A 55,359-nucleotide genomic window follows, 5' to 3' on the forward strand; every position below is an offset into this window, starting at 1 on the left:
GACTGAAACTAAAGGGCCTGAGCCCGGTAAAGTACCGGGAACAGGTCGCGCTGGCTGCCTGATCCCCAACTGTCCAACTTTAGGGGGTCACTTCAAGGATGGGTTTACGGCGTCCCCCGCCACCGGACCCACCCCGCCGTCCCACGTAATCCGGCTCTTGCCGTTGACGTTGCCGTGGTTTCTGCGGGTGCCGGGCGCAGCCCGGCCGACCCTGTCAATCCTGTTCGCGGTGGTACGTCGCCACGTCTTCCCAGCCCATCTCACGCGCATGGCGGGCCAGACGTTCGGCCAGGAACACCGAGCGGTGCTTGCCGCCGGTGCAACCGAAGGCCACCGTCACATAGCTGCGGGTGCCATCGCCCAGCTTGGGCAGCCAGGTATCCAGGAAATCCATCAGCTGCGCCAGGTAGCGCTGCACATCCGGCTGCGCCTCCAGGTAGTCGCGCACGCCGGGTTCGCGGCCGCTCAACGCACGCAGTTCCGGATCCCAATGCGGGTTGGGCAGCACGCGCGCGTCGAACACGAAGTCGGCCTCGGCCGGTACGCCACGCTTGTAGGCGAACGATTCGAACAGCAGCGACAGGCGGCTGGCATGGCCCATCGCAAATTCAGTGATGATCCGGCGCCGCAGCTGATGCACGTTCAACGCACTGGTATCGATCACCGCATCGGCTTCGCGGCGCAGCGGCGCGATCAGCTCGCGCTCACGGGCAATCGCTTCGGGCAGCGACAGGCCCAGCTGGCTCAGCGGGTGCCGGCGGCGGGTGTCGGCATAGCGCTTGAGCACCGTTTCATCGCTGGCCTCGAAAAACAGCACCTTGGCGTCGACGCCGGCATCGGTAGCCAGCTGCCGCCAGCTGGACAACTGGGTCAGGTCGCTCTGCCCACGCACGTCGATGCCCACTGCCAACCGGCGCGATGCCGCGCCGTCATGGTGGCTAAGCACATTGCGCACGAAATCCGGCAGCAGCTGGATCGGCAGGTTGTCCGAACAGTAGTAGTCCTGGTCCTCGAAGGTCTTCAGGGCGACGGATTTACCCGAGCCGGACAGGCCACTGACGATGATCAGGGTCGGGGCGGTGGGAATGACGGTGCTCATGGACGGGCTCTTCGAAGGACAGGGGGGTCAGGGCGTTCGCCGTTCCAGCAGGTTGCTGTGGCGGGCGATGAACATCGCCGCCGGGTCGATACCCTTGGTACGCAGAATGTGCAGGCGGGTGGCCGCCTCGGTCAGGACGGCCAGGTTGCGGCCGGGCATCACCGGCAGGGTGATCAGCGGCACGTCCAGGTCCAGCACGTGCCGCGTGCCCGAGTCGCCGGTCAGGCGCTCGTAACCATGGGGGGTGGGCTCGGTCATCGGCTTGGTCAGGTGGACGATCAGCCGAAGGTACTTGTTCTTCTTTACAGCGGTGTCGCCAAACATCTCGCGCACGTTCAGCACGCCCAGGCCGCGCACTTCCAGCAGGTCCTGCAGCAGTTCCGGGCAGGTGCCATCGAGCACGTCGGGGGCGATCTGGGTGAACTCGGGGGCGTCGTCGGCCACCAGGCGGTGACCGCGGCTGAGCAGCTCCAGGGCCAGCTCGCTCTTGCCTGATCCCGCTTCACCGGTGATCAGCACGCCGATGGAGTAGATCTCCATGAACACGCCATGCAGGATCACCCGCGGCGCCAGCGTCCGGGCCAGGTGGTAGGACAGATGGTTGAGCAGTTCGTGGCCGCGCTTGGGTGACAACCACAGCGGCGTGCCGGATTCATCGGCGGCCGCGCGCAGGTCTTCCGGGCACGGCTGGTTGCGGGTCAGCACCAGCGCCAGCGGATGCGACTGCATGATCTTTTCGATGGTTTCCCAGCGCTGGCGTGGTTCCAGCGCGTCCAGCCAGGACAGTTCCTCGGTACCGAGGATCTGCACCTTGTTGGGATAGATCGCATTGAGATAGCCGGCCAGCGAAGGGCGTCGCGAGACCGTATTGCCGGCCTCCAGCTCACGCTTCTCGCCGGATTTGCCCGCTGCCCAACGCAGGCCGAGCCGCTCTCGCTGCTGTTCGAACAGTTCGCGGGCAGTGATGCTGGTATTCATGCGGCGCTCGCCGGTGGGGTCAGGTCCAGGGCCTGGCGCAGCTCCCGTGCATCACCGGCCTCGCGCAGCGCCTGGCGGATGCAGGGCGCGGAAAACAGCTCGGCCAGCTCGGACAGCAGCATCAGGTGTTGATGGGTGTAGTGGGCGGGAACGGCCATGGCGAACACCAGGTCCACCGGCTCGTCACCACCGAAATCGACCGGGGTCTGCAGACGCAGCAGCGCGCCACGGGGGCGATCCAGGGTCGGCGCACGACCATGCGGGATGGCGATGCCGTAGCCGATCGCGGTACTGCCCAACGCCTCGCGCTGGCACAGGTTGAGATAGATCTGTTCGGCGTTGGCCTGGCGGCAGGCCAGCAATCCGGCCGCGGCCTGCAGGACGCTGTCGCGGTCGGTGGCCGTGCAGAGCTGGGTCTGCACGGCCGCCAGGAGGTCAGTCAGGGGCATGTCTGCGGGGAGCGGTGGCGATCAGCCACCATTGTCGCCCACCGGCAGCGGTGCGTGCTGCTGTTTTTTCTCCTTGTGCTTGATCACCAGGCGGTCAAGCTTGTCCGCCAGCAGGTCGATCGCCGCATACATGGTCTGCGCATTGGCTTCAGCGTGCAGGGTCTGACCCGGAATATTGAGGCTGGCATCGACGTGGTGTTCAGTCTTCTGCAGCTTGAGCGTCACCCGCGCTTCGCAGTGCTGGTCGAAGTGTTTGCCGATCCGGGCCAGCTTCTCCTCTACATAGGACTGCAGGGCCGGGGTGACTTCGACATCTTTGCCAAACGTTTCGATGCGCATCGGGTTTCTCCTTTGATCGGATGTGCCAATGAACCTCTCCGCCGGGCGCGGCGGCGCGTCAAACGATTCTGACTCTTTCGTGCGAGGCGGAGATGTTCATGGCCTCACGATACTTCGCCACGGTGCGGCGCGCTACTGGGATTCCCGACGATTTGAGCAGGTCAGCCAGCTTGGCGTCAGAAAGCGGCTTGCGTGGGTTCTCGTCATCGATCAGGCGCCGGATCATGGCCTGGATGGCGGTGCTGGACGCTTCGCCGCCGCCGTCGGTGTCGATGCCCGACGCGAAGAAGGCGCGCAGCGGCAGGGTGCCGCGTGGCGTACGCACATGTTTGCGGGCGATCGCGCGCGATACGGTGGATTCGTGCAGGCCCAGTTCGCCGGCGATCTCGCGCAGGGTCAGCGGGCGCAATGCCTGTTCGCCGAATTCAAGGAAGCCGGCCTGCTGCTGGATCAGGCTTCGCACTACCCGCAACAGCGTCTCGCCTCGCGCCTGCAGGCCCTTCAGCAGCCAGCGCGCCTCCTGCAGTTGGCCGCGCAGATAACCGGCATCGGCGTCACCGCAGCGGCGGATCATCTGCTCGTAACCGCGGTGGATCACCAGCTTGGGGCCGGCATGGGCGGCCAGCGCGGCGCGCCAGATGCCGTTCTGCCGCCATACGACCACGTCGGGCACCACGTAGGTGTCTTGGGCGAGCGGGGCGATCTGGGTCCCGGGGCGCGGGTCCAGCGAGCGCAGCAGGGCCACGGCGGTCTCGACCTCGGCCAGCGGCTGCTTCAACTGCTGGGCCAGGCCGGTCACGCCCGAGCGCGGCAGTTGTTCCAGTGGGCCGGCGGCAACCTGCCGGGCCAGGGCCAGGCACGGGGTGTCGGCAGGAAGCACGTCCAGCTGCAGTTGCAGGCATTCGCCAAGGCTGCGTGCGGCCACGCCTACGGGGTCGAAGCGCTGGATCTGGTGCAGCACGGTCAGGATTTCGTCTTCACCGGCGTGGATCGCCGGCAACAGCGCTTCGGCGATGGCCGAGAGCGGCTCGCGCAGATAGCCGTCGTCTTCCAATGAATCGATCAGCGCGGCGCCGATGCTGCGGTCGCGCTTGGACAGGTGGGTCAGGTGCAGCTGCCACAGCAGGTGGTCGGCCAGGGTTTCGGTTTCGGCAACGCGTTCGGCGGCACTGCCGTTGTCGTCGTCGTCATCGAAACTACCGCCGCTGCCGCCACTGCTCCAGTCCAGCTCGGCAGGCGCCCAGTCGTCGCCGCTGCTTTCAGCGTTGTCGGGCGGGGCGTCATTGTCGCCGCCCGCGTCCTCGCTGCTGCCGTCCTTGTCGACACCGGCGCCTTCGTCGCTGCTGTCCGACCAGTCCAGCAGCGGATTGCTCTCCACCGCCTGGGCGATTTCCAGCTCCAGCTCGGTCGTGGACATCTGCAGCAGCTTGATCGCCTGCTGCAGCTGGGGCGTAAGCACCAGCTGCTGTCCCAACGATGTCTGCAGCCGAGTCTTCATGCCTGTGCCGAACGGAAGGGAGAGGGCCCGGCGGCCGCGGTCACAGCTTGAAGGAATCCCCAAGGTAGACGCGGCGCACGTCGGCGTTGTCCAGGATCGCCTCGGGCGAGCCCTGGGCCAGCACGGTGCCCTCTGCGAGGATATACGCGCGGTCGCAGATTCCCAAGGTCTCGCGCACGTTGTGGTCGGTGATCAGCACACCGATGCCGCGTTGCTTGAGATGGGTGACGATGCGCTGGATTTCGCCGACCGAGATCGGGTCGACACCGGCGAAGGGTTCGTCGAGCAGGATCAGGCGCGGTTTGGCGGCCAGTGCACGCGCGATCTCGCAGCGACGGCGCTCACCACCGGACAGGCTGGCGCCGAGCTGTTCGGAAACATGCCCAAGCTGCAGTTCGTCGAGCAGGCTGTTCAGTTCGCGCTCGCGGCCCGCCGAATCCAGGTCCTCGCGCAGTTCCAGCACCAGGCGCAGGTTGTCGGCCACGGTCAGCTTGCGGAACACCGACGGTTCCTGCGGCAGGTAGCCCACGCCCTGCTTGGCGCGGGTGTACATCGGGTCGCCGGTGATGTCCTTGCCGTCCAGCACGATGCTGCCGGCATCGGCACCGACCAGGCCGACGATCATGTAGAAGCAGGTGGTCTTGCCGGCACCGTTGGGACCGAGCAGGCCAACCACTTCACCGGCGTCCAGGGTCAGCCCGAAGTCCTTGACGACTTCGCGCTGCTTGTAGCGTTTGCGCAGGCCAGTTGCGACGAGCATTACTTCTTGCCTCCAGCCGGAGCCGGAGCGGCAGCAGGCGTCTTGTTCTTCGGCGGAATCACGGTGCGCACGCGGCTGCCATCACCGCCGGAGTTCATTTCACCGCTGCGGGTGTTGTAGACCATGCGCTGGCCCGCATTGGTGCCGCGCGCGCTGGTGACCTTGTAGTTGCCGGTCAGGGTGATGATCTCGGTGGTGATGTCGTAGTCGATCCGGTCGGCCACCGCATCCATCCAGGTGCCATCGTCGAGCTGCTGCTTCATCTTGGCCTGCTTGCCGGTGAACACCGCACGCACGGCTTCGCCGCCCTTGAGGTAGATCTCCGCTTCGGACGAGCGCAGGTCCAGGGTGCCCTGGGTGATGATCACGCCACCGGACAGCACGGTCTTGCCATCACCGGTGAGGGTGCCGGACTGCGCACCGGAATCAATGTTCATCGCTTCGTTGCGGTCCGTCGACTTGGCAAAGGCGACAGCGGGGACAAGAAGACTGAGTGCGAGCACGGCTGCAAAGGGAATCTTCATCGGGGTCCGTTCTACCGGTGGTGGCCCTCCGGCGGGACCGGGGGCGGCGGGTGGGGGCTGCCGGCTTCGCGCCTGTCGGGAAGACGTCGCGGGCGGGCGGCGGAATCAGCGCTTGGGCGTGTAACGACCCTTGGACTGGCTGAGGAAATGATACGTGTTGTTCTTCGAATCCACCTCGAACCCGACGCCGGACTGCTCCATGCCGGGCCGGGTCATGGTCACCAGGGCATCGGTGCGGGCGCGGTTGTCCTTCGGGAATACATCCAGGTGGTCGGTGCGGAAGGTGGTCGGGACCACGCCCGGGCCGGCCGGGCTGTCGCCGGCGACGTTGCCCCGCAGCTTCATCTCGTCGCCCTTGGCACTGAGCCAGCCGGTCTGGGCGCGCAGCGTCCAGTGCTTGCCATCCTTGTCGGGCATTTCGAACAGCGGCGTGGTGATGTTGAGCGTCTGGTCACCACGCTGGCGTTCCAGCAGGGGCGCGCGCAGGGTGGTCGATTCCTTGCCATGTTCGTCCAGGGCGACGATCTGGAAATCGTGCAGGATGTAGTCCACGCCAGCGTCCTGGCCTTCGGCGGCAGGTGCCTTTTCGCGGTTGCGCAGCGCCGCCCAGCTGCTCAGCAAGGCTGCCAGCAGCAGGCCGACGCCGAGGATCATCCGCCAGTTCAGGGTGGGGGCATTCATGCGCCGAACCTCGCCAGCACGGCGTCCACGCGGCCCTGCGCGGCCAGCAGCACGTCGCACAGCTCGCGCGCGGCACCACGGCCACCGTCAGCACGGGTGATCCAGTGCACGCGCTCGGCGATCCACGGGTGGGCATTGGCCGGAGCCACCGCCAGGCCGACCGCGCCCAGCGGCGCCAGGTCCGGCAGGTCGTCACCCATGAAGGCCACCTGCTCCAGGCCGATGCCGTGCTGGGCGCACAGCGCCTGCACGCTGGCCAGCTTGTCGCCGACGGCAATCTGGGTGTCGATGCCCAGGTCGGCGCCGCGCTTGAGCGCGGACTGGCTGTTGCGCGCGGTGATCAGCACGGGGTGGATGCCGTGCTGCTGCAGCAGTTTCAGGCCCAGGCCATCCTGCACGAAGTACGCCTTGCTCTCATTGCCATCCTTGTCGTAGTACAGCCGACCGTCGGTGAGGGTGCCGTCCACGTCGAAGCAGGCCAGGCGGATACCGGCCGCAACGGCATGCAGGTGGGTGGGGAAGGCGGGCAGGGGGGACCAGGGCATCAGGGCATCGGACTCGGTGGTTGCGGGCTCGTTGGTACAGACTGAATGGGGTCTACGGACTGTCGGTTAAACCACCCGCGCCCGCAACAGGTCATGAATGTTCAGGGCGCCAACCGCACGTCCCTGGCTGTCGACCACGATCAGGCCGGTGATCTTGTGGGTTTCCATCAGCCGCGCAGCCTCCACCGCCAGCTTGTCGGCGCTGATGGTGCGCGGTTGCCGGGTCATCACATCGGCGATCCTGGCGGTGCGCACGTCCAGGTCGGTGTCCAGGGCGCGGCGCAGGTCGCCGTCGGTGAACAGCCCGATCAGCACGCCCTGGTCGTCGACCACGGCGGTCATGCCCAGGCGCTTGCGGCTCATCTCCATCAGCGCTTCGCTGAGGCTGGCGCCGACATCGACCTTGGGCAGGTCCTCGCCGGTATGCATGACGTCGGTGATGTGCAGCAGCAGGCGGCGGCCGAGGCTGCCGGCCGGGTGCGAACGGGCGAAATCGTCGGCGGTGAAGCCGCGTGCATCCAGCAGGGCTACCGCCAGCGCGTCACCCATCGCCAGCGAGGCGGTGGTGCTGGAAGTGGGCGCCAGGGCCAGCGGGCAGGCTTCGGCCGGCACGCTCACATCCAGGTGGAAATCGGCGGCGCTGGCCAGGCTCGACTGCGGGCGGCCGGTCATGGCGATCAGCACATTGCCCTGGCGCTTGAGCACCGGCAGCAGCATCAGCAGCTCATCCGATTCACCCGAATAGGACAGGGCCAGCACCACGTCGTCCTCGGTGATCATGCCCAAGTCACCATGGCCGGCCTCGCCCGGGTGCACGTAGAACGCCGGGGTGCCGGTGGAGGCCAGGGTGGCGGCGATCTTGCGTGCCACATGGCCGGACTTGCCCATGCCGGTGGCGACCACCCGGCCACGGCTGCCCAGGATCGCCCGGCAGGCCTGCTGGAAGGCATCGCCGAGGCGATCGGCCACGGCGTCCAGCGCCTGCCGTTCGATCTCGAACACGCGCCGGCCACTGGCGACCAGGGCGGCAGGGTCGGCGGAACGGGGGGGCAACAGGGATTCGGCCATGCGGACGCCACGCAGCGGAAGTAGAATGGACGCACATTTTATTAGGAAAGCCCGTTGGACGCCGACACCATCCGCAATCTGATCGAAACCGGCCTGCCCGGCGCCCGCGCCGACGTGCAGGGTGACGATGGCGTGCATTTCGAAGCGAACGTGGTCAGCGAGGCCTTTGCCGGCAAGCTGCCGCTGGCCCGCCACCGGATGGTGTATGCCACTCTGGGTGACCTGATGGGCGGCGCGATCCACGCGCTCGCACTGAAAACCGTGACCCCGGCCGAAGCCGGCTGAACCGCAGAAGATCCCCAATACATGGCCAAGATCGTTGTGACCGGCGGCGCTGCGCTGCACGGTGAAGTAAGCATCTCCGGCGCCAAGAACGCCGTCCTTCCCATCCTGTGCGCGACGCTGCTGGCCGATGCGCCGGTGGAGATCACCAACGTGCCGCATCTGCACGATGTGGTCACCACGGTGAAGCTGCTGGGCGAACTGGGCGCGAACGTGACCATCGACCAGGGCACGCTGTCGCGTGGCAGCGCGATCGTGGTCGACCCGCGTCCGGTCAACCAGCATGTGGCTCCTTATGAGCTGGTGAGGACCATGCGCGCCTCGATCCTGGTGCTGGGCCCGCTGCTGGCCCGCTTCGGCGCGGCCGAAGTGTCGCTGCCCGGCGGCTGCGCGATCGGTTCGCGCCCGGTCGACCAGCACATCAAGGGCCTGCAGGCACTCGGTGCCGACATCGTGGTCGAGAACGGCTTCATCAAGGCCACCGCCAAGCGCCTGAAGGGTGGCCACTTCACCTTCGACATGGTCAGCGTGACCGGTACCGAGAACGTGCTGATGGCCGCAGTGCTGGCCGAAGGCACCACCATCCTCGACAACGCGGCGATGGAACCGGAAGTCACCGACCTGGCGCATTGTCTGATCGCGCTGGGCGCGAAGATCGAAGGCCTGGGCACCGCCCGCCTGGTCATCGAAGGCGTCGAACGCCTGTCCGGTGGCCGCCATGAAGTGCTGCCCGACCGCATCGAAACCGGCACCTTCCTGGTGGCTGCAGCGATGACCGGTGGCAAGGTCACCGTCAACCGCGCGCGCCCGAACACCATGGACGCGGTGCTGGCCAAGCTGGTGGAAGCCGGCGCGACTATCGAGACCACCGAAGACAGCATCACCCTGGACATGCACGGCAAGCGGCCGAAGGCAGTCAACCTGACCACCGCGCCGTATCCGGCGTTCCCGACCGACATGCAGGCGCAGTTCATGGCGCTCAACTGCGTGGCCGACGGCGTGGGCGTGATCAATGAAACGATCTTCGAGAACCGTTTCATGCACGTCAACGAGCTGCTGCGCCTTGGCGCGGATGTGCAGGTGGAAGGCCACACGGCCATCGTGCGTGGTCACGAGCGCCTGAGTGGTGCACCGGTGATGGCAACGGACCTGCGCGCGTCAGCGTCGCTGATCCTGGCCGGCTTGATGGCCGATGGCGATACCACCATCGATCGCATCTACCACCTTGATCGCGGCTACGAAAACATCGAAGAAAAGCTGTCTTCGCTCGGCGCCACCATCCGGCGCGTGGCCGCATGATCCTGCGCGGCAGGTTCAGCCGTCGCCGCAAGGCGCTTCTGGTGCTGGTGCTGATCGTGCTGGCGTGGCTGGGCTATGCCTGGTACGCCAACATCGCCATCACCAAGGGCATCGAGCAGAAGGACATGGACTGGAATGGCGACGGCACGGTAACCCGTGACGAGATCATCCAGTCGTTCTACGCGGTTGCGGTGAACGACAGCCAGGAGGGCAACCGCCATTGCCGCACGTTCGTGCGCCGATCCACGGGCGAGCAGATCCGGGTCGACTGCCGCACCGAGTTCGCGCCGGCGGAAACGCCGAAGGAATAAAGAAAACGCCCGCGAAAGCGGGCGTTTTTTCTGGGACATCCATCCACGCATGGCGTGGATCTACTTTGCGTCCCAGTAGATCCACGCCATGCGTGGATGGCGCGCATCGTCGGTCAGTTCATCGCCTTGATGGTCAGGTCCAGCGCATCGCGGCCGCTCTCACGCTGCAGCATGCGCGCCGGCACCGGGAACTCCGGCACGATCCAGGCGATCAGCTCCTTGTTGCCGTCGGTGCGCGAGACCTTGGTGGCCTCGTAGCTCTTGCCGCCGACGGTGACCGATTCCTTGCCCACCACGCGGTAGGTCATGTTCTTGATACGGCCTTCGTCGACCATGCGATAGGTCAGCGGCTTGCCGGCGGCCAGGTCGCGGGCGATGGCCAGGTTGATCAGCAGCGCGTCCATGTCGCCGGCCTTCAGGGCGATCGGTCCGGCGCGGTCCGGCTTGATGTCGCCGGTCCAGGTGGCCTGGTTGCTGGTCCAGTTGTAGTTGGCCTGCACATTGCGCTTCTTCACCAGCAGCGCAGAGCGGTCCTGGCTGCTGAGCGGGCGCAGCTGCCCGCGCACTTCCTCGAACACGGTGGTCTGGCTCAGGTCGGCCAGCTGGTTCTTGACCTGCAGGCTGTAACGCCACTTGTTGGTGCCTTCGCTGGCCAGGGTCATGCTGCCATTGGCCTGCATGCCCATGTAGCTGGCGAGGTAGTCGGCCTTGAACGGCTGCAGGGCCATGGCCGGCAGGCTGGCCACCGACAGTGCGGCAGCGGCGATCCAGGTCAGGGGGCGGGTCAGGGTATTCATGCTCAGACTCCTTGGTATTCGATCAGGCGCAGATCGACGCGATCTTCGCCGTCTTCACGTTGCAGGATGCGCACCGGGGTGGGGACACCGTTGGCGATCCAGAGAATGGTTTCATTGTTGCCGCCGTTGGTGCGATACACCCGCAGCGCGTTGTAGGACAGGTCGCCAACCTCGACGTTCTCGGTCTGCGGCGCGGCCTGGTAATCGTGCTGGCGCACCTTGCCCATGTCGACGTAGCGATAGTGCATGGCCGCGCCGGGACGGGCGTCGCGCATGATCGCCAGGTTGATCAGCAACGCGCTCTGGTCGCCGGCCTGCAGTGGAATCGGCTGGGCGCGCTTCTTTTCCACGTCGCCGCTCCACTGCGCGGTAGCGGCCTGCCAGTTGTAGGTGCCGACCGCCTTCTTGCCCAGGAACAGGCCCTTGCGCACCGTGCTCTGGCTGAGCGGCGCATACACACCGCTGCGCTCCTCGAACACCGTGCTCTGCTCGATGTTCAGGCCCAGCACGCTGGCAAAGCCGCGGCGGCCGACCACCTGCATGTCCACCCGCCACTGGCTGCCGCCGGTGTGGGTGACCTGCATGGTCGCATCGCCTGCTTCCTTGCCCTTGAAGAACGCCTGGTAGGTCGCGCTGAACGGCTGCAGCGGCGGCGGCTCCCAGGCCAGTGCAGGCAACACCGGCGGCGCCACCTCCGCAGGTGCCGGCGCAGCGGGCGCTGTTGCCTGGCCCCAGCCCGCACAGGCGAGGACGGCAAGCGGCAGCAGCAGAGTTGTACGCAGCAGGGACGTGGTCTTCATGGCCGACAGGAACCGCAGGAGGGGAGCAGGATGCCAGCCCCGCAGTCAGCGGGGCGTGTGCACGGGCGTTACCGGTTCAGGTTTCCGGCGGAATCTAGAGCCAAGGGGCTAAACAGGGGGTGACCGTCGAACATCGGCAGGCCTTCCCGTTCAGCCAGACGGCCCGCACAGAGCAGTTCCAGGGTGGCGATCAGCAGCGGATGCTCCACCGCAAGCACGCGTTCGGCCAGGGTCTGCGCATCGTCGCCGGCAAGCACCGGAACCCGGGCCTGCGCCAGCACCGCGCCGGCATCCAGTTCCGGCACCACCAGGTGCACGCTGGCGCCGTGCTCGCTATCGCCGGCCTCAAGCGCCCGTGCATGGGTGTGCAGGCCCTTGTGCAACGGCAGTAGCGAGGGGTGGATGTTGACCAGGCGGCCAGTGAACCGCTGTACGAAATCGGCGCCCAGAATGCGCATGTAGCCGGCGCAGACGATCCAGTCCGGCGTGGATGCTGCCAGCGCATCACCCAGCGCCTGCTCGTAGGCGGCGCGGTTGCTGAATTCCTTCGGCGCATGCCCCCAGCGCCGATCCGTTGCCACCCGCTCCAGGGCGGTCGCATCGGGACGATCGGAGAACACGCCGACAATCTCGGCCGGCAGTCGCCCTGCCGCGATGGCGTCGACAATGGCCTGCAGGTTGCTGCCGCGCCCGGATGCCAGCACCGCGATTCGGCGGATGCTCATCGCACCACGCTCCGGCGCACCAGCGGCCACAGCAACAGGCTGCCCAAGGTCGCCAGCAGCATGTCCGCATGCGCGTCCCACATGTCGCCCTGCTGGCCGTTGTAGGCCTCGGCCGCTTCCGGCGACAGGGCAAGGGCAATGCCCCATTCCAGCCACTCATACACCAGGCTGGAACACATCACCGCCATCACCGCCAGGGTGAATGCCTGGCCGATGCGCAGCGCAGGCCAGGAATGTCGCGCCAGCTGCAGCAATGCCGGGGTGAAGCAGACGCCATAGAGGAAGTGGATCAGGCGATCGAAGTGGTTGCGCTGCCAGCCAAAGGCTGCGTCCGGCGACCACCCGAGCAGCGACTGCAGCCATGCGTCATACGGCACGTTGGAGTACAGCCAGCGCGCGGCCACGCAGTGGATGGCGATGAAGCCGCAGATGGCGATGAACGCGCCGTTGCCCAGCTGCCAGCGCCGGTCCACCCACCACAGGGCCAGCAGGCCGATCACCGTCAGCGAACTGTGCAGGGTCTGCTCGAGCGGCCACAGCGGATGGATCCAGGTGGCGGCGAAGATGCCCAGCACCGCGACCAGTGCGGCCTTCTTCGGTGCCGACAGGGAGTGGGTGGCGCGGTTGCGGGCGAGCGTGGAGGCAGCGGGCGTGGACATGTCGGGGCGATCAGCAGAAGAGACGGAACATGCGCTTGCCAGCTCAGACGCTGACGTGGTCGCCGCGGTCGAACAGGGCGGCGATCTCCGGCTTGCGCAGGAAATACACCGCGTAGGCGGTCAGGGCCATGCCCAGTGGGCCGGCCATCACCGCTGCCCAGGCCGCGCCGCGACACCAGGCCAGGTGGCTGCGCTGGCCAAGCAGCCGCGCGGTGCGCAGCTGCAGGAAGCCCAAGCCGATGGCCAGCAGCGACACCGCGGCGTACACCGTCGCCAGCACCGCGCCGTCGTCCATTCCGCGTTCGAAGGCGACGATGCCGACAAAGCCGAGGAAGACCAGCGCTGCCAGCCAATGGAAGCCGGCCAGCGCGTAGAACAGGATCTTCAGGTTGTGCAGGTGGCTTGCGGTCTGCAGGTCGGCCAGGGTCTGCCGTGGCAGCGGCGGTGGGTTCATTCCATCGCTCATGCCACACCCGCCTGGCCAGCGAAGGCGGCCTTCACCTGCGGGCGCAGCAGCACGACCAGGGTGAACACGCCGAGGATGGTGCCGATGGGGGTGAACAGGCACGCCAGCCCCGCCACGATCATGCACAGCAGGTAGCGGCGCTGCCGTGACAGGCAGCGGCCGGCATAGGCCACGAAGCCTGCCAGGGTCAGCCCGCCGAGCACGATGCAGACGCCCATCACGGTGAACAGCCAGCCGACGAACTGCTGCTCTTCCGGCGATGACGGTTCACCGCCGGATTTCATCGGCAGCGAGCCGGACAGCATGGCGATGCCCAGCACGATGTGCAGCACGAAGACCAGCGAGAACACCGCCATCAGGCCAGCGACCACATAGTGGCCGATCGCCAGCTGGCGCAGTTGGGTGGCGTCCTGCGGGCCGAACACCGGCACGGCCGGGTTCGGCGGCAGCACCGGCGGAGCCGGCGGCGTCGACAAGGGAGGAGGTGCGTCCATGCGGGTTCCTTTGTCCAGTGGATCAGGCGATGTGGACGCGTTCGCCGCCCTGGGCGGTGACCACCTGGCCGATCGTCCAGTGCTCCAGGCCTTCCGCCTTGACCGCAGCGGATACGGCCTCGAGCTGGTCCGCAGCGACGATCAGCACGAAGCCGATGCCGCAGTTGAAGGTGCGCCACATCTCGCTGTCTGCCACCGCGCCTTCCTTCTGCAGCCACTGGAACACCGGCGGCAGGGTCCACGACGAGGCCTGGATGTCCAGGCCGAGGCCTTCGGGCACCACGCGGATGATGTTCTCGGTCAGGCCGCCACCGGTGATGTGGGCCATGCCGTGGATGGCATCGCCGTGCGACTTCAGCAGCGACAGGATCGGCTTGACGTACAGGCGGGTGGGGGCCATCAGCGCATCGACCAGCTTGACCCCGCCTTCCAGTTCCAGCTCGGCCGGGCGGCCGGCGCGGTCATAGATGCGACGGACCAGCGAATAGCCGTTGGAGTGCGGGCCGGACGAGGCGATGCCGATCAGCACGTCGCCGGCGGCGACATTGGCGCCGTCCTTCAGTTCGCTCTTTTCGACGGCCGCGACGGTGAAGCCGGCCAGGTCGTACTCGCCCGGCGCGTACATGTCGGGCATCTCGGCGGTTTCGCCGCCGATCAGGGCGCAGCCGGCCTCGGTGCAGCCATTGGCGATGCCGCCCACGACCGCGGCGGCGGTGTCGATGTCCAGCTTGCCGGTGGCGAAGTAGTCCAGGAAGAACAAGGGCTCGGCGCCCTGCACCAGCACGTCGTTCACGCACATGGCGACCAGGTCGATGCCGATCGTATCGTGGCGGTTCAGCTGGTGGGCCAGCTTCAGCTTGGTGCCGACGCCGTCGGTGCCCGACACCAGCACCGGCTCGCGGTACTTGTTGGACAGGTCGAACAGGGCGCCAAAGCCACCCAGGCCGCCCATCACCTCCGGACGGAAGCTGCGCTTGACCAGGGGCTTGATCCGCTCGACCAGTTCGTTGCCGGCGTCGATGTCGACACCCGCGTCACGGTAGGTGAGGGGAGAAGGGGCGGAAGACGGGCTGTTGGTCACGGGCGTCGGCGCTGGCAGGGGTTGAATCGCCGATTTTAACAGGCCGCATTGGCGCAAAGGCCGTATTCGGGCAACAATTCCCCCCGGATACGTCGAGCCAATGGATGTCCTGATGCGCCGCAGCCTGTTTTTGACCCTGCTCCTTGCGCTGTGCCTGCCGGTGGCCACGATGGCCCAGAGCGGCATGCGAACCGAGGGGGATGTTGCCACTGCCAGTGGTGCGTACGAGGCCGAAGTGCCCGTCAACAGCCAAGCCGAGGCTGACCGCAACGGTGCACTTGCCCGCGCGTTGAGCGTTGTACTGGGCAAATTGTCCGGCGATCGCAGCGTCATGTCGCGCCCCGGCGTGGCGCAGGCGTTGCGCAATGCCAAGGACTATGTGGCCAGCTACGACTACAAGCAGGACCAGAGCGTGGGCGCCAGCGGTGCGCCGAGCTTCCGTACCCTGCTGGTCGCGCGCTTCCGCGAGGATGACGTGGACGGGCTGGTGTCGGCCCTGGGCCTGCCGCTGTGGCCGCAGCCCCGGCCGAAGCCGGTGCTGTGGCTGGCCGTCGACGACGGCAGTGGTCCGCGCCTGGTCAGCGTGCAGCAGGCCAATGCTGCGCGGCCGCTGCTGAGCCGGGCCATCGAGCGCGGCTACAAGCTCGGCCTGCCCAGTGGTGGCGCCGCCGAGCAGGCCCTGGCCGGTGCCATCTGGCGCCAGGACAGCGCTGCAGTCGCGCGGGCCTCGTCGCGCTATTCGCCGCCGATGCAGCTGATCGGCAAGCTTTACCGCGCCAATGGCGGCTGGCAGGCGGACTGGGTGTTCGTCGACAACGGCCGGGAACTGAACAAGTGGACCAGCAAGGACGCCAACGCCATGCGCGCGATGGCCGCCGGTGCCGATGGCGCTGCCGACGCGCTGGTCAAGCGTTATGCCAAGGCCGGTGCGGCCACCGGCCAGGCGGGCACCTACCGCGTGGTGGTGACCGGCATCAACAGCGCCGACGAATACCTGCGCCTGGCCGCCGGCCTGCGTGAAGTGGCCGTGGTACGCAACGTCACCCCGCTGCGCGCGACCGCCGACCATCTGGAACTGAATCTGGAAATGACCACCGGCCTGGCCGGCTTCAACCGCATGCTTGGCGACAATGGCGTGCTGGTGCCGTCGGCGACACTGCCGGCCCTGCCGACGCCGATCGACGATACGACCGGTGCACCGGCACCGGCGCCGGTCAGCAATGAGTACCGCCTGCGATGATCCTGTCCCCGGAAGCGGAAATCGCGCAGTTCCTGCGGCGGCTGAAGTTCATCCTGCTGGCCGGCCTGATCGGCTGGGTCGTGTGGCTGCTGGCGCCGATCCTGACGCCGTTCGTGCTGGCGCTGGCGCTGGCCTGGCTGGGCGATCCGCTGGTGGACCGCATCGAGGACACCGGCCGCTCGCGCATGACCGGCGTGGTGCTGGTGTTCGTGGCAATGGTGCTGGTGATCGTCGCGCTGCTGCTGGTGCTGGTGCCGATGATCGAACGCCAGATCAGCACCCTGATCGCCGCGGCTCCGCAGGCGCAGGCCTGGCTGATGGAGAAGGGCATTCCCTGGTTCGAGCAGAAGACCGGGCTGGAAGTGATGCAGTGGATGGATCCGGACCGTGTGATCGAATGGGTGCGCAGCCATTGGCAGCAGGCCGGCGGGTTCGCCACGACCTTCATGGGCTACGTATCGCGCTCGGGCTTCACGGTGGTGACCTGGGTGGTCAACCTGTTGCTGCTGCCGATCCTGGCGTTCTACTTCCTGCGTGACTGGGACAAGCTGGTCGAACGCGTGGCATCGGTGATCCCACGCAACCAGATCGGCACGATCACCACGCTGGCACGTGAATCCAACGAGGTGCTCGGCGCCTTCATCCGCGGGCAGTTCCTGGTGATGCTGGCGCTGGGCGTGATCTACGCCGGTGGCCTGTCGCTGGTCGGGCTCAAGCTGGGCCTGCTGATCGGCCTGATCGCCGGCCTGATCAGCTTCATTCCCTACCTGGGCGCGACCACCGGCATCCTGATGGCGATCGTGGCTGCGCTGGTACAGGCGCAGGGGTTCGACCTGAAACTGCTGATCCTGGTGGGCGTGGTGTTCACCGTTGGCCAGCTGCTGGAGAGCTACGTGCTGACCCCGCGCATCGTCGGCGACAAGATCGGCCTGCACCCGGTGGCGGTGATCTTCGCGGTGATGGCCGGTGGCCAGCTGTTCGGCTTCCTGGGCATGCTGCTGGCGCTGCCGGTGGCGGCGGTCAGCAATGTGCTGTTGCGCTATGCGCACCAGCGTTACCGCCAGAGTGAGCTGTACGCCGGCGAGAAGCCCGCGATCGTGCTTGATGGTGTGATCGACCAGCCCCATATCATCGTGCCTGGCAATGACAAGGGTCCGGAACTGAAGTGATTGGTGTGCCGCAACTTCCGCTGGCCCTGCATTACCCGCGGGACCAGCGGCTGGAAAGCTTCATCGGCGCGCCGGACGGCGCGCTGGCGCAGCTGCATGCCATCGCGGTAGGGGCCAGCCACGACTGGGTGTACCTGGAAGGCGCGGCCGGCACCGGCAAGACCCACCAGGCACTGGCGATGTGTTCCAGCGCCGAGCAGGCCGGGCGCCTGCCGACCTATGTGCCGCTGGCCAGCGTGGTCGGCCGGGTGCGGGTAGCGCTGGAAGGGCTTGAGCAGCGCGAGCTGGTGGCGCTGGATGGCCTGGATGCGGTGGCAGGCAATCGTGAGGACGAAATCGCGCTGTTCGATTTCCACAACCGCGCGCGCGCTGCCGACGTGACGGTGCTGTACACCGCACAGAAGTCACCGGGCGAACTGGGCCTGGTGCTGCCGGACCTGCGCTCGCGCCTGGGCCAATGCGTGCGCGTGCTGTTGCAGCCGCTGGACGAGGAAGGCCGCGCGGCGGTGTTGCGCGAGCGCGCGCTGCGCAGAGGGCTGGCGATCGACGAGGCCGCCATCGAGTGGCTGCTGTCGCACACCGGTCGCGAGCTGGGTGGTCTGATCACGTTGCTGGACTGGCTGGATCGCGAATCGCTGGCGGCGAAGCGGCGGATCACCGTGCCGTTCCTGCGCCAGGTGCTGGAAGAAGGCCGTCCTCGTTACTGAGGGGTGTGGTTCGGCAGGGCTGCGCCCTGCACCCGCCGAAGCCAGGGCAACGTCAACGTCAACAGCAAAAGCTCGCTATCCGTGGGATGGCGGGGTGGCTCAGGTTGCGGGGGACGGCGCAAGTACGTCCCTGTAGCCTCGGTCGCGCCATCCATGGCGCTCACGCCCCCGCAACCTGAGCCACCCCGCCTTCGACAGGTTCCCGCGATCTGCCGTGTCGGCGTTCTGCACTGCTGTTGGTGGGTGTCGACCTTGGTCGACACGTGTCTTGCTTGTAGTGGGTGACGACCGTTGGTCGTCACAAGAGCGAAGCGACCCGCTTCTGCTTTTCTTTTTTCTTTTTCGTGGCTGGACGCGCACGGAATTTGTCAGAGGTCGTTGGCGCCATGGATGGCGACAAGTAGATCCACGCCATGCGTGGATGAGACTTTCCCAGGAAGGACTGCCTTGGATCCGACGTTCTCTGCTTGTGGTGGGTGACGACCGTTGGTCGTCACCAGAGCAAGCGCAGCGATGCGACCCGCTTCTGCTTTTCCTTCTTTTCCGTGGCTGGACGCACACGCAGACTGTCAGAGGTCGGGCGGGTGGGCCATGCAGGGGCGTTGGCGCCATGGATGGCGCCATCGAGCTTACAGGGACGTACTTGCAGCGTCCCCTGCATGGCCCACCCGTCCGGCCAAGCACGCGATCCGCTCTGCGCGACCAACCACGACGGGCTCAGCCGTTCGCGGCCAACTCCGCATCCAGCGCATGCAGGCGATCAACGGTCCCGACATCGGTCCAGCGCCCGCGATGGTGCTGCCCCGTCATCAGCCCCTGTGCCATGAAATGTTTCTGCAACGGCACCACCGAAAACTTCGGTGGCACACGCTCGCTGCCCGGTGCCTCACCGATCACCGCACGCCAATCGGCCACGATCGACGGACGATAGACGCCGATGCCCGCATAGGTCAGGCACGGGCCTTCGCGGTCATGGTGCAGCACACCGTGCGCGTCCAGCCGGTAGTCGCCATTGGGGTGCTGCGCCGGGTTGTCGACCAGTACCAGATGCGCTTGGCCGGCCGGTTCACGCGGCAGCGTGGCGAAATCGAAATCGGTCCAGATATCGCCGTTCACTACCAGGAACGGATCGTCCCCCAGTGCCGGCAATGCATTGAGGATGCCGCCACCGGTTTCCAGCGGGGTATCGCCTTCGTGCATGAAATGCAGGCGCAGGCCCCATTGGCTGCCATCGCCCAATGCGGCGGGGAACTGCTCGGCGAGCCACGCGGTGTTGATCACCACGTCGTGGATGCCGAGCGCAGCCAACCGCTCCAGATGCCACGCGATCAGGGGTTTGCCGGCCACCGCCAGCAGTGGCTTGGGCGTGTGCAGGGTGAGGGGGCGCATGCGCTCACCCAGGCCGGCGGCGAAAATCAGTGCCTTCATCGATGCGGCCTTCAGCGCTGCACGCGCATTGGCGCGGCCAACTCGGCCAGTGCCGGTTTGATCCGCGTTTCCAGCAACTGCTGCAGGGGCGCCAGTTCGCGATAGCGCGGCAGCACTTCATCGAGGTAGGTGATGAAGCGCGGCGCATCGTCCAGGTAGTGGCCCTTGTTGTCGCGATAGCGCAGGCGGCAGAACAGGCCGAGGATCTTCACGTGGCGCTGGATGCCCATCCAGTCGGCATCGCGCAGGAAGGTGGCACGGTCGGGTACCGGCAGGCCGGCATCGCGTGCGCGCTGGTGATACTGCGCCAGCCATTCGTCCACGCGCTGCAGCGGCCAGCTCAGGAAGGCATCCTTGAACAGACTTACCGCGTCGTACGCGATCGGGCCACGCACCAGGTCCTGGAAATCCAGCACCGCCGGGCCGCCATCCACCGGCATCAGGTTGCGCGGCATGTAGTCGCGGTGGGTCATCAGCTGGGCCTGGCCCAGCGCGTTGTCCATCAGCCGACGGTGCACCAGCTGCAGGCCTTCGATCTCGCCGCAGTCCAGTTCAAGGCCAAGATGGCGTTGCAGGAACCACTCGTCGAACAGGCCAGCATCACGCTGCAGCAGCGCTTCGCCGAACTGGCCGAAATCGGCCGGCACCGGAATGGCCTGCAGGCGCAGCAGCTGATCGATGGATCGGCTGAACCACGCGTCGGCATTGCGTTCGTCGAGGATCTTCGCCAGCGTCGGGCCGCCCAGGTCTTCCAGCAGCAGGAAGCCGGCGTCGAGGTCCTGGGCAAGCAGGGCGGGCACGCGCAGGCCGTGATCGTGCAGCAGGCCGCGCATGCGCAGCCACGGCGTGGGGTCTTCCAGCCCCGGCGGGGCGTCCATCACGATGTGGCTGCCGCGCTGGCTGGTGGTGCGCCAGTAGCTGCGCATGCCGGCGTCGACCGAGGCGCGTTCGACCACGGTGTTGCCGTCGTCAAGCTGGGTACGGGCCCACTGCAGGCGCTGTGCGCTGCGCTGGGGATCAGAGGCGGGTTCGGTCATGCAGGCAGATCCGGGCGCGCCGGGCGCGCCAACGTCGGGGGCAGAATGGGAAAAGAGAGGGCGGCTCAGCGGCGGCCGCTGAACAGGCGCAGGATCGCCAGCACGACGACCGCACCCAGCACCGCGCCGAGGAAGCCGGCCGGTTCACCGGGCGCGTACCAGCCCATGTACTGGCCGAACCAGCCGGCCAGCAGCGCGCCGATGATGCCCAGCGCGATGGTCAGCAGGCAGCCCATGCGGTTGTTGCCGGGCATGAAGAAGCGTCCCAGCAGGCCGACGAAGAAGCCGACCAGGATGATGTAGAGCCAGCTGGTGCTGCCAAACAGACCGTTCATGCGATCAGTGCTCTGGAAGGTTGGACGCAGCCTAGCAAGGCCGGGCTGCGTCCGTCACTGCGTGCTGGATCAGCAGCAGCCGTGGTCGCCGTGGCGGGTGCCGCTGTCGGCGGCCACCGGCGAACCGCTGGTCTCGCCACGCAGGCTGGCCGCGTAGTGCTCGCTGATCACCTTGGACACGCACGAGGTGACCTTCTTGCCCATCGGGATGTGCAGGAACTCGTTCGGGCCGTGGGCATTGGAGTGCGGGCCGAGCACGCCGGTGATCATGAACTGGGCGCCCGGGAACTTCTCGCCCAGCATGCCCATGAACGGGATCGAGCCGCCTTCACCCATGTACATCGCCGGCTTGCCGAAGAAGGTCTGGCTGGCATCGTCGATGGCCTTGGTCAGCCACGGTGCCATCGCCGGCGCGTTCCAGCCGGTGGAGGCCTTTTCCAGGTCCAGGGTGACCTGCGCGCCGTTCGGCGGATCGCGCAGCAGCGCTTCCTTCAGCAGTTCGCCGCAGGTCTTGCCATCGGCAGTGGGCGGCAGGCGCAGCGACAGCTTCACTGCGGTATGCGGCCGCAGCACGTTGCCGGCCGATTCCAGCGGCGGCATGCCGCCGATGCCGGTCACCGACAGCGCCGGGCGCCAGGTGCGGTTGAGCACCAGCTCGGTCAGGTCGTCGTTCATCGGCTTGAGGCCATCGACCAGCGGGAATTTCTCGAAGATCGCGGTGTCGACCACGTCGGCGGCACGCTTGGCCTGTTCCAGGCGCTCGGCCGGGATCTCCACGTTCATGCCGTCGATCAGGATGCGGCCGGTGTCCTGGTCCTCGATGCGCGACAGCAGCTGGCGCAGCAGGCGGAAGCTTGACGGCACCACGCCGGAGGCATCACCGGAGTGCACGCCTTCGTTGAGCACCTTCACCGAGAAGTTGCCGCCGGTCAGGCCGCGCAGCGAGGTGGTGCACCACAGCTGGTCGTAGTTGGCACAGCCCGAATCCAGGCAGACCACCAGCGACGGCTTGCCGATGCGGTCAGCCAGATGGTCCACGTAGGCCGGCAGGTCGTAGCTGCCCGACTCTTCACAGGCTTCGATCAGAACCACGCAGCGGGCATGCGGCAAGCCCTGGGCCTGCAGTGCCAGCACGGCGGCCAGCGAGCCGAAGATGGCGTAGCCGTCATCGGCACCGCCACGGCCATACAGCTTGTCGCCGCGCAGGACCGGGGTCCACGGGCCCAGGTCGTCGTCCCAGCCGGTCATCTCCGGCTGCTTGTCCAGGTGCCCGTAGAGCAGGATGGTGTCGTCGCCGGTTTCGGCGCCGGTAGCCGGAATTTCCAGCAGAATCAGCGGGGTACGGCCTTCCAGGCGCACCACTTCGACCTTCAGGCCGGGCAGGTCCTGGGCCTTGGCCCAGGTTTCCATCAGGGTGACCGCCTGCTCCATGTAGCCGTTCTGCACCCAGTTGGCGTCGAACATCGGCGACTTGTTGGGAATGCGGATGTAGTCGACCAACTGCGGGACGATTTCGCTGTCCCACTTGTCATTGACGAATTGGCCGAGCTTGGCGCTGTCCATCTGAAACTCCGGTTGCATGGCTGATCCGCCCATTCTACGCCTCGGCCAAGGGTAGGGTTTTCCCTACATCACGTCGGGTATTTGGCTGGCTTTTAGAAATCCGTGAACCCTATACGCTGTGTGCATGTGGTGACGGACACTGTTTCGACCGACGGGATTGCCGGTCGGGACGGTCAGAACCACAAGGAGATACACGTCGTGCCTTGGTTTGTCGTGTTAAGGGCGCTGGTGCTGGGAGTGTGGATCGCGGGAGCGCAAGCTGCCGAGCCGATCGACATCAACCGGGCCGATGCCCAGGCGCTGCAGCAGGGATTGACGATGGTCGGGGCCACCAAGGCTGCGGCGATCGTCGAGCACCGGCGCAGACACGGCCCGTTTCACCGCGTCGAGGACCTGACGCAGGTGAAGGGGATAGGGACATCGATCGTCGAACGGAATCGACGACGGATCACCGTTGGCAACACGATGTTGCCTGCGGATCCGGTACCCGGATCGGTACCGGTGCGAACCGTACCCAGGCGCTGACAACAGGAATCGTCGGAATCTGCAGGATGCAGGTTCAATGGCTGCGGACAGGATGGCTGCAGCCGCCGACCGTCGCAGGGATGCGGCACCAATCACCAGGATGGTGGCATCACAGACCTGTGGAAGGGGCTGAGATACAAACAGGACAGACGCGGCCGCGTGCAGGATGCAACGCCGCCCCCGCTTCGCAGGATGCGAGGGGGTGGCAGCAGGCCGACAGGGACGTGACGATTGCCCGGTACGACACATGGCTGTGTCGCCGGGCAATTTCTTTTGGCGCGGCTGCGACGTGCCCATGGTGTACGGTGGGGCCTTTCGCATGGAATGGAACCTGCTGGATGCACCTGCACCGTTTGACCTTGATGCTCGCCGTGGCCTTGGCACTGCCGTGCGCCGCACAGGCGGCCGCACCCTCCAAGCCTGTCGTGGCCACGACTTCCGAAGTACGCGGGCCGACCGACCTCAAACCGGGCGAGTACCTGTGGCATCCGGAAGTCTCGCCGGCCGGTCCGATCGTGCTGGTGGTGAGCCTGGATGAGCAACGGGCTTACGTGTACCGCAATGGCATTGCCATCGGCCTGACCACGATCAGCTCGGGCAAGACCGGCCATGAGACGCCGACCGGTGTGTTCACCATCCTGCAGAAGGACAAGGACCACCGCTCCAACCTCTACAACAGTGCACCCATGCCGTACATGCAGCGGCTGACCTGGGACGGCATCGCCCTTCACGGCGGCAGCCTGCCCGGGCATCCGGCCTCGCATGGCTGCGTGCGCCTGCCGCAGGCCTTCGCCCAGAAGCTGTTCAGCGAAACCAAGCGCGGCGATACGGTGGTCGTGGCCGATGCCAAGAGCGCGCCGATGACGCTGGCCTATCCGGCGGTGCTGGCGCCGGTGAATGCACGCGGCCAGGCCCTGCCGGAAGGCGAGGGCGGTGCTCCCGACAAGGCCTGGTGGGATGATGCGGCCGCACCCAGCGGCCAGGTCGGCATCCTGGTCAGCCTGCACGACCAGCGCCTGTACGTACTGCGCGATGGCGTGATGATCGGTGAGTCGCCGCTGAAGGCCGACGCGCTGCCAGCGTTCCAGGGCACCACCCTGTTCGTGATGGGCCAGGGCTTCAGCGATACGCCCAGCCCGCTTGATGCGCAGCAGCGCCTGCACCAGTGGACGGCCTATCCGCTGCTGGGCCAGGACCGCGCCCAGGCCACGCCGGACCTGCTGGCCACGCCGTCGTTGCCGATGGCACTGCCGGCTGATTTCGCCCGTCAGCTGTACCAGGTGCTGGTGCCGGGCACGACCCTGCTGGTGACGTCGCTGCCGGCGGTGCGCCCAAGCGCGGCTGAATCGGGAATGCAGCCGGTCTTGGAATCAGAGCCGCCAGCGTCCACCCTCAAGGGATCCTGAGACCTCCCTAGTGCCCATGTCTGCTTCCCGCCTGTGCCGGCTGGCCGCCCTTGGCCTGCTGGCAACCACTGCCAGTGCCCCGGCCGGGGCACAGACGCCCATTGCCGCCATCAGCGCCGACGACCTCGCCGCGCAGCTGGCACGCACCGCGCCCAAGGCGGACCGTCGGGTTCTGCAGTTGGCTGCCCACGCCATGCGCTGCGCACTGCAGCGGCCGGAGCTGGGAGTCAGCAGTGAACGCCTGAGCGTGATCGATTACTCGCGGCCGTCCACCGAGCCGCGGATGTGGGTCTTCGATCTCGCCCGCCAGCGGCTGTTGTTCGAGGAGTGGGTGGCGCACGGCCGCAACAGCGGCGAGAACCGCACCGAACATTTCTCCAACCGCGATGGCAGCTTCATGTCCAGCATCGGTGCGTTCACCGCGCAGGAAACCTACATGGGCGGCAACGGCTATTCGCTGCGCCTGGCAGGGTTGGAGCCGGGGTTCAACGATCGTGCGCGCGAGCGCGCCATCGTCATCCACGGTGCGCCGTATGTGAATCCGTCCACTGCGCAGTTGCAGGGGCGGTTGGGGCGCAGTCTGGGCTGCCCGGCGGTGCGGTTGTCGGTGGCCAAGCCGCTGATCGACGCGCTGCGAGGCGGCACGATGGTGTTTGCGTACTACCCCGACAAGGACTGGCTCAAGCACTCACAGCTGCTGGGCGGCGATTGCGGTACGGCTGCGGGTCTTGCAACGCGTTGATGCGTTGCGGCGCGCGGCATGATGCAATGCGCGCATGAACATCGACTCCCTGCTGCAGACCCCGAGCCAGGTGATTTCCAGCCTGGACTACCGCCGCGAACGCTGGCGCAACGGCCTCGGTTGGACCCGCGAGATCCTGCGGTTGCCAGCGCAGGGCGATGATTGGGCGTTGCGCCTGTCGGTGGCCGAGATCGAGCAGGACGCCGCGTTTTCCGCATTCCCGGGTGTCGAGCGCGAACTGGTGCTGCTGCAGGGCAATGGCGTGCGCCTGCGTTTCGAGGACGGCCGCGTAGCCGAGGTGCTGCCACCTCATGGGCGCGTGCGTTTTGCCGGTGAGGCTGCGCTGCACGGCGAGCTGGTGGACGGCACCACCCACGATTTCAACCTGATGTGGAAGCGCGGACTGCTGCAGGCCGAGCTGCTGCATCGTCCACTGGTCGGGCCGATGTTCTTCTTCTGCGAGCCGGGCGTGGCCTGGGCCCTGCACCTGTTGGGCGGGCTGGCCACGTTCGGCGCGGACAGCGGATTGCCTGCGATGCAGGCCGGCGATACCGCGTGGTTGGCCGCCGGTGAGCGTCAGCGGCATGCATTGCAGGGCGGCGGCGAGTTGTTGGCGATACGGGTGAGCGCGGCGGGCGGCTGAGCCAGCGTCGGCGCCCGGAGGCAATCATCCACGCATGGCGTGGATCTACTGCAGCATGGTTGTCACCCTGGATCCGCGTAGATCCACGCCATGCGTGGATGCGACGGCCGATATCGCAGGTGCGGACAAGGGATCGCCGCCAGCCGTTCAGTAGATCCACGCCATGCGTGGATGCAGCAGCCGATGCCGCAGCAGGGTGCCAACAAGGGATCGCCGCCAGCCGTTCAGTAGATCCACGCCATGCGTGGATGCAGCAGCCGATGCCGCAGAAGGGTGCGAACAAGGGATCGCCACCAGCCGTTCAATAGATCCACGCCATGCGTGGATGCAGCAGCCGATATCGCAGCAGGGTGCCAACAAAAGTTCGCACCCACCAGGAGGCAATTCGCCCCAAACGTTCGCTCAATACACGTCGCGCCGGTAACGACCGGCCAGCAGCAGCGCTTCCTTGCCGTCGGCACCGAGCACCTGCTCGATCACCGCATCCACTGCCGGGGCCATGCCCTGCAGGCTGCCGCAGACCAGGATCGTCGCGCCGTCATCGACCCACTGCCGCAGCGTGGATGCTTCGGCCAGCAGGCGATCCTGCACGTAGCGATGTGCGCCGCCATCACGGCTGAACACCGTATCCAGGCGGGTCAGCCTGCCGTTGCCGAGCATCGCCTGCAGTTCATCGCCGAAGTGGAAATCATGCGCGGCCGAGCGTTCGCCGAACAACAGCCAGGTGCGGGCACCGCCAATGCGTGCGCGTTCGTGCAGGTGCGCGCGCAGGCCGGCGATACCAGTGCCGTTGCCGATCAGCAGCAGTGGAACATCAGCGGCGACGCCATGGAAATTCTCGTTGCGGCGCAGGCGCATCTGTACCGGCCCGCCGATGGCGGCGTGGTCGCACAGCCAGCCACTGCCGATGCCCGGCGTGCCATCGGCACGCAGCTGCCGGCGCAGCAGCAGTTCCACCGCGCCGTCGTCCATTACCGAGGCGATGGAGTATTCGCGATGTGGCAGGGGCTGTAGTGCCGCCAACAGCCCAGGCAGATCGCCTGCTGCAACCAATGACGGCAGGTGCGAGCGCGCAACGCGGGCGAGCAGCGTAGTGCCGTCGTCCAACACGGTGTCCGCATCGAAGCCCTGCGTCTGCAGCCAGTCGCGCGTGCTCTGTTCGGCATGCTGCGGACCGACCTCGGCGATGTCACCGGCCTGCCACTGCGTGCCGCTGCCGGTCGGGGGCTGCAGGCGCAGCCAATAGACCGGACCACCGGCACTGCCGGGGTTGAGGTGGGTACGCTGCAGCAGCGTCCACGGCTGGTACTCGGCCGGTGTCCAATCGGGAAGTTCGCTCGCGCCGCCGCCGAGCTGGCCAAGCAGTTGTTGCCAGTGGCGCAGGGCAGCTGGATCGGCGTTGTCGACTTCAATGGCATCGAACAGCGGATGTGCTCCGTGCTGGCGCAGCCAGTCATGCAGTTGGTGGCCGAACGCGCAGAAATGCCCGTAGCTGCGATCGCCCAGTGCGAGCACCCCGTACTGCACGTGCTGCAGCGGCGGCGGCGTGCTCATCACCTTGCGCAGGAAGGGCAGGGCGTGGTCGGGTGCATCGCCTTCGCCGGTGGTGCTGACGATGAACAGTACACGCGCGCTGCCCGCCAGCAGGGTGGCATCGACCCCATGCAGACCGCGCAGGCGCACCGGCATGCCGGCCGAGCGCAGAGCCTGCGCACTGCGCTCGGCCAGTTCGCGGGCGAAGCCGGTCTGGCTGGACCAGACCAGCAGCATCGGTGGGTTGCCGCCTTCGGGCGTGTCGTCGCGCGGACGGCTGCGCCACCACAGCACGCCACACGCCAGCAGATACAGCGCGGTGGCGGCCAGCGCGATGCCCCATTGCCGGGCCGGCGGTGCACCCTGCCACCACGCTTCGCCCAGGTGCAGACGCAGCAGTGCCCCGCCGATCACGGCCAGCAGGGCCAGCACCATGACGTTGCCAACGGTCGCGCGCGGGAAACGCATGCTCATCCAGCCTGCTCATCCAGCAGCTGCTGGAAGGCGCTGCTGAGGGTTTCGCGTGGGCCGGTGGTGGTGCGTTCCAGATAGCGCGCGGCCAGCCCCTCGCGCTCTGCCAGCGCGATGCCTGCGTCGCGGCCGAGCACGGTCAGCGCGGTGGCCCACGCGTCAGCGTGCATCGCGTCGCTGGCGACCACAGTGACGGCGGCTGCGACCTGCCGTACCGGCGTGCCGCTGCTCGGGTCGAGGCTGTGGCTGTAGGCCACGTCATCGTCGTGATAGTGGTGCCAGCGATCGCCGGAGGTGGCCACCGCCTTGCCGTCCAGCGCCAGGACACGCGGTGGCGTATCGGTGTGGGCATCTTCTTCCGGCGCCGACTCCACCAGCACGCGCCACGGCTGGCCGTCGGGCTTGCGGCCGTAACCGGCCAGTTCCCCACCGACTTCAATCAGCGCGGCATCGACACCCTGGCCGCGCAGCCAGGCGGCGACGTGGTCGACGCCGAAGCCCTTGGCGATCGCCGAAAGATCCAGCTCCAGGCCACCGGGCTGCAGCAGCGCATCGTCCTGCCAGTGCAGGCGCTGCCAGCCGCAGCGTGCACGCGTTGCCTGCAACGTGGCGGCATCGGGTGCGCGCCGTGCGCCGGCATGGGCGCCGAAGCCCCACAGCGCCACCAGCGGGCCGACGGTGGGGTCGAACGCACCGCCGCTGGCTGCAGCGATGGCCTGCGCGCAGGCCAACACATGGCGTGTCTCGATGGGAAGCACGAGGTACTGACCTGCGTCGGCACGGTTGTAGCGGCTCAGGTCGGAACCCGCTTCCCAGGTGCTCATCTGCGCGACCACTTCATCCAGACGTGCCTGGATGCCAGCATGCAGTGGATGCAGGTCGCGCTGGCGCGGTACGACCAGTGACACGCTCCAGGTGGTGCCCATGGTGGTGCCGCCCAGCCGGGCGATGTCGAGTGCGGTAGAGGTCATGGGCATGCGTGGCAGGCTGCGATACCAGGGCGTGCCGGGTATCGCAGCGCTGTCTTTACTGCGGCAGCACTTCCAGCGTGGCGACGTAGCTGAGGCGGCGCTTGGCGGCCTGCTTGACCGAGGTCTTCTTGTCCTCGGTGCCGGTTTCCAGCCAGTACATGCCGGCTTCCGGCCAGGTCACCTTGATCTCGCCCTTGGCGTCGCTGGTCAGCTTCTGCTCGTCCTGCGCGTTGCGGTAGCGGGTGCCGCCGCGCACGATCTCGAACTCCAGGCCTGCGGTCGGCTTGCCGTCGACCAGTACGCGGAAGGTGGCTTCCTCGCCGGCGAACAGGTCGTTCGGGTGACCGACGGCCACCAGTTCGATGCCGCGGTTGGTCGGCTTCAGCGCGGTGTCGTTCGGCGCCCCGTTGGTGACGAAGGTCTCCACGCGGCCGACCGACTGGCTCACTTCCAGCTTCTTCGCATCCTTGGGCAGTTCGCCGAAGGTGGCGGCGGTACCGCGCCAGCGCTTGCGCTCGCCGTTCAGCTCATAGGTGGCCGACAGGCCGTCGTTGACCGAGGCGATGCGGTAGGTGCCCTGCTGCTTCAGCTCGACGTCGAACACGCTGCGGTACTTGCCGGTGGCCGCGTTCTGCGCCTGCACGGTGCTGCCATCCGGGGCGGTGATGACCACCGATTCGAGGCGCAGCGGCACGTGATTGAAGTAGAACAGGTCGTTGGAGACCGCACCGTCGACGGTGATCCACGGCGCGTTGCCGGCGATCACGGTCTGCGAGGGCAGCAGCCAGGCCTTGTGGGCCAGGGCAGAGAAGGGAAGGGCAGCGGCCAGAGCGGCGGCGAGGACGAGCGTGCGCTTCATGCGGAAGACTCCAGGATGATTGATGAGGTCAGAGCCCTTCCTGCGGAAGTGATCCGACCCCTGGGGTGCTGCGATGGGGTCGGATCCCTTTCCAGCGGAAAAGGCTCTGACCCCGGCTCAGGCAATTACGGTTTGACGGCGAGGGTGACCTGGCCCAGTTCGGTGGCGCCCTGCGCGCGGCCGTTCTGTGCGGCGGTGGCCGGCCAGGTGAAGGGAATCTTCAGCAGTTCACGGCCGCCGACTTCGCGCACCGCTTCCACCACCAGGGTGTAGTTGCCCGGGGCCAGCTGCTTCAGTACGGGCTGCTTGTCGTTGAACGACAGCGCGTGCTTGCCGGCCGGGCGGGTCGGGCCGGTCACGCCGTCCACCGGCACCTGCAGGGTGCGGCCGCTCTTGCGCCACCACTGGCGCAGGTCGGGCAGCCACTTGGTGCCATGGCCTTCGCTGTTGCTGGTCTGCTGGTACCAGACCGACAGATTGGCGGCGACCTTCTGGTCGGCGCCTTCCAGCCACACTGCCACATACGGGCGGTGGTACTCGGCCACGTTGAGCTTGGGCACTTCGACGTTGATGTCGAGGGTGGTGGCGTAAGCCGGCGAGGTGGCCAGCAGGCCGCTGAGGGCGATGGTCAGGGTGACGCGCATGGGGCGGCTCCGGAAGAACGGATGGAAGTCACGGTGGAAGTCAGTGGATCAGCAGCAGGGCGATCAGCAGCGGGATCATCAGGCCCAGGCCGACCAGTGGCCAGGTCATGCGTCGCTGCCGCGCATGCAGGTGCAGCAGGAACAGGCCGGTGATGCAGAACACCAGGCAGGCGACGGCGAACACGTCCAGGAACCAGCCCCATGCGGGGCCGGCATTGCGGCCCTTGTGCAGGTCGTTGAGATAGGACACCGCGCCGCGCGAGGTGGATTCGTACTCCACCGCGCCGGTTTCGCGGTCGATGCTCAACCAGGCGTCGCCGCCGGGGCGTGGCAGTGACAGATAGATTTCCTCGGCCGACCATTCGGCGGGTCGACCGCCAATGGAGATGCCCAGCTGATCGTCGAGGTATTGCCGGGCCGGGCGTGGCAGTGGTGCATTGCCGTCCTCGCGGGAGCCCAGACCGCCGAGCAGTTCGGCCGGCAGTTCCAGGTGCTGGTTCTGCACCTGTGGCTTGGCCTCGATCTTTGCTGCATGGTTCAGCGTCAGGCCGGTCACCGCGAACAGGAGCATGCCGATCAGGCAGACCGCAGAGCTGATCCAGTGCCACTGGTGCAGGGTACGCAGCCAGAAGCCGCGGCTCTGCTGCTGCACGGTGGAAGATGCGGGACGGCTCACGGCACGGTTCGGGACGGATGAATACTGGTCATTACATCATTGATGAGAATTGCTCGCAATTAGATGTCGTTGTGTATCTCTGAAGGGGTAGTGCCGGCCGCTGGCCGGCAATCCCATGCCACCTGAGAGCATCGCGTGGTTGCCGGCCAGCGGCCGGCACTACCACGGGTCGGTGGATCCACGCCATGCGTGGATGAAGCGGTGCCGACCAAGGTCGGCACCCACCAGAGCGGCGATCAGAACTTCGCGTTGAGCGAGATCCAGTAGCTGCGGCGCTGGTCCTTGGTGGCGTAGTCGTCCACGCAGTTGTATTCGCTGGGGCTGGTCAGCAGGCACGACTGCGAGACGAAGTTCTTGTCGAACAGGTTGTTGACCCGCGCGTTGACCGTCAGCCACTGCGTGGCCTTCCAGCTGCCACCGAGGTGGAAGAGAGTGTAGTCCTCGTAGTAGCGGGTATGACTGGCACCGGCGGCATCAAGGATCGTGTCGCGGTAGCGGTCGTAGCGGCCTTCGCCGATCAACGACAGGCTGATGGCATCGTTGAGTTGCCAGTTCAGGCTGGCGTTGGCCATGTGCTTGGCCGGCATGGTGCCGGTGATCGGCAGGCCCTTGCCGGAACCGGCGGTCTGCTCGCTCTTGGTCCAGGTGTAGTTGCCGCGCAGCTGCAGGGTGTCCAGCAGGTCGACGTGGCCGGCCAGTTCTGCGCCACGTGTCTCGGCCTTGTCGATGTTCACGCTCTGGGTGAAGGTGCTGTAGCCCAGCGACGCCCAGCCCGGGCCGATGTCCACGCAGTAGCCACTGCCGGCCGGCGCGACTTCACAGTTGGGGAATGTGCCGCCGCTGGCGATCTTGTCTTCGAACTTGTTGATGAAACCGGTGACGTTGAAGCCCCAGCGCTGGCCCTCGTAATAGGCGGCCAGCTCGTAGTTGGTGCTGGTTTCCGGCTTCAGGTTCGGCGAGCCCACCAGCGGCAGCACGCCCTGGCCACCAAAGCCGGTGATGCCGGGGAACAGCTGGTCCGGACGCGGGGTCTTGTAGCCGGTGCTGACGCCACCCTTGAAGGTCCAGGCATCGGTGGCATTCCAGACCAGGTAGCCGCGCGGGCTGAGGTGGCTGCCGAAGATGTTGTGGTCGTCGTAGCGCAGGCCGAAGGTGGCGGTCAGGGTGTCGGTCAGCGACCAGTTGTCCTCGGCGAACAGTGCCCACATGCGGTGCTTCTGTTTGGTGTTGCTGCGGTAGCCGGCACCGTCCATGCCGAACACGCCGTCCACCATGTCGGTGTCGTTGTATTGGCCGCCCACGGTCAGCTTGTGCGCACCGAAGTCGAGGTCGAGCATCGTGTCCAGCACGTAGCCTTCCAGTTCCATGGTGCGCAGCGGCCGCGGCAGGAACGCCTGCAGGCGTGCCTGTTCGCTGGCGTTGAGTGCGGCCAGGCCGTTGTTGCGGCCGGCGGCACAGTTGTTGGCGGCACCGGTGCGGCGGCAGACGTCGTTCCACAGGGTCTGCAGGCCGGCGCGCTCGTCCAGCGTCAGCGGCAGCGAGCGGCCGAGGTTGTTGCTCTTGCTGTGGGTCAGCGAGGTCTGCCAGGTGCCGAAGCTGTAGCGGCCTTGATGGGTCAGCGAGAGCTGGTCGCGCTCATAGCGCTGGTAGGCGGTGTAGCCCACGCGCGGCTGCACCACGCGGCGGGTGACGGTGCCGCTTCCATTCGGGTTCGGCACCACCGCGTTGCCCACGCGCCACAGGCTGGCCAGGCTGTCGAGGGTGCCGGTCTGGCCTTCGCTGTTGTCGTACTTCTGGCGTGAGACGTCGTAGTCCAGCCACAGTTCGTGGTCGTCGTTGACATGGAAGTTCAGGCGCACGCCGGTGTTCCAGTTGGTGTTGGCCACCGACTTGCCGCCGCCACCGAAACCGATGCTGCGTTCCCACAGCGTGCCGTCGGGCAGGGTCAGCGCATCCCATTCGGGATTGGATGCCTTGGCGTCGTAGTAGCTGCCGCGCACGGCCAGGCCCAGGCGATCCTTGACCAGCGGGCCGCTCAGGTACAGATCGGTGCTGCGCGCGTCGCCGAACTGGTCGTCCTGCTGCACGGTGAAGCCCTGGGTGACCGCACCGTGCCAGCTGTCCTGGTTGCGGCGGGTGATGATGTTGATGACGCCGCCCATTGCATCCGAGCCGTACAGCGTGGACATCGGGCCACGCACCACTTCGATGCGCTCGATCGCATCCAGCGGCGGCAGGTAGGCGAACTGGCCACCACCGAAGTTGTTCGGATACAGCTGGCCGGCGTTGCTCTGGCGGCGACCGTCGATCAGCACCAGGGTGTACTCCGACGGCAGGCCGCGCATGGAGATGGTGGCGCGGCCGTTCTTGTCGGTGGCTTCCAGGCCGACGTCGATGCCTTCGACGTCGCGCAGGGCGTCGACCAGGCTGGTGTAAGGGCGCTTGCTCAGCTCTTCGCGGCTGACCACGCTGATGCTGGCCGGTGCATCGACTACCTTCTGCTCGAAACCGGAGGCGGTCACCACCACCTTGTCCAGCGTCTGCGGCGCGCCGCTGGCGGCACCATTGGCGTAGGCGGGCGCCGCGACCGCAGCCAGCACAGCGCTGGTCAACAGATGTCGGGACAGGGACGAACGGACACGATGGCGCTGGGCCATGGCAGATACCTCGAAGGATGTAGGGCAGCGCGATGCAGGGCGCGGAACGCGCACGGCAGGGCAGGGATGGCCCGGTCAGGGGCGGCAGGGGCGAAACAGGCAGCGGCGAGCCGTCGCAACCGCGCAGGCGGTCACGGCGTGCCGTGGATCAGGCGAGCGGCGGCGCCTGGCCGCGTTGCTGGCGGCGCCCGGGCGCATCGGCCCAGGGCATGTCCGGTACGGCCAGCGGCCAGTGCGGACGCGCGCCGGAGGGAACCGAAGCAGAGGGAACCAGATCAAGTTCGGTGCGCAGCCAGTGGCTGGCCAGCAACAGCGGCGGGATCGGCTTGTCCGTGGACTTGGCCGGTGCCGAGGCGCAGCGCCGCAGTTTGGCCGGCGCTTCTTCCTGCAAAGGGCTTTCGCCGCCGCGCTCTTCCAGCGGCTGCTGCAGCGCCTGGGGCGCGGCAGCGTGGGCGACCGGCAGCAGCGGCAGGGTGCCCAGCAACAGGGTCAGCATCGCCACCCACGCCAGCAGGCTGGCCAGCGCAGGCCGACGGCCGCGCATGGCGGTGCCGAGCTGTACAAGCCGAAGCGGGCGAGGGCGGAGCGGGCGACGCAAGCGGAGATCCCTGGCTGGCCGGAACATCCGGCGTCAACGGGGCGTGATTGTAATGAGACCCGTTAGCCGTTGCAAATGAGAATGATTGCCAAATTGCCGCAGAGGTGGCCTGATCGGTTCAGACCTCGCTCCAGCGTCGCAGCAGGTTGTGGTACACGCCGGTCAGCTGCAGCACCGCATCGGCATCGCCATTGGTCTGCCGCAGGCGCTCGATGGAAGTATCCATCTCCCACAGCAGACGACGCTGCACATCGTCGCGGATCATGCTCTGCACCCAGAAGAACGAGGCCACGCGCGCACCGCGGGTGACCGGATTGACCTTGTGCAGGCTGCTGGAGGGATACACGATCAGATCACCGGCCGGCAGTTTCACTTCGTGCTCGCCGTAGGTATCACTGATGATCAGCTCGCCGCCGTCGTACTCGTCCGGGTCGGACAGGAACAGCGTGCAGGAGATGTCCGAGCGCAGCTGCTCGCCGTTGGCCAGGTTCATCACCGCGCCATCGACGTGGAAGCCGTAGGTGCCGCCGCCGCTGTAGCGGTTGAAGCGCGGTGGCAGGTACTTCAAGGGCAGCGCGGCGCTGAAGAACAGCGGGCTGCGCTTGAGCGCGGCCAGCACCACGGAGGCCAGCGCAGCCTTCAGCGGTGAGGCATCGGGCAACTGCTCGTTGTGTTTGACCTGCGCACCCTGTGAGCCGACCGTCTCGCGTCCGTCGGTCCAGTCGGCAGCGTCCAGCCGCTGGCGGATCTGCGCCACTTCTTCAGGTGCAAGCACGTTGGGGATGTGCAGCAGCATGGCGGTTCCTCATCGATGCGCGGGGGAGACGGGCTCCCCCGCGCCATGACATCAGAAGCGGACGTCCGCGCTGAGCAGGAAGGTGCGCGGGGCCCCCGGGGTGTAACGGTAGCCGCTCTTGTTGATGCTGGCCACGTACTGCTTGTCGAACAGGTTGTAACCATTCAAGCGCAGCGAGATGGAGTCATTGATCGCCCAGGACACGACGGCGTCATAGACAACGTAGGACTTGGTGAACGATGGGGTACCCACCGCACCGTCGGTGCCACGGTGCATGCCACCGGCATAGCGCACGCCGCCACCGATGGTCAGGCCGAAGGGCAGGGTGTAACTGGTCCAGCCGGTAAACGTGTCGGCCGGGGTGTAGGTCAGGTTGGTGGTGCCATCGGCGGCTACCTTGGCACCTTCCTTCACCTCGGTGTCGAGGTGGCTGTAGCCGGCGGTGACCGACCAGTTGTCGGTCAGGCGACCGACTGCAGAGAGCTCCACGCCCTTGACCCGCTTGCTGCCGGTCTGGGTCGGGTTGCCGGCATCGTCGAGCACGGTGGTGTTGATCTCGTTGTCAACGTCGGTCTGGAACAGCGCCAGATTCACTGCAAGCGCGTCATCCAGGAACGCCCACTTGCTGCCCACTTCGAAGGTTTTGGCCTTCTGCGGGTCGAGCTTGGGGTTGTCGGCACTGCTGGCCGAGCTGCTCAGCTGGAAGTTCGCGCCGCCAGGAGGCTGCTGTGAGACGGCGTAGTTGGCATAGATGCTGACCGTCTCGCCCACTTTGTACAGTGCACCGAGCTTCCAGTTCAGCAGCGTGTCGGACGCTTCCAGGGTCGGGTTGCGCAGCACGGTGCCGGTTGGATTGCTGCCGCATGCCGGGCCACCGCGACCACCGCACACCGATGCGCTCGCGTACTCGGTCTTGTAGTGGTCGGCGCGCACGCCCGCGGTCAGCAGGAAGCTCTCGCCGAAGGACAGGGTATCGAACAGATAGGCCGAGGAGGTTGTGGTCTTGCCGTGGGCATCGGCGCCATTGTGCGCCCAGGTCAGCCCGCCCACGTTCCAGTCGGGGTTGTACAGATTCGCTGCCGGCCAGGTGGTGCCGCCGGTGGCGGCCTGCCCGTAGCTGTCCAGCTCTTCGCGGGTGAATTCCAGGCCGGTGCTCAGCGCATGACCGACGCTGCCGGTGTTGAAGTCGGCGCGCAGGTTCAACTGATCGGTGAGGATGGTGTTGCGCTGGTCCTTGAAGGTCGGCAGGCTGCGCGCGATCGCGTAGGTCGATAGATCGGCCGGATTGGTGTAGCTGATGTTGCCGGTCGGGCGGCCATTCGCACCGCGAACGCCGGTACCCATGAAGGCCGTCAGCAGGTAGTCCTGTTCTGTGCGGCCCCAACGCGTGGTGTTGGTCAGGCGCAGCGTGTAGCTGAAGTCGTGTTCGAAGCGGAACGTGGCCATCTTCGCGGTCACGTCATCATGGTCTGCACGCGTACCGTAGAAGTTCTCCGGGTTCACCGGATGACCGGCCAGCGCTTCCAGGGTCGGCTGCGCGGTCCAGCCAGGCAGGCCCAGGGTCGGCACGCCGCCATCGGGCACGTTGTCCTGCTTCACGTACAGCAGGTTGAGGTAGTAGCGGGTAGCGGTGCCCAGGCCGAAGGCCAGCGATGGCGCAATACCCCAGCGCTTGTTCTGCACATGGTCGCGGCCCGGCTGGTCGCTGTCCTGCCACATCGCATTGACGCGCAGCGCGCTGGTCGCACCCAGCGTCTGGTTCCAGTCGCCGGTGGTGCGTCGCTGCTGGTCGCTGCCCAGCGACACGCTGGCCGACGTCGCGTCCTGCAGATTGGCCTGCTTGCTGACCAGATTGATCGCACCGGTCGGTGCGGAGCGGCCATTGTCGGTGCCGGCCGGGCCCTTCGTCACTTCCACCTGTTCGATGTTGAACACATCGCGTGAGATCGAGCCAAGGTCGCGCACGCCGTCGACGAACAGGCTGTTGGAGGTGTCGAAGCCACGCATGAACAGTGCGTCGCCGGTGGTGGTGTTGCCGTTTTCACCGGCATAGAAGGTGCCCACGCCGGGGCTGTTGCGCAGTGCCTCGGTCAGGGTGGTGGCACCCTGCTGGTTGAACAGGTCGCTGGTGATGATCTGGATGGTCTGCGGGGTGTCCTGCAGGCGCTGTGTGAACTTGGGCGAGGCAACCTTGTCAGCCTTGTAACCGCGAACTGCATGGACGTCGACCTTGTCCAGGGTGCGGGCGTTGTCGGTGGCTTCGGCGTGGGCCAGCACAGGCAGCGCGGCCAGGCCGAGGCCGGCAGCGAGGCTGGCGGTGGCCAGCGGCAGGGTACGAAGCGGCGAAGCGTGCTTGCGGCTTTTGATCGGGTTCATGGGCGTCTGCAGAGAAGGAACAGGAAGGAGCCGCCGGCGCTGGACAGCGCGGCAACAGGAAGGGAAAGGGAAATGCAGTCCAGCGGCTGCGCAGCGCGCAGAAAAGCGTCAGGCCAGCTGCGCGGGCGGTGCGTGCGAAGGCGGCTGGCGACGATCGATCACGGGCACCGGCGGATCAGGCATCGCCGGCGTCGGAGCGTCTGCTGGGGCATGTTCCGGGCGCTGCAGGCACAGCCGCCGCAGTACCGGGGGCTTGTCGCCCCGGCTTCCTTCCGGCTCGGATTCCGCGCGTTGCATCGCGTGCTCGTGGGGCAGCGAATATGGGGGCGAAGACGGCGCTACGTCCTGGACGTAGGTTCCGGGCGCATCTGTCAGCGTGCTCCGTCCTTCCTGCAACGCCGACCAGCCCAACCACAGAGTCAGCAGCGCGGCCACAAGCAGTGGCCAACCCCGACGGGCAAGCTGGCACAGCAGGACGGTAGGCGCGGGCGAGGCCATGGCGCAGGTGGAGTCGTGACGAAGATGTTAGTTAGCATAACACCAACGATAATGATTCGCATCTGCGTGATTTGTAAGCGGCTCCGGGTTGCCTGCAGGGCCCCTGAAAGGCCCTCCAAGCGCCCGTCAGGAGAACCACCCCGTGGGTGGGTGCCCTGGGCTTCAATCGCGGTCGTCGCGGGTCCAGATGGCGTCGTGTTCGCGCTTCACCGGAAACTTCGGCACTGCGGTATAGGCCGGCGCACACAGGGCGCGGCCGTCCCGCACGTCGAAGCGCGCGCCATGCAGTACGCATTCAACGCTGCCCTCGGCGGTGTTGAACTCACCCGAGGACAGCTCGAACTCCTCGTGCGTGCATTGGTCTTCCAGCGCGTACAGTTCGCCGTCGAGGTTGAACACCACGATCGGCGTACCGGTGACTTCGTCGAACACGCTCTTCATTTCGCCCGGCAGCAGTTCGGCGCCGGCGCAGACAAAGGTCCAGGCCTCACTCACGCGGTGGCTCCGGCCAGCGGCTTTTCCAGGATCTCGAAGCGCAGGTCGTCGCGCTTGGGGATGCCGAAACGTTCGTCGCCATACGGGAACGGCCTCTTGATGCCGGTGCGCTGGTAACCGCGGCGCTCATAGAAGGCGATCAGTTCGTCGCGGATGTCGATCACGGTCATCTGCATCACCGGCACGTTCCATTCGCGTGCGGCGAGGGCTTCGGCTGCGTCCATCAACTGCTTGCCGACGCCGCCGCCCTGCTGGGCCGGGTCGACCGAGAACATGCCGAAGTAGCCCTTGCCGTCGACGTCGGCGACGTGGGCACAGGCCACGAGCTGGCCGTCGCGTTCGGCCAGCAGGATGGTCGAGCGCGGGCGGTCCAGGTCGCCCTGGATGCCTTCGGCATCGACGCGGGCGCCGTCCAGCAGGTCGGCTTCGGTGGTCCAGCCGACGCGACTGGCGTCGCCGCGGTAGGCCGAGGTGACCAGGGAGATCAGGGCGGGGATGTCGGCCGACGTGGCGGCGCGGAAGGTCAGGGTGCTCATGGGGGCATTCTAGGTGGGGCGGGGGCGGGCGGGGAGCTTGCTGATTCGGCTGGCTTTGCCGAGTGTGTCGGATACGCCTTGTTGACATGATCTTCATTTTTCATTCATAAATGAAGCAATACCCGCCCACCGCGTTCAAGCGTGTGGTTGTCTGCCGGAGTGGGTACCGTCCGATCTGATCATCGACAGTGGTGCGATGTGGGCGGGGCTCTCAAGGAAGTTCGATCCAGGGAGGATCTTCATGCAGTCACGGCTCATTGCTCAGCCGCGCGCGGCAAACGCCATCAAAGGCCTGCTTCTGACAGCACTGGCCTTCTGCGTACTGGCACCGGTTCCCGCCTCCGCCCAGATCGTACCGACCTGGCGCCAGGAGTACGACAAGCGCTTGAAGTACGGCGACCTGGTCGAGCCCTTGAAGGGCGAGATCTTTGGCGAGCAGGTCAACCTGTATGACGGTTCGATCAGCTTCAAGGCTACGGATATTTCGATACCGGGCAATGGCAGCTTGCCGATGACGCTGAGCCGCAGTCAAGGCGATGGCGGCAACAGTAATGAGAGCCCTTTCTCCAACTGGAAATTGGATATTCCTTCCCTGTCTGGTGTGCACGGCGACCTGCCTGAGACTGCGGCCGCAGGCTATTGGCTGCCTGCGGCCCGCTGCAGCACCGTCAGCGGACCTCCGTCGTTGGAAGTCTGGAACCGACGGCACACCCAGATCGTCAACTTCAATGCGCACACCTACTGGGATGGCACGCGACTTTCGCTGCCTGGTGGCGGGGGCGAGAGCATTCTGGGAGACGGCGGTGATGCTCGCCAGCCCAAGCCTCAGTTCGGTAAATCCACCCCGTGGAACACCAAAAGCGGTTGGACGTTCACTTGTCTGGGCTCGCTCAAGAGTGGCCAGGCCGGTGAAGGCTTCCTGGGGCACGCACCTGATGGTTCCAAGTACTACTTTGACTGGATGGTGGCCCGTCCGGTCAATCCTGCGACCCTGCAGCCATTTGGTCCGGAGAGTAATGCTCAATTGCAGCGCAGGCGCGTTTACCTGTACCCCTCCCAGATTGTGGATCGGTTTGGCAACTGGGTGCGCTATGAGTGGAATGGCGACCGCCTCGAACGCATCTTTGCCAGTGATGGTCGTGAAATCAGCCTGGCGTACAACGCTGACGGATTGATTGCATCAGCGACGGCAGCTGGGCGCACGTGGACGTACGGATATACCGCAGCCAATATCCTCCAGACGGTAACGCTGCCGGATGGGACCCAGTGGGTCTACAACCTTCCGCCGCTTTCCGTCACCCGCAAGTATGCCGACTACACCGGGCAGAACATCTGGGAGTACATGGACTATCCGGTGACCTGCGCCCGGATGAACAAGATCATACCCACTGAGATTGCGGCGACTGTCCAGCATCCTTCGGGGGCAGTGGGTACGTTCTTGTTCCGCCCGTTCCGCCACGGACGGAAGAACGTAACGTTCGACTGCCAGACATCTGGTGACAATCATCTGTACGAAGAAGGCTGGAACTACACGCCTGTCTACCGTGACGCGCAGTCGCTGGTAGCAAAAACAATCACTGGTCCGGGTATGCCTGTTGCGCAGTGGACCTATCAGTACACCAATCTTGATGGCGCCTACGCGCAGGATCTCGGCGGACCGGCCATTCCTCCGGGCCAGGCCGAACCGAAGATCACCACCGAAACGCTGCCTGACGGCGTTGTACGTGTGTATGAATTCGGCAAGGAGGTGGCGTACAACGACGGTCTGCTGCTGTCGACCACCACGCGCTCGGGCGGCACCGTCGTGCGCGTCGACCGCAACAACTACTACCCCGACACCCAGCTTGACTCGGCGCCATTCCCGAAAGAAGCCGGCAAGGACTTCAAGTACGGTGCGAACGACCTCAAGGCACACTACAACAGGCCCGTACAGTCCACCGTGGTGGAACAGGATGGCGTGCAGTTCACCCGCACGGTCCAGGCTTTCGATGCCTTTGCACGCGAGGTGAGCGTCGTCGAGGGCAATTCAGCCGGACAGAGCCGCGCCAGCACAACCACCTACTACGACAACCTGGCGCTATGGGTGAATGGCCAGTCAGCGCGCAGCGTAGTCAATGGTGTCGAGCAGTCACGCACCGAGTTCGACACGACCAATGCGTTGCCGCTGCGCGCTTATGCCTTCGGCCGGTTGGCGCAGCAGGTGACCTACGCGGCTGATGGTACGGTGGCATCGGTTGCCGATGCCCGTGGCAACACCAGCCACCTGTCCGCGTGGAAGCGCGGTGTCCCGCAGCAGTTGCGGATGCCGGCCACGGCTGAATCTCTCAATGGGGCGACGCGCACCGTTGTGGTGGACGACAACGGCTGGATCACCTCGTTGACCGATGAAATCGGAGCAACCACCAGCTTCAGCTACGACAGCATGGGGCGCCTGCGCAGCCAACAGTTCCCCGGTGGCGACACCGTGAGCTGGAATGCGGTCACCATGGACCTGCAGCGGTTGGGCAGCGCGCAGTTCGGCGTGCCGGCCGGCGCCTGGAAGCATTCACGAACCCAGGGCGGGCGACGGACCGATACCTATCTGGATGCCATGTTCCGCCCGGTGCTGGTCACTGAAAATGCAGACAACGCTCTCGATAGCGCAGTCGTGACCCGCTACGACACCAGCGGCAAGACGGTGTTCGCGTCCTATCCGGTTCGCCAGCTTTCCGACATCAATGCGGCGTTTGACGGCACCACCACGCAGTACGACGCGCTGGGTCGACCGGTCGTGGTCAGCCAGTCGTCCGAACTGGGTGCCTTGGTGACTCGCACTGAGTTCGTGGGCAACCTGTCGGTGAAGGTAACCAATCCACGCGGACAGTCGACCACAACACGGCACCTGGCCTATGACCAGCCCACCTATGAGATGCCGTTGATACTGCAGCATCCAGAAGGGGTCGTGACCGAGATCCAGCGCGACGCTCTCGGGAAGCCGCTGGCGATTACCCGTCGCAGCGCCGACGGCAGCCAGGCACTGACCCGCCGTTATGTCTATGACGATTACCAGCAACTCTGCAAGACCATCGAGCCGGAAACCGGGGCGACGGTGCAGGACTACGACGCCGCCGGCAATGTTCTGTGGTCGGCTGCCGGCACGGGCCTGACCAGCGCCGCAGACTGCAACCGCAGCGAAGCACTCGCGACTGGCCGCGCCGTGCAGCGCACCTATGACGCTGCCAATCGACTGCTGGCGTTGACCTTCCCTGATGGCCGCGGCAACCAGACCTGGTCGTATACGCCAGATGGCCTGCCCGCAGAAATCAGTACGCAGAACGATGCCGGCCGTCCGCTGGTCATCAATCGCTACCAGTACAACCATCGTCGTCTGCTCAGCAGCGAGACGCTGCAACATCCAGACTTCGGCAATCTGAGCCTGGCCTATGGCTACGATGGCAACGGCGCGCTTGCCAGCAACACCTACCCGGGCGGGCGCATCGTCAGCTATGCCCCGGACGCCCTCGGCCGCGCCACATCGGTGGGGGGCTATGCGAAGGAGGCCAGCTATTTTGCCAACGGCGCCTTGGCGCGCTTCGTATATGGCAACGGCATTGTCCATGCGATGAGCCAGAATGCTCGCGGTCTTCCTGACCGAAGTCGCGATGCCACCGCTGCGGCCGCAGTGCTCGATGACAGCTACGACTACGATGCGGGTGGCAACGTGATGGCCATCTCTGATGGCTTGCCGGGTGCGCCAGGCAATCGTGACATGGCCTATGACGGGCTGGATCGACTGCGCTCGGTTACCGCGCCGGGCTTTGGCAACGCGCTGTATGAGTACGACGCACTGGACAACCTGCGCCGGGCCAAGGTCGGCAGCCGGGATCGCACGCATTATTTCGATCCGACCAATCGTCTGGTCAACGTTGTCGATACTGGCAGCAGCGCGACCGTTGTCGGTCTCGGCTATGACGTGCAGGGCAATCTTTCGATCCGCAATGGCCAGGCGTTTGGTTTCGACTACGGCAACCGCCTGCGTACGGTGGGGACGACGGAAGCCTATATGTACGACGCGCATGGACGCCGGGTGAAAGCATGGAACAGCGAAACGGGCGTGATCTACTCGTTCTATGACAATGGCGGCGTGCTGCGTTTCCAGCGCAATGAGCGCACGGGAAAGCAGACGGACTATCTGTACCTGTCCGGCAGCCTGGTGGCGCAGGTGCACGGTGAGGCTGCACCCAGTGCTCCGGCGCTGAGCGCCCCGGGCTACATCACCCAAGGCAGCGTCAACCTGACGTGGAGTCCGGCCGGCGGCGCCAACCGCTACGAACTGCAGCGCGCCCAAGCGGGTAACTGGAGCACGATTTTCGACGGCGAGGCGCAGGCATTCACCAGTAGCGGTCTGGTCACCGGCACCTATCAGTTCCGAGTGCGCGGATGCCGCGTGGTCTGTGGCGAGTGGAGCAACACCGCCTCGGTCGCCGTCGAGCTGCCGCCGGCTGCAGTGCCTGTGCTGAGCGTACCGACAACTGCATTCAACGGCAGCTACAGCATCAGCTGGTCGGCCTCTGCCGGCGCAGAACGCTTTGAACTGGAGGAGAGTGCCAATGGCGGAGCCTGGACGCAGGTTCACAATGCGGCGGGCCAATCCAAGGCATTCAGTGGCAAGCCGGCAGGCAGCTTCAACTATCGTGTCCGTGCATGTAATCCGGTGGGGTGTACCGAATACAGCAATGGCGCCGCAGTGACGGTGGTCTACCCGCCTGTCGGTGCTCCTGGAGTATCAGCGCCGGCTCGTTCGGCACCCGGCAGCATTGGCATCGGCTGGAACGGGATTGGCGGTGCCGATCGTTACACACTTCAGGAAAGTACCAATGGCGGCGGTTGGGTGACCCTGTTCGATGGCAATGCGGGGTCCTTTGCCACGCCTGCGCGTGGAGTGGGTAGCTATGCCTACCGCGTCGCCGCCTGCAACGGCGCTGGATGCGGGCCGTGGTCGGCAACGGTGACGGTCGCAGTGATCGGACCGCCGACGATCGAGCCGGTGATCAGCGCGCCGGGCCTGGTGAATGTGCCGCAGTACAGCTTCAGCTGGTCAGTACCCGCCAATAGTGAGAGCTTCATCCTGGAGGAGAGCGCCAACGGCGGTGGATGGACCGTGGTGCATAACGGCGGTGCGAACAGCTTTGGTGCAAACAGAGGCAATGGCAACTACGCCTACCGTGTACGTGCCTGCAACTTCGCGGGGTGCAGCCCATATTCAGGCATCGTAAGCGTTTCAGTCGTGCTTCCTCCGGTTGCCACCCACATTTTCCTGGCGGAATGGTTGTCTACGCGCAAGGCCCCCTACCAGGTGCAGTGCACCGTCTCCTGGCGAGCCGTGCCCGGCGCAACGGAGTATCACCTTGAGCCCTCGGGGGCTGGACGGCGTCTATACACCGGGCCTCTGACTTACGTGCAGTCAAACAACGGGAATTACTGCTCAAGCTTGTACATCGTTCGCGCCTGCAATGCCGGCGGCTGTTCGGAATGGTCTGCGGGCTTTCCTGTCACGCGCGGCGTACTGAACTGGGACTGAGCCATGAATGGAATCACTTCTTTACTTATTCGCGCAGCGCTTCTTGTGGTGGCGACACTGGCCGGTGCTACTCCGGCTGCGGCCCAGGAAGTTGTGGAATACATCCACACCGACGCACTGGGCTCACCGGTGGCGATCACCGATGCCAGCGGAAATGTCATCGAGCGTACGGTGTATGAGCCCTATGGGGCCGTGGTCAATCGGCCGCTGAAGGATGGTCCCGGGTACACCGGGCATGTGACGGACTCCGGGACCGGGCTGAGCTACATGCAGCAGCGGTATTATGATGCTGAAATTGCAACGTTTTTGTCTAGCGATCCCGCGCCGGTAGCCGCAGATGATGGGGCGGGTTTTTGTAGGTACTGCTATGTGCTTGGTAATCCATACGGTTATGTTGATCCGGACGGCAGAGAGCGTGAGGCAGTTATAGGGAGTAAAATCAAAGGGAGCGAAAAAGGTTTTGCCGGATCGAGGTGGGGAACGGTCGGTGGAAGCTATGCGGGTTCCATGCTGAAGAGGCATCGAACCCCAGGGAGCCAGGAGCGACTCATTGAAAGTGTCGGTGGGGACAAGGAGTTGCTCCGTTATGCGCGCAGGACGCATGAGGAATTTGTAACTTCTCTGATAGGAATTGCCGGCGGTGGAGGTTTGAGTTTTGGTAGGAATGGAGCTAAAGAGACAGTAACATTGTTTAGGGCGGTTGGTCCGGATGAGTTGGGTGATATTATTGCGACTAAGGCGCTTCGCAATCTCGGGTCCGCAGAAGGAAAATACTTTACAACATCTGCGATGGATGCGGCCGCATACGGGCGGCAGGCTGTAAGGTCATTTGGTGATGCGCCGTATACAATAATACGAGTTGATGCGCCAAAGAATGTTCTCAATGGGTTGTCTCCAGCCAGTGTGGATCGAGGTATTCCAGCGTGGGTAGTTCCTAACGGGAGGCTTCAGGGCCTTTCTCCGAGGGTTTTAAATAGTTCTCCCGTTCCAGCTAAAGGACTTTGATGGTGCAGCCTGATATAATTATTTCTGTCCGATTCTTGTTGAGCGCTGAGGGGGGGAGGTCGGGTGATGTAGTGGGAAAAATATATTCATGTCCACTATACGTAGCTGGTCGTGCATTTGATTGCCGCTTGCTATTGGAAGGGGGGCGGGCCATCCTCGGGGAGAATTACGAAATTCCAGTTGCCTTTTTGTTTCCGGAAGAGGCCCTTGTAGTGGCGAAGCCGGGGGCAGATATGTCTCTTTGGGAAGGACGGACGGTCGCGCGCGGTCGCATTTTGCGTGTCCTATCAGACATCAGATAGAAGTCTATGGGAGCTGCTTAAGCTCAACTTGCAAGTGCAACATCCCGCAATCGCGTAGCGTGCCCGCTTGGCCAGGCAGGGCCATTTGAGTTCCGAGGAGCACGCCATGCTACAGATCGAGGCCAGCAACGGCGCGGGCATACGCTTGCGCTGAGCGTACCGACAACTGCATTCAACGGCAGCTACAGCATCAGCTGGTCGGCCTCTGCCGGTGTAGAACGCTTTGAGCTCGACGAGAGTGCCAATGGTGGTACCTGGAGCCAAGTCCACAATGCGGCGGGTCAATCCAAGGGGTTCAGCGGCAAACCGGCAGGTAGCTTCAACTACCGTGTCCGTGCGTGTAATCCGGTGGGGTGTACCAGCTACAGCGGCAGCGCTGCGGTGGCGGTGGTCTACCCGCCTGCCAGTGCTCCAGGAGTGTCAGCGGCGGCTCGTTCGGCACCGGGCAGCATTGGCATCGGCTGGAATGGGGTGACCGGTGCGACGCGTTACACCCTGCAGGAAAGCACAAATGGTGGCGGTTGGGTGACGCTGGTGGATGCACACGTGCTGTCCTTTGCAACGCCCGCACGCGGAGTGGGTACTTATGCGTACCGCGTCGCCGCCTGCAACGGCGCGGGATGCGGGCCTTGGTCAGGATCTGCGACGGTTGCAGTGATCGGTGCGCCGACGATCGAGCCGGTGATCAACGCCCCAGGGCTGGTGAATGTGCCGCAGTACAGTCTCAGTTGGTCTGTGCCTGCCAACAGCGAAAGCTTCATCCTGGAGGAGAGCGCCAACGGCGGTGGATGGACCGTGGTGCATAACGGCGGTGCGAACAGCTTCGGCGCGGACCGCGGCAAGGGCAGCTATGCCTATCGCGTGCGTGCCTGCAACTTCGTGGGGTGCAGCCCTTACTCGGGCATCGTGACGGTAACGGTGGCACTTCCTCCAGGGACGCCCCATTTCTATCTGGCCGAATGGCTGACCACGCGCAAGGCGCCCTATCAGGTGCAGTGCTCGGTGGGGTGGAGCCAAATGGCCGACGCCACTGAGTACCAGCTTGAGAGTGGTGGCGGTGGCAAGCGTCTGTATACCGGGCCCAACGCCTATGTGAGTGCAAACGGCAATGCGTATTGTGCCGGCAACTATCGTGTGCGTGCCTGCAATGCAGGCGGTTGCTCGTCGTGGTCAGCCGACCATCCCGTCACCCGCGGTGTACTGAGCTGGGACTGAGCCATGAATGGAATCACTTCTTACTAATTCGCGCAGCGCTTCTTGTGGTGACGATGCTGGCGTGTATTGCGCCGGCAGCAGCCCAGGAGGTGGTGGAGTATATCCACACTGACGCACTGGGCTCACCGGTGGCGATCACCGATGCCAGTGGAAATGTCATCGAGCGTACGGTGTATGAACCCTATGGGGCCGTGGTCAATCGGCCGTTGAAGGATGGACCAGGGTACACCGGGCATGTGGTGGACTCGGACACAGGTCTGAGCTACATGCAGCAGCGGTACTATGATGTGGAGACTGGGGCATTTCTATCAGTCGATCCAATAGCCTCATCAGTGGCTGCTTTTGGACGCTACGCGTACGCGCTGGGGAACCCGTATCGGTTCCTTGATCCGGATGGAAGGCAGCCCAAGGAAGCTCGGCAGGCTATTACCGGGAGCAAAATAAAAAATAATGGTATCGCCGCTGGAGTAAGGGTGGCGGCAATCGGAGGGGCTCTCCCGTCTGGTTTTACTAAGGAGAATGCGCAGGCTCGGTATGATGCTATGAAGGGTGTTGTCGATGCTACGAAGGGTAAGATGGAGTCAATCGCGAACGCAAATTCAGACGATGCTGCCAAGGTCTTTTCACAGGTTTATCAGAAATACTCTATTAGATTCGGATGGGAGGTGAGTGCGGAAATCGTGATGAAGAATAGCGGTGCTTTTCATCTTTCCGATATTGGGATTTCCGCTGATGTTCGTCGCGAAGACTGGTTGGGGGGCTCTGCTGGACGACCGTTGCTTGGAGGGATCAACATTCATACGCATCCAGTTCTGGATGGCTTCAAGACGGCGTACTCGCCGTTCTCATATGGTGATATTCAAACTTTCAGAACGTCCAAGTCCACAAATTACGTGTCCGATCCGTCGGGGGTGTATAAGATGAATTCGAGTGGTGAGTCGGAGATGATCAAATGAAGCAGATTGGGGTCGTGGCTTCTGCGGCGTTTCTTGCATTTCAGTTGGCAGCATGTCAAATGCCTGCAGAAGATCATGCGTCGCACAGAGTGAGCTGCGGTGAGACGGCGCAGAATGCGTGCAGGGTGACTTTCAGGGCGCTTGCAAGCGATGCTAGTGGATTCAATGGCCGCATGATTCGGATTGAAGGTTATCTTGCTGTTTCTCGGGATCTATTTGTCCTGAATTCAAGCAAGGAGTTTTATGAGGCAGGAGTGACCGACGAGACTTCTATCAGGATTAGAGGTCCGATGGATGTCCAGGAGCGCATCTTTCAAGAGCATGCTTACTCTTGGGTGTCAGTGATTGGAACCTTCAGGGATAGAGAAAAGACTGGAACAACTGAGGATCTATTGCTCGGGGAAATTTTCGCGCCTCTTGAAGTGCGTCCGTTGGGGTTGCCGGTCGAAGTTAAGCGCCAGACTTTCGGAGACGTGTTGCTTGATCTTGAGGATATCAAGTAACTTTCCACCTTTGCATTGATGATGGCGTGGCTGCCCCTGATGGCAGAACTCAGGGGGTCTTCTAGGTCGTCGCAGGAGTCGTCAGCAATGCGTCTGAAAGTACTGCTAAGAATAGGCGCGGCAATCTCTGCGGCTTGATTGATGCTTGAGGGCAGTAATGTGGATTCGAGAATGGAGGCGCAGGCTGCGGCATTCCTGGTGAGATTTCTTTGCATGACCAAGAGATATTGGCGTTATATGCTTATTCCAACTCCAAGGGTCCTTTGATGGCCTTTTGCAAATTGGTACTTGGTCCAGTGCTGTTTCTTGCTGCGGCAATGGATTGTTCGGCCCATGAAAAAGTAGTGGGCGCGTTGATGTCTGTTTGTCGGTCATAAATGCATATGTTTCCGCGTCTCGGGAATGGGCTGAGTATGTCTGCGTTGTCGTTCCTGAGGCTGGGGGTGGCGGGCTCCGTGGGTATGCTGTAATGCATCGCGCAGGCAAAGTTAAGGTGCCTTCCGAAGCTTAAGTCATTTCATGTTTATTTGGATTCAAAATGCAAGGCCGTGGTCGGTGAACTCGGGTGTCAGTGACGAGAGCCTGCCGTTGCGAATGGTCGTGTTTGCCGGTGCTCCTCGCAAAAGAAAAACGCCACGGTCTCCCGTGGCGTACGTATCTTTCCAGCGGTTACTGAAGCCTTACCCCAGCAACTTCCGCACCTTCGTCAACGCAGCCATGAACCGCTCGATCTCTTCATGCGTGTTGTAGAACGCCAACGACGCACGGCAGGTCGCCGCCACGCCGTAGTACTGCAGCAGCGGATGCGCGCAGTGCTGGCCCGAGCGCACGGCCACACCTTCCAGATCCAGCAGGGTAGCCAGATCGTGCGCATGGGCGCCGTCGATCAGGAATGACACCACCGCCGCCTTTTCCGGCGCTTCGCCGATGATGCGCAGGCCGTCAACCCGGCGCAGCTCTTCGGTGAAGTGCGCCAGCAGCTCGGCTTCGCGCGCTTCCACGTGGTCCAGGCCGACGTTCTGCAGATAGTCCGCCGCCACGCCGAGGCCGATGAAACCGGCGATGTTGGGGGTGCCGGCTTCAAACTTGTGCGGGGCGTCGTTGAATACGGTGCCGTCGAAGCTGACTTCCTTGATCATCTCGCCGCCGCCCAGGAACGGCGGCATCGCGTCCAGATGCTCGCGACGCGCCCACAGCGCACCGGTGCCGGTCGGGCCGCACATCTTGTGGCCGGTGATGGCGTAGAAGTCGCAGCCGATCGCGGTGACGTCGATCTTGCGGTGCGGGGCCGCCTGCGAGCCGTCGACCACGGTGACGATGCCGCGCTTGCGCGCTTCGCGGCAGATCTCGCGCACCGGGTTGATGGTGCCGAGTACGTTGGAGACATGGGCCACGGCCAGCAGCTTGACCTCGGCGGTCATCGCCGCGCGCAGCGCGTCCAGGTCCAGCGCGCCGTCGGGGGTGATCTCGGCCACGCGGATGGTCGCGCCGGTGCGCTGGGCGACCAGCTGCCACGGCACGATGTTGGCGTGGTGTTCCATGCGCGACACCAGGATCACGTCGCCGGCCTTCAGCCGGGGCAGGGCCCAGGAGTAGGCAACCAGATTGATCGCGAAGGTGGTGCCGCTGCACAGCACCAGGTCGTTGCTGCGCACGTTGAGGAAACGGGCCAGCTTGTTGCGTGCGCCTTCGTAGGCGTCGGTGGCCTCGGTACCCAGCGCATGCACGGCACGGCTGACGTTGGCGTTGTAGCGACGGTAGAACTCGTCCACCGCGCCGATCACCTGCACCGGCTTCTGGCCGGTGTTGGCGTTGTCGAAATAGACCAGCGGCTTGCCGTGCACTTCGCGCATCAGCAGCGGGAAGTCCAGGCGCACGCGCGCCCAGTCGGGGGCGTCGGCGGGTGCTTCGATCGGTCGCGGGGTGGACAGGTTCATGCCACGCCCGCCTCGGCCAGCGCCTTGTCCAGCCGGCGTGCCAGCTGTTCGCGCAGCGCTTCGGGCAGCACCTTCAGCGGTTCGTGGCAGAACGCGGCGCTCAGCAGCGCCTGCGCCTGGGCCTGCGGCAGGCCGCGCGAGCGCAGGTAGAACAGCGCGTTGGCGTCGAGCTGGCCGACGGTGGCACCGTGTGCGGCCTTCACTTCGTCGGCGTCGATCACCAGCGTCGGCTGGGTATCGATCTCGGCGTCGGCAGACAGCAGCAGGTTCTTGTTGGACAGGTTGGCGTCGGTGCCATCGGCACCGGCACGGATCTGGATGCCGCCATGAAACACCACGCGACTGCGGTTGGCGGCCACGCCACGCCACTGCAGCTCGGCGCTGGTGTCGCGGGCGATGTGGTCGATGCCCAGGCGGGTATCGACGTGGCGGCGACCGTTGCCGAGCAGCACGCCATTGGCGGTCAGCTGGGCGTTGTCGCCTTCCAGGCGCACGTTCAGCTCATGGCGGCTGAGCGCGGCACCCAGCTCCAGGTCCACGCGGTGGTACTGCGCGTCCTTGGCCAGCACCGCGTCGGTACGCAGGAAGCTGGTCTGGCGCGCGCTGCCGGCCTGCACGCGGGCGTGCTTGAGCACCGCATCGCGGGCGACGTGGGCGTGCAGCACCGTGTTGTCCAGATGCGCCGAATCACCGACGCTGAAGCGGTGCTCGACCACGCCCAGGCTGGCGCCGGCACGCAGTTCGATCAGGTGGCGGTGGTGCCAAGCCAGGTCGGTGTCGCCGGCCACGCTGGCGAATACCAGCTGCAGCGGCACCTCGACCTGCACGCCGTCGTCCACGCGCAGCACCACGCCCTCATCGGCGAGGGCGGCGTTGAGGCGGGCGAACACATCGTCGCTGCGATCGTAGCGGCGGCCGAGGAAGCGCACGGCGTCCTCGCCAGCGGCCAGTGCGGAGGACAACGTCTCCAGCTGCACGCCGGCCGGCAGGCCCTGCACGTCGCTCAGCGCGTCGTTGAGGCGGCCATTGACGAACACCAGGCGCGGTGCCGGGATGTCCTCCAGCGCGGTGGCATCCAGCAGAGCCGGGGCCAGCGGAGCAGCCGCGAAGCTGCGACGCTCCAGCTGGCGCAGCGAGGTGTACTTCCAGGTTTCGCTGCGTGCGCCGGGCAGGCCGTCGCGCAGCACGCTGTCGAGCACTTCGCGGCGCGCGTCGCTGCCGCAGAAGGCCTGGGCCATGGAGTCGAGCAGGGCGCTCATCAGACCGCCGCCTCGGGCACGACCCGGTCCTTCAGGAAGTCATAGCCGTGCGCTTCCAGTTCCAGCGCCAGTTCCGGGCCGCCGCTCTTGACGATGCGGCCATCGGCCAGCACGTGCACGACGTCCGGCTTGATGTAGTCCAGCAGGCGCTGGTAGTGGGTGATGACCAGGAACGAGCGGTCGGCGCTGCGCAGCGCGTTGACGCCGTCGGCCACGCTCTTCAGCGCATCGATGTCCAGGCCCGAATCGGTTTCGTCCAGGATCGCCAGCTTCGGCTCGAGCACGGCCAGCTGGAAGATCTCGTTGCGCTTCTTCTCGCCACCGGAGAAGCCTTCGTTGACGCCACGGTGCAGCAGTTCGTCCTTCAGGTGCAGCACGGCCAGCTTCTGCCGCACCAGCTTGAGGAACTGCATGGAATCCAGTTCTTCCTCGCCGCGCGCCTTGCGCTGTGCATTCAGCGCGGCGCGCAGGAAGTAGGTGTTGTTCACGCCGGGGATTTCCACCGGGTACTGGAATGCCAGGAACAGGCCGGCAGCGGCGCGCGCTTCCGGGTCCTGATCGAGCAGGTCGACGCCTTCGAACTGCACGCTGCCTTCGCTGACCTCATAGCCGTCGCGGCCAGCCAGGACATTGCCCAGGGTGGACTTGCCGGCGCCGTTGGGGCCCATGATGGCGTGCACCTGGCCGGGCTTCACTTCCAGGGACAGGCCCTTGAGGATTTCCTTGTCGCCGATGCGGGCGTGGAGGTTTTCGATCTTCAGCATGATGGGGGTTTCCGTGGTGCGGGCCGGGGCCCGCCGGTAAAGAGAATGCGTTGTGCGAGGGCGCAGGGCGGGCGATCAGCCCACCGAACCTTCCAGCGAGACTTCCAGCAGCTTCTTGGCTTCCACCGCGAATTCCATCGGCAGTTCGCGGAACACCTGCTTGCAGAAGCCGTCGACGATCATCGACACCGCGTCTTCCTGGCTGATGCCACGGGCGCGGCAGTAGAACAGCTGGTCGTCGGAGATCTTCGAGGTGGTGGCCTCGTGCTCGACGGTGGCGCCCGGGTTCTTCACCTCGATGTAGGGGAAGGTGTGGGCGCCGCACTGCTTGCCGATCAGCAGCGAATCGCACTGGGTGTAGTTGCGCGCGCCGTCTGCGTTGCGGTCCACCTTGACCAGGCCACGATAGGTGTTCTGGCCGCGGCCGGCGCTGATGCCCTTGCTGATGATCTTGCTCTTGGTGCGCTTGCCGACGTGGATCATCTTGGTGCCGGTGTCGGCCTGCTGGCGATGGTGGGTCAGTGCCACCGAGTGGAACTCACCGACCGAGTCGTCGCCCAGCAGCACGCAGGAAGGGTACTTCCAGGTGATCGCCGAGCCGGTCTCGACCTGGGTCCAGGTGACCTTGCTGCGCGCGCCACGGCATTCGGCACGCTTGGTGACGAAGTTGTAGATGCCGCCGACGCCGTTCTCATCGCCCGGGTACCAGTTCTGCACGGTGGAGTACTTGATCTCCGCATCGTCCAGCGTCACCAGCTCGACCACCGCCGCATGCAGCTGGTTCTCATCGCGCATCGGCGCGGTGCAGCCTTCCAGGTAGGACACGTACGCCTTCTCTTCGCAGATGATCAGCGTGCGCTCGAACTGGCCGGTGTGGCCGGCGTTGATGCGGAAGTAGGTGCTCAGTTCCATCGGGCAACGCACGCCCTTGGGAATGAACACGAAGCTGCCATCGGAGAACACCGCAGAATTGAGCGCGGCGAAGTAGTTGTCGCCCACCGGCACCACGGTGCCCAGGTACTGTTTGACCAGTTCCGGGTGCTCCTTGATGGCTTCGGACATCGAGCAGAACACGATGCCCTTTTCGGCCAGTTCCTTGCGGAAGGTGGTACCGACGGACACCGAGTCGAACACCGCGTCCACCGCTACGCCGGCCAGCTTGGCGCGCTCGTGCAGCGGCACGCCCAGCTTGTCGTAGGTGTCCAGCAGTTCCTTGGGCACGTCATCCAGCGAGGCGTACTTCGGGCCCTTCGGCGCGGAGTAGTAGCTGAGCGCCTGCAGGTCGATCGGGGCGATCTGCAGCTTGGCCCAGTTCGGCATCGGCATGGTCAGGAAGTGGCGGTAGGCGTCCAGGCGCCACTGCGTCATCCATTCCGGCTCTTCCTTCTTGGCCGACAGGGCGCGGATGGTGTCCTCGTCCAGGCCGGCGGGAAGGGAGTCCGACTCGATGTCCGTGATGAAGCCGGCCGAATACTTGCGGCCGAGCTGCTCATGGATCTCGCGGTTGGGGGTGTCGTCGCTGGCGACGGTTTCGATGGTTTCGGTGGCCATGGGGGGCTGCCTACGGATCAGGAGACGACGTCGACAGCGATGGTGCGGCGCTGTTCTTCGTCGACAAGGGGAAGAGGGGGCAGGATCTGCGCCAGGCTGACATCACGCAGGGCCTCGGAGACCACGTCGTTGATCAGCCGCCAGCTGCTGCGCGCGCCGCACTTGGGCGCCATGCCGCACTGGTGGTGGTCGTGGCTGCACTCGGTCAGGGCCAATGGCCCTTCCATGGCTTCAACCACTTCAAACAGCGAGATCTCGATCGATGGGCGGGTCAGCCGGTAGCCGCCACGGACGCCGCGCAGGCCTTCGACCAGGCCGGCCTGGGCCAGTGGCTTGAGCACCTTGCTGACGGTGGGCGGCTCCAGACCGGTGAATTCGGCCAGCTCGGTGGCACTGAGCACCTCGCCCGGACGGGCGGCGAGTACGGTCAGTACGACGGTGGCGTAATCGGTGAGCTTGGTGACGCGCAACATGGGATGCGAGTGGTTCTTAAAGCGGACTGAAATTGTACGCTTTTATTCGCCGGCATCCAACCCGGCCATTCAGCGGGCGCTTGGGCCTGGCCGGAGGGCAGTCGCCAAGGGCCGCCATCGGGGCGACATGCTGCGGCATGGGGGTGATTTTCGCAATCACCCGGAATGGGCGAGAATCAACGTTCCTTCCGCTGCAAACGTCTCTTGCCGATGCCCAAGAAGATCCAAGCCCGCAAGTCCGCCATCCACGGCAACGGTGTGTTTTCCGTGGCCCCGATCAAGCAGGGCGAGCGCGTGATCCAGTACAAGGGCCTGCTGCGCAGCCACGGCGATGTCGATGCCGATGACAGTGGCGACGTGGAAAGCGGCCATACCTTCCTGTTCACCCTCAACGACGACTGGGTGATCGATGCCAACTACAAGGGCAACGACGCGCGCTGGATCAACCACAGCTGCGACCCGAACTGCGAGGCGGTGATCGAGGAAGACGAAGACGGTGACAGCCGCGGCGACAAGGTCTTCATCGAGGCGCTGCGCGATATCAAGGCGGGCGAAGAGCTGACGTACAACTACGGCATCACCCTGGCCGAGCGCCACACGGCCAAGCTGAAGAAGATCTGGGAGTGCCGCTGTGGCTCGCCCAAGTGCACCGGCACGATGCTGCAGCCCAAGCGCTGATCCGGTAGCGCCGGGCCATGCCCGGCGAACGCGAAGCGCGGGCGGAACCAGAAGCCGCCGGGCACGGCCCGGCGCTATCCGGGCGATTCTCCACCTGCCGTGCACGTGAGGGTCACCGCCGTTCAAGGGCCACTCGGCCACCCTGTGCGCTCCCCCCTATCTGGAGCACGACATGGCACAGCGTCTACGCGGCAAACAGATCGCCATTCTCGCCACGCATGGTTTCGAGCAGTCCGAACTGATCGAGCCCAAGCACCTGCTGGAAGCGGAGGGCGCGCGCGTGAGCGTGGTGTCGCCGGCCAAGGAGGCGAGCATCAAGGGCTGGAAGGACAAGGACTGGGGTGATTCGGTCGCCGTGGATCAACCACTGGATGGCGCCGATGCCGGCCGTTTCGA

Annotated in this window: 54 protein-coding genes (1 of these 54 only partly in view); 17 read left to right on the forward strand and 37 right to left on the reverse strand. The window is 65.3% G+C overall.

Going from position 1 to position 55,359, the window contains the following annotated elements; genetic code table 11:
• Positions 1-214: 214 nt before the first annotated feature.
• The 10 genes from rapZ to ABIA73_RS02825 form a co-directional block, all read right to left on the reverse strand.
• A complete protein-coding gene (gene rapZ / locus ABIA73_RS02780; RefSeq protein ID WP_032951584.1) occupies positions 215-1,099 on the reverse strand; it encodes an RNase adapter RapZ in 885 nt (294 codons plus the stop codon).
• Positions 1,100-1,126: 27 nt separating this feature from the next.
• Positions 1,127-2,077, reverse strand: coding sequence for an HPr(Ser) kinase/phosphatase (hprK, locus tag ABIA73_RS02785; protein WP_004147299.1), 951 nt, complete (start codon positions 2,075-2,077; stop codon positions 1,127-1,129).
• On the reverse strand, positions 2,074-2,526 hold the full coding sequence (locus tag ABIA73_RS02790; protein ID WP_032977285.1) for a PTS sugar transporter subunit IIA: 453 nt from the start codon (positions 2,524-2,526) through the stop codon (positions 2,074-2,076). Before ABIA73_RS02790 ends, hprK begins: the two co-directional genes overlap by 4 nt.
• Before the next feature lie 21 nt (positions 2,527-2,547).
• Positions 2,548-2,865, reverse strand: coding sequence for a ribosome hibernation-promoting factor, HPF/YfiA family (hpf, locus tag ABIA73_RS02795; protein ID WP_004147311.1), 318 nt, complete (start codon positions 2,863-2,865; stop codon positions 2,548-2,550).
• Positions 2,866-2,923: 58 nt separating this feature from the next.
• Positions 2,924-4,363, reverse strand: a complete 1,440-nt coding sequence (locus tag ABIA73_RS02800) for an RNA polymerase factor sigma-54 (RefSeq protein ID WP_025874020.1) — start codon at positions 4,361-4,363, stop codon at positions 2,924-2,926.
• 40 nt (positions 4,364-4,403) lie between these two features.
• Positions 4,404-5,123 carry an LPS export ABC transporter ATP-binding protein gene (gene lptB / locus ABIA73_RS02805; RefSeq protein ID WP_025874019.1) on the reverse strand — a complete coding sequence of 240 codons (720 nt, stop codon included), beginning with the start codon at positions 5,121-5,123 and terminating at the stop codon, positions 4,404-4,406.
• The gene (lptA, locus tag ABIA73_RS02810) at positions 5,123-5,647 is read right to left on the reverse strand and encodes a lipopolysaccharide transport periplasmic protein LptA (protein ID WP_025874018.1); all 525 of its coding nucleotides are present in this window, start codon (positions 5,645-5,647) and stop codon (positions 5,123-5,125) included. Before lptA ends, lptB begins: the two co-directional genes overlap by 1 nt.
• Positions 5,648-5,752: 105 nt before the next feature.
• Positions 5,753-6,328: an LPS export ABC transporter periplasmic protein LptC gene (gene lptC, locus ABIA73_RS02815; RefSeq protein ID WP_080149498.1), complete on the reverse strand. Its 576-nt coding sequence runs from the start codon at positions 6,326-6,328 to the stop codon at positions 5,753-5,755.
• Positions 6,325-6,873 carry a KdsC family phosphatase gene (locus ABIA73_RS02820; RefSeq protein ID WP_033830524.1) on the reverse strand — a complete coding sequence of 183 codons (549 nt, stop codon included), beginning with the start codon at positions 6,871-6,873 and terminating at the stop codon, positions 6,325-6,327. Before ABIA73_RS02820 ends, lptC begins: the two co-directional genes overlap by 4 nt.
• Before the next feature lie 66 nt (positions 6,874-6,939).
• The gene (locus ABIA73_RS02825; protein WP_025874015.1) at positions 6,940-7,941 is read right to left on the reverse strand and encodes a KpsF/GutQ family sugar-phosphate isomerase; all 1,002 of its coding nucleotides are present in this window, start codon (positions 7,939-7,941) and stop codon (positions 6,940-6,942) included.
• A 54-nt stretch (positions 7,942-7,995) separates the two neighbouring features.
• On the opposite strand from ABIA73_RS02825, the gene ABIA73_RS02830 reads away from it, so the two are divergent.
• From ABIA73_RS02830 to ABIA73_RS02840, 3 genes are read left to right on the forward strand one after another with little or no spacing between them, the layout of a single operon-like run.
• A complete protein-coding gene (locus ABIA73_RS02830) occupies positions 7,996-8,226 on the forward strand; it encodes a BolA family protein (RefSeq protein ID WP_354275401.1) in 231 nt (76 codons plus the stop codon).
• Positions 8,227-8,247: 21 nt separating this feature from the next.
• Entirely contained in the window at positions 8,248-9,522 is a 1,275-nt protein-coding gene (gene murA, locus ABIA73_RS02835) for a UDP-N-acetylglucosamine 1-carboxyvinyltransferase (RefSeq protein ID WP_025874013.1), read from the forward strand.
• Positions 9,519-9,833 carry an EF-hand domain-containing protein gene (locus ABIA73_RS02840; RefSeq protein WP_354275402.1) on the forward strand — a complete coding sequence of 105 codons (315 nt, stop codon included), beginning with the start codon at positions 9,519-9,521 and terminating at the stop codon, positions 9,831-9,833. The genes murA and ABIA73_RS02840 overlap by 4 nt, the downstream gene beginning before the upstream one ends.
• 113 nt (positions 9,834-9,946) lie before the next feature.
• On the opposite strand, the gene ABIA73_RS02845 is transcribed toward ABIA73_RS02840, so the two are convergent.
• From ABIA73_RS02845 to purM, 7 genes are all read right to left on the reverse strand, one after another.
• On the reverse strand, positions 9,947-10,630 hold the full coding sequence (locus ABIA73_RS02845) for a DUF3108 domain-containing protein (protein WP_032977526.1): 684 nt from the start codon (positions 10,628-10,630) through the stop codon (positions 9,947-9,949).
• Between the two features lie 2 nt (positions 10,631-10,632).
• Positions 10,633-11,430: a DUF3108 domain-containing protein gene (locus ABIA73_RS02850; RefSeq protein WP_354275403.1), complete on the reverse strand. Its 798-nt coding sequence runs from the start codon at positions 11,428-11,430 to the stop codon at positions 10,633-10,635.
• Between the two features lie 68 nt (positions 11,431-11,498).
• Positions 11,499-12,155, reverse strand: coding sequence for a phosphoribosylglycinamide formyltransferase (purN, locus tag ABIA73_RS02855; RefSeq protein ID WP_354275404.1), 657 nt, complete (start codon positions 12,153-12,155; stop codon positions 11,499-11,501).
• Positions 12,152-12,763 carry a DUF2238 domain-containing protein gene (locus ABIA73_RS02860; protein ID WP_170919604.1) on the reverse strand — a complete coding sequence of 204 codons (612 nt, stop codon included), beginning with the start codon at positions 12,761-12,763 and terminating at the stop codon, positions 12,152-12,154. The genes purN and ABIA73_RS02860 overlap by 4 nt, the downstream gene beginning before the upstream one ends.
• A 94-nt stretch (positions 12,764-12,857) precedes the next feature.
• Positions 12,858-13,280, reverse strand: a complete 423-nt coding sequence (locus ABIA73_RS02865; RefSeq protein WP_032977522.1) for a hypothetical protein — start codon at positions 13,278-13,280, stop codon at positions 12,858-12,860.
• Complete coding sequence (locus ABIA73_RS02870) at positions 13,277-13,774, reverse strand: hypothetical protein (RefSeq protein WP_105163572.1); 498 nt, start codon at positions 13,772-13,774, stop codon at positions 13,277-13,279. The genes ABIA73_RS02865 and ABIA73_RS02870 overlap by 4 nt, the downstream gene beginning before the upstream one ends.
• A 22-nt stretch (positions 13,775-13,796) precedes the next feature.
• Positions 13,797-14,855 carry a phosphoribosylformylglycinamidine cyclo-ligase gene (purM, locus tag ABIA73_RS02875; RefSeq protein WP_032951578.1) on the reverse strand — a complete coding sequence of 353 codons (1,059 nt, stop codon included), beginning with the start codon at positions 14,853-14,855 and terminating at the stop codon, positions 13,797-13,799.
• 112 nt (positions 14,856-14,967) lie between these two features.
• Between purM and ABIA73_RS02880 the strand changes: the two genes are divergently transcribed.
• Genes ABIA73_RS02880 through hda form a run of 3 tightly spaced genes read left to right on the forward strand, consistent with a single transcriptional unit; the run spans position 14,968 to position 17,971 of the window.
• The gene (locus ABIA73_RS02880; protein ID WP_223482051.1) at positions 14,968-16,095 is read left to right on the forward strand and encodes a DUF2066 domain-containing protein; all 1,128 of its coding nucleotides are present in this window, start codon (positions 14,968-14,970) and stop codon (positions 16,093-16,095) included.
• Positions 16,092-17,264 carry an AI-2E family transporter gene (locus ABIA73_RS02885; protein WP_080149494.1) on the forward strand — a complete coding sequence of 391 codons (1,173 nt, stop codon included), beginning with the start codon at positions 16,092-16,094 and terminating at the stop codon, positions 17,262-17,264. Before ABIA73_RS02880 ends, ABIA73_RS02885 begins: the two co-directional genes overlap by 4 nt.
• Positions 17,264-17,971, forward strand: coding sequence for a DnaA regulatory inactivator Hda (hda, locus tag ABIA73_RS02890; RefSeq protein ID WP_032977533.1), 708 nt, complete (start codon positions 17,264-17,266; stop codon positions 17,969-17,971). Before ABIA73_RS02885 ends, hda begins: the two co-directional genes overlap by 1 nt.
• 717 nt (positions 17,972-18,688) lie before the next feature.
• Here the strand turns inward: hda and murU are convergent.
• From murU to ABIA73_RS02910, 4 genes are all read right to left on the reverse strand, one after another.
• A complete protein-coding gene (gene murU, locus ABIA73_RS02895; protein WP_032975826.1) occupies positions 18,689-19,399 on the reverse strand; it encodes an N-acetylmuramate alpha-1-phosphate uridylyltransferase MurU in 711 nt (236 codons plus the stop codon).
• Between the two features lie 11 nt (positions 19,400-19,410).
• The gene (locus ABIA73_RS02900) at positions 19,411-20,436 is read right to left on the reverse strand and encodes an aminoglycoside phosphotransferase family protein (RefSeq protein ID WP_025874001.1); all 1,026 of its coding nucleotides are present in this window, start codon (positions 20,434-20,436) and stop codon (positions 19,411-19,413) included.
• 65 nt (positions 20,437-20,501) lie between these two features.
• Positions 20,502-20,771, reverse strand: coding sequence for a GlsB/YeaQ/YmgE family stress response membrane protein (locus ABIA73_RS02905; protein ID WP_354275405.1), 270 nt, complete (start codon positions 20,769-20,771; stop codon positions 20,502-20,504).
• 69 nt (positions 20,772-20,840) lie between these two features.
• Positions 20,841-22,334: a M20 family metallopeptidase gene (locus ABIA73_RS02910; protein ID WP_080149492.1), complete on the reverse strand. Its 1,494-nt coding sequence runs from the start codon at positions 22,332-22,334 to the stop codon at positions 20,841-20,843.
• 198 nt (positions 22,335-22,532) lie between these two features.
• On the opposite strand from ABIA73_RS02910, the gene ABIA73_RS02915 reads away from it, so the two are divergent.
• From ABIA73_RS02915 to ABIA73_RS02930, 4 genes are all read left to right on the forward strand, one after another.
• Positions 22,533-22,859, forward strand: coding sequence for a ComEA family DNA-binding protein (locus ABIA73_RS02915; protein ID WP_033832065.1), 327 nt, complete (start codon positions 22,533-22,535; stop codon positions 22,857-22,859).
• Between the two features lie 338 nt (positions 22,860-23,197).
• Positions 23,198-24,265, forward strand: a complete 1,068-nt coding sequence (locus ABIA73_RS02920; protein WP_025873997.1) for a L,D-transpeptidase — start codon at positions 23,198-23,200, stop codon at positions 24,263-24,265.
• A 16-nt stretch (positions 24,266-24,281) separates the two neighbouring features.
• Positions 24,282-25,007, forward strand: a complete 726-nt coding sequence (locus ABIA73_RS02925; RefSeq protein WP_025873996.1) for a murein L,D-transpeptidase catalytic domain family protein — start codon at positions 24,282-24,284, stop codon at positions 25,005-25,007.
• Positions 25,008-25,041: 34 nt separating this feature from the next.
• Positions 25,042-25,650 (forward strand): HutD/Ves family protein, encoded by a 609-nt coding sequence (locus ABIA73_RS02930; protein ID WP_279208333.1) that lies wholly within the window; start codon positions 25,042-25,044, stop codon positions 25,648-25,650.
• 402 nt (positions 25,651-26,052) lie between these two features.
• Here ABIA73_RS02930 and ABIA73_RS02935 read toward each other — a convergent pair whose 3' ends face one another.
• The 11 genes from ABIA73_RS02935 to ABIA73_RS02985 form a co-directional block, all read right to left on the reverse strand.
• On the reverse strand, positions 26,053-27,657 hold the full coding sequence (locus ABIA73_RS02935; protein WP_354275406.1) for a sulfite reductase subunit alpha: 1,605 nt from the start codon (positions 27,655-27,657) through the stop codon (positions 26,053-26,055).
• A complete protein-coding gene (locus ABIA73_RS02940; protein WP_140227612.1) occupies positions 27,654-28,625 on the reverse strand; it encodes an FAD:protein FMN transferase in 972 nt (323 codons plus the stop codon). Before ABIA73_RS02940 ends, ABIA73_RS02935 begins: the two co-directional genes overlap by 4 nt.
• Positions 28,626-28,680: 55 nt before the next feature.
• Entirely contained in the window at positions 28,681-29,484 is an 804-nt protein-coding gene (locus ABIA73_RS02945) for a DUF4198 domain-containing protein (protein WP_025873992.1), read from the reverse strand.
• Between the two features lie 125 nt (positions 29,485-29,609).
• On the reverse strand, positions 29,610-30,128 hold the full coding sequence (locus ABIA73_RS02950; RefSeq protein ID WP_025873991.1) for a DUF2271 domain-containing protein: 519 nt from the start codon (positions 30,126-30,128) through the stop codon (positions 29,610-29,612).
• 40 nt (positions 30,129-30,168) lie between these two features.
• Positions 30,169-30,804, reverse strand: coding sequence for a PepSY-associated TM helix domain-containing protein (locus tag ABIA73_RS02955; protein WP_025873990.1), 636 nt, complete (start codon positions 30,802-30,804; stop codon positions 30,169-30,171).
• A gap of 236 nt (positions 30,805-31,040) precedes the next feature.
• A complete protein-coding gene (locus tag ABIA73_RS02960; protein WP_080149487.1) occupies positions 31,041-33,461 on the reverse strand; it encodes a TonB-dependent receptor domain-containing protein in 2,421 nt (806 codons plus the stop codon).
• A gap of 148 nt (positions 33,462-33,609) precedes the next feature.
• Positions 33,610-34,005, reverse strand: coding sequence for a hypothetical protein (locus ABIA73_RS02965; RefSeq protein ID WP_032951575.1), 396 nt, complete (start codon positions 34,003-34,005; stop codon positions 33,610-33,612).
• A 172-nt stretch (positions 34,006-34,177) separates the two neighbouring features.
• The gene (locus tag ABIA73_RS02970) at positions 34,178-34,855 is read right to left on the reverse strand and encodes a Fe2+-dependent dioxygenase (protein WP_025873987.1); all 678 of its coding nucleotides are present in this window, start codon (positions 34,853-34,855) and stop codon (positions 34,178-34,180) included.
• 51 nt (positions 34,856-34,906) lie between these two features.
• Entirely contained in the window at positions 34,907-37,231 is a 2,325-nt protein-coding gene (locus tag ABIA73_RS02975) for a catecholate siderophore receptor Fiu (RefSeq protein ID WP_354275407.1), read from the reverse strand.
• A 660-nt stretch (positions 37,232-37,891) separates the two neighbouring features.
• On the reverse strand, positions 37,892-38,224 hold the full coding sequence (locus ABIA73_RS02980) for a non-heme iron oxygenase ferredoxin subunit (protein WP_025873985.1): 333 nt from the start codon (positions 38,222-38,224) through the stop codon (positions 37,892-37,894).
• The gene (locus ABIA73_RS02985; RefSeq protein ID WP_354275408.1) at positions 38,221-38,760 is read right to left on the reverse strand and encodes a GNAT family N-acetyltransferase; all 540 of its coding nucleotides are present in this window, start codon (positions 38,758-38,760) and stop codon (positions 38,221-38,223) included. Before ABIA73_RS02985 ends, ABIA73_RS02980 begins: the two co-directional genes overlap by 4 nt.
• Before the next feature lie 241 nt (positions 38,761-39,001).
• Here ABIA73_RS02985 and ABIA73_RS02990 point away from each other — a divergent pair, with 241 nt between their 5' ends.
• The 5 genes from ABIA73_RS02990 to ABIA73_RS03010 all read left to right on the forward strand — a co-directional run bounded on the left by ABIA73_RS02990 (position 39,002) and on the right by ABIA73_RS03010 (position 48,301).
• Positions 39,002-44,320: a wall-associated protein gene (locus tag ABIA73_RS02990; protein ID WP_354275409.1), complete on the forward strand. Its 5,319-nt coding sequence runs from the start codon at positions 39,002-39,004 to the stop codon at positions 44,318-44,320.
• A gap of 3 nt (positions 44,321-44,323) precedes the next feature.
• Positions 44,324-45,325, forward strand: coding sequence for an RHS repeat-associated core domain-containing protein (locus ABIA73_RS02995; protein WP_354275410.1), 1,002 nt, complete (start codon positions 44,324-44,326; stop codon positions 45,323-45,325).
• A gap of 773 nt (positions 45,326-46,098) precedes the next feature.
• Positions 46,099-46,842: a fibronectin type III domain-containing protein gene (locus tag ABIA73_RS03000; RefSeq protein ID WP_354275411.1), complete on the forward strand. Its 744-nt coding sequence runs from the start codon at positions 46,099-46,101 to the stop codon at positions 46,840-46,842.
• Positions 46,843-46,895: 53 nt separating this feature from the next.
• Positions 46,896-47,798 (forward strand): RHS repeat domain-containing protein, encoded by a 903-nt coding sequence (locus ABIA73_RS03005; protein ID WP_354275497.1) that lies wholly within the window; start codon positions 46,896-46,898, stop codon positions 47,796-47,798.
• Positions 47,795-48,301: a hypothetical protein gene (locus tag ABIA73_RS03010; protein ID WP_154879573.1), complete on the forward strand. Its 507-nt coding sequence runs from the start codon at positions 47,795-47,797 to the stop codon at positions 48,299-48,301. Before ABIA73_RS03005 ends, ABIA73_RS03010 begins: the two co-directional genes overlap by 4 nt.
• A 680-nt stretch (positions 48,302-48,981) precedes the next feature.
• Here ABIA73_RS03010 and ABIA73_RS03015 read toward each other — a convergent pair.
• From ABIA73_RS03015 to ABIA73_RS03035, 5 genes are all read right to left on the reverse strand, one after another.
• Positions 48,982-50,238 (reverse strand): cysteine desulfurase, encoded by a 1,257-nt coding sequence (locus ABIA73_RS03015; protein ID WP_354275412.1) that lies wholly within the window; start codon positions 50,236-50,238, stop codon positions 48,982-48,984.
• Entirely contained in the window at positions 50,235-51,497 is a 1,263-nt protein-coding gene (gene sufD, locus ABIA73_RS03020; protein WP_279208326.1) for a Fe-S cluster assembly protein SufD, read from the reverse strand. Before sufD ends, ABIA73_RS03015 begins: the two co-directional genes overlap by 4 nt.
• Complete coding sequence (gene sufC / locus ABIA73_RS03025; RefSeq protein ID WP_025873980.1) at positions 51,497-52,261, reverse strand: Fe-S cluster assembly ATPase SufC; 765 nt, start codon at positions 52,259-52,261, stop codon at positions 51,497-51,499. Before sufC ends, sufD begins: the two co-directional genes overlap by 1 nt.
• A gap of 75 nt (positions 52,262-52,336) precedes the next feature.
• Positions 52,337-53,812, reverse strand: coding sequence for a Fe-S cluster assembly protein SufB (gene sufB / locus ABIA73_RS03030; RefSeq protein ID WP_025873979.1), 1,476 nt, complete (start codon positions 53,810-53,812; stop codon positions 52,337-52,339).
• A 17-nt stretch (positions 53,813-53,829) separates the two neighbouring features.
• On the reverse strand, positions 53,830-54,285 hold the full coding sequence (locus ABIA73_RS03035) for an SUF system Fe-S cluster assembly regulator (RefSeq protein WP_025873978.1): 456 nt from the start codon (positions 54,283-54,285) through the stop codon (positions 53,830-53,832).
• A 210-nt stretch (positions 54,286-54,495) separates the two neighbouring features.
• Between ABIA73_RS03035 and ABIA73_RS03040 the strand changes: the two genes are divergently transcribed.
• Both ABIA73_RS03040 and ABIA73_RS03045 read left to right on the forward strand, forming a co-directional pair.
• The gene (locus ABIA73_RS03040) at positions 54,496-54,963 is read left to right on the forward strand and encodes an SET domain-containing protein (RefSeq protein WP_010483549.1); all 468 of its coding nucleotides are present in this window, start codon (positions 54,496-54,498) and stop codon (positions 54,961-54,963) included.
• Between the two features lie 172 nt (positions 54,964-55,135).
• A protein-coding gene (locus ABIA73_RS03045; protein ID WP_025873977.1) for a type 1 glutamine amidotransferase domain-containing protein crosses the window boundary here: on the forward strand, positions 55,136-55,359 show its beginning. Its footprint extends 319 nt past the window's final position; only the first 224 of its 543 coding nucleotides appear in the window; its start codon is at positions 55,136-55,138; its stop codon lies off the right edge, out of view.

The sequence above is a fragment of the Stenotrophomonas sp. 2694 genome, from assembly GCF_040548715.1.
Taxonomy (GTDB): domain Bacteria; phylum Pseudomonadota; class Gammaproteobacteria; order Xanthomonadales; family Xanthomonadaceae; genus Stenotrophomonas; species Stenotrophomonas indicatrix.

Bases quoted from the DNA above. Each gene is read 5' to 3' on its own strand.
- sufB (WP_025873979.1), bottom strand. From the start codon at position 53,812: ATGGCCACCGAAACCATCGAAACCGTCGCCAGCGACGACACCCCCAAC.
- hprK (WP_004147299.1), bottom strand. From the start codon at position 2,077: ATGAATACCAGCATCACTGCCCGCGAACTGTTCGAACAGCAGCGAGAG.
- ABIA73_RS02845 (WP_032977526.1), bottom strand. From the start codon at position 10,630: ATGAATACCCTGACCCGCCCCCTGACCTGGATCGCCGCTGCCGCACTG.
- murU (WP_032975826.1), bottom strand. From the start codon at position 19,399: ATGAAGGCACTGATTTTCGCCGCCGGCCTGGGTGAGCGCATGCGCCCC.
- ABIA73_RS02995 (WP_354275410.1), top strand. From the start codon at position 44,324: ATGAATGGAATCACTTCTTTACTTATTCGCGCAGCGCTTCTTGTGGTG.
- rapZ (WP_032951584.1), bottom strand. From the start codon at position 1,099: ATGAGCACCGTCATTCCCACCGCCCCGACCCTGATCATCGTCAGTGGC.
- ABIA73_RS03015 (WP_354275412.1), bottom strand. From the start codon at position 50,238: ATGAACCTGTCCACCCCGCGACCGATCGAAGCACCCGCCGACGCCCCC.
- purN (WP_354275404.1), bottom strand. From the start codon at position 12,155: ATGAGCATCCGCCGAATCGCGGTGCTGGCATCCGGGCGCGGCAGCAAC.
- sufD (WP_279208326.1), bottom strand. From the start codon at position 51,497: ATGAGCGCCCTGCTCGACTCCATGGCCCAGGCCTTCTGCGGCAGCGAC.
- ABIA73_RS02925 (WP_025873996.1), top strand. From the start codon at position 24,282: ATGTCTGCTTCCCGCCTGTGCCGGCTGGCCGCCCTTGGCCTGCTGGCA.
- ABIA73_RS03035 (WP_025873978.1), bottom strand. From the start codon at position 54,285: ATGTTGCGCGTCACCAAGCTCACCGATTACGCCACCGTCGTACTGACC.
- ABIA73_RS03010 (WP_154879573.1), top strand. From the start codon at position 47,795: ATGAAGCAGATTGGGGTCGTGGCTTCTGCGGCGTTTCTTGCATTTCAG.
- ABIA73_RS02790 (WP_032977285.1), bottom strand. From the start codon at position 2,526: ATGCCCCTGACTGACCTCCTGGCGGCCGTGCAGACCCAGCTCTGCACG.
- ABIA73_RS03040 (WP_010483549.1), top strand. From the start codon at position 54,496: ATGCCCAAGAAGATCCAAGCCCGCAAGTCCGCCATCCACGGCAACGGT.
- ABIA73_RS02975 (WP_354275407.1), bottom strand. From the start codon at position 37,231: ATGAACCCGATCAAAAGCCGCAAGCACGCTTCGCCGCTTCGTACCCTG.
- murA (WP_025874013.1), top strand. From the start codon at position 8,248: ATGGCCAAGATCGTTGTGACCGGCGGCGCTGCGCTGCACGGTGAAGTA.
- ABIA73_RS02960 (WP_080149487.1), bottom strand. From the start codon at position 33,461: ATGGCCCAGCGCCATCGTGTCCGTTCGTCCCTGTCCCGACATCTGTTG.
- ABIA73_RS02985 (WP_354275408.1), bottom strand. From the start codon at position 38,760: ATGAGCACCCTGACCTTCCGCGCCGCCACGTCGGCCGACATCCCCGCC.
- lptC (WP_080149498.1), bottom strand. From the start codon at position 6,328: ATGAATGCCCCCACCCTGAACTGGCGGATGATCCTCGGCGTCGGCCTG.
- ABIA73_RS02930 (WP_279208333.1), top strand. From the start codon at position 25,042: ATGAACATCGACTCCCTGCTGCAGACCCCGAGCCAGGTGATTTCCAGC.
- sufC (WP_025873980.1), bottom strand. From the start codon at position 52,261: ATGCTGAAGATCGAAAACCTCCACGCCCGCATCGGCGACAAGGAAATC.
- ABIA73_RS02825 (WP_025874015.1), bottom strand. From the start codon at position 7,941: ATGGCCGAATCCCTGTTGCCCCCCCGTTCCGCCGACCCTGCCGCCCTG.
- ABIA73_RS02950 (WP_025873991.1), bottom strand. From the start codon at position 30,128: ATGCGCGTCACCCTGACCATCGCCCTCAGCGGCCTGCTGGCCACCTCG.
- ABIA73_RS02940 (WP_140227612.1), bottom strand. From the start codon at position 28,625: ATGACCTCTACCGCACTCGACATCGCCCGGCTGGGCGGCACCACCATG.
- hpf (WP_004147311.1), bottom strand. From the start codon at position 2,865: ATGCGCATCGAAACGTTTGGCAAAGATGTCGAAGTCACCCCGGCCCTG.
- ABIA73_RS02910 (WP_080149492.1), bottom strand. From the start codon at position 22,334: ATGGACAGCGCCAAGCTCGGCCAATTCGTCAATGACAAGTGGGACAGC.
- ABIA73_RS02920 (WP_025873997.1), top strand. From the start codon at position 23,198: ATGCACCTGCACCGTTTGACCTTGATGCTCGCCGTGGCCTTGGCACTG.
- ABIA73_RS02870 (WP_105163572.1), bottom strand. From the start codon at position 13,774: ATGGACGCACCTCCTCCCTTGTCGACGCCGCCGGCTCCGCCGGTGCTG.
- ABIA73_RS02880 (WP_223482051.1), top strand. From the start codon at position 14,968: ATGCGCCGCAGCCTGTTTTTGACCCTGCTCCTTGCGCTGTGCCTGCCG.
- ABIA73_RS02840 (WP_354275402.1), top strand. From the start codon at position 9,519: ATGATCCTGCGCGGCAGGTTCAGCCGTCGCCGCAAGGCGCTTCTGGTG.
- lptB (WP_025874019.1), bottom strand. From the start codon at position 5,123: ATGCTCGTCGCAACTGGCCTGCGCAAACGCTACAAGCAGCGCGAAGTC.
- ABIA73_RS02820 (WP_033830524.1), bottom strand. From the start codon at position 6,873: ATGCCCTGGTCCCCCCTGCCCGCCTTCCCCACCCACCTGCATGCCGTT.
- ABIA73_RS02990 (WP_354275409.1), top strand. From the start codon at position 39,002: ATGCAGTCACGGCTCATTGCTCAGCCGCGCGCGGCAAACGCCATCAAA.
- ABIA73_RS02885 (WP_080149494.1), top strand. From the start codon at position 16,092: ATGATCCTGTCCCCGGAAGCGGAAATCGCGCAGTTCCTGCGGCGGCTG.
- ABIA73_RS02965 (WP_032951575.1), bottom strand. From the start codon at position 34,005: ATGCGCGGCCGTCGGCCTGCGCTGGCCAGCCTGCTGGCGTGGGTGGCG.
- ABIA73_RS02850 (WP_354275403.1), bottom strand. From the start codon at position 11,430: ATGAAGACCACGTCCCTGCTGCGTACAACTCTGCTGCTGCCGCTTGCC.
- ABIA73_RS02970 (WP_025873987.1), bottom strand. From the start codon at position 34,855: ATGCTGCTGCACATCCCCAACGTGCTTGCACCTGAAGAAGTGGCGCAG.
- ABIA73_RS02865 (WP_032977522.1), bottom strand. From the start codon at position 13,280: ATGAGCGATGGAATGAACCCACCGCCGCTGCCACGGCAGACCCTGGCC.
- ABIA73_RS03005 (WP_354275497.1), top strand. From the start codon at position 46,896: ATGCTGGCGTGTATTGCGCCGGCAGCAGCCCAGGAGGTGGTGGAGTAT.
- ABIA73_RS02800 (WP_025874020.1), bottom strand. From the start codon at position 4,363: ATGAAGACTCGGCTGCAGACATCGTTGGGACAGCAGCTGGTGCTTACG.
- ABIA73_RS02900 (WP_025874001.1), bottom strand. From the start codon at position 20,436: ATGACCGAACCCGCCTCTGATCCCCAGCGCAGCGCACAGCGCCTGCAG.
- ABIA73_RS02935 (WP_354275406.1), bottom strand. From the start codon at position 27,657: ATGAGCATGCGTTTCCCGCGCGCGACCGTTGGCAACGTCATGGTGCTG.
- ABIA73_RS02945 (WP_025873992.1), bottom strand. From the start codon at position 29,484: ATGAAGCGCACGCTCGTCCTCGCCGCCGCTCTGGCCGCTGCCCTTCCC.
- ABIA73_RS02905 (WP_354275405.1), bottom strand. From the start codon at position 20,771: ATGAACGGTCTGTTTGGCAGCACCAGCTGGCTCTACATCATCCTGGTC.
- lptA (WP_025874018.1), bottom strand. From the start codon at position 5,647: ATGAAGATTCCCTTTGCAGCCGTGCTCGCACTCAGTCTTCTTGTCCCC.